The following is a 57,671-nucleotide window of genomic DNA, read 5'->3' as shown; positions in this document are numbered from 1 at the left end:
ATCTTGCCGCCGCCCTGATGGGTCTGGGCCAGCAAATCGATGGTGCCGCCCTTGCCTTCCGCGAGCGAGCCGTCGGTCTGGAACCAGGCGCCGCCGCTGACATCGATCCGGCTGCCCTGTTCGAGGCGCAAATCGCCCTGCTCGGTGATCAGCGACACATGGCCGCCGTCTATCGGCACGGACGTCAAAGGCTTGCCGTTCCGAACGTTCAGCCAGTCGTTGATCCACAAGCCGCTGACGTCGATCGAAGCGCGGGAACCCAGGGTAATAAAACTGGGCAGCAGCCCCGAAGCGCTGAGTTCGATCGGTTTGAACGTCACCTCGCCCGAGCGGCTGGTAATCGATCCGAACATTTCGAGCCCGGTCGATTCCAGGGTCAGCGCCGCGTGATCCGCCATCTCGATTTGTGCGCCCTGGTCGATCCGTATCGAACCGTTGGTTTTGATGTCGACATTCCGAATGCCGCCACTTTTGAACAGGCCCGGATCGAGAACCAGTGCGGCGGCTTCGGCCGAACCTTCGGCTTTGCGCGGCAGCGGGTCGTCCTCGCCCAAGCCGGACAAGACCGGCGCGGTTGCGAACACGATGTCCTGGCGTCCGAACAGATTGTCGTTGCTCAGGTCGATGTTCAGCGTGCTGCCCGGCGTGCGCTGGTCGGGCGTCCGCTGGTAGGGGCCGTCGATCGTAGTGCCGTTCAGCGTGCCGTCCAGCCGCGCTTCATAGGCGCTGATGTTCAGGCTGCCGCCTGCCTTGCCTTCGACATAGCCCGCCTCGAAGTGCCGCGTCAGCGAAGCCGCCGGCAAACGCTGGCGGATCGCCCAGGGCGCGTATTTGATCCGGTCCCCGAACAGAGCCGCATCGTAAAGGCGGTTCGGATCGGCTTCGGAAATATCGAAAATCTCGCTGCCCGAAACCAGTTTGGTGGTGCTGATGAAACCGTCCCGGTAACTGACCGAGCCGCCGGAGAAGTCGAGCGTACTGCCCTGCTTCGCGATGATATCCCCGCTCGATTTCAGATCGATGGTGCCGCCCGAGGTGCTGCGCTCGTCGATGTTGCGCGCGATCCGGTCCACCGCGCCTTTGATGTCGGCGATCGGGATGCTGGCCTTGGTCAGGGCGCCGGTCTCGGCATCGTAGACCAGATCGGCATCGCGCAGGTCGACCGAGACCGTCTCGCCGGCCAGAACGCCGTCGCGCTGCAAGGGCGAATCGCGCAGTTCGTTCTTGCGCAGTTCCACCTCGACGACATTCCGCTCCATCGCCAGGCTGACGTTTTTGACGCCGGACACGTCCACCTTGCTGCCTTTTTCCAGGTAAATCCGCGCGCTGCCTTTGATCGCCGGATTGGCAGGATTGTCCACCGCCTGGATCGATACGTTGCCCGATTTCGCCTGCACCAGTGACTGACTCTGCAGCCTGACCTGATGGCCGCTGATTTCGATTTTCGAACGCGGCTGCGCCTGGGCGTCGATCGCGGTCGCGGTTTTATCGGCATCCAATTCGACGCTGGTCACGCTGCCCTTGCCCAGCGTCACGGTCGCCCGGGTGCCGAGGCCGTCGCCCGAGTCGGCCGTCCGGACCGTCGCCGCAGGCAGCAGCTTGCCGCTTGTCGAGGCAGGGTTCTGGATGCCTTCGCGCGCCAGCAGCCTGACCGTGCCGTTCAATTGTACCGAGGTGGTCGCCGAAGCGATGCCCTTCTGGTTGACCGCAAAGCCCATCAGGCTGACGTTGCCGCGTTCGGCCATGATCTTGCCGAGATTGTCGACTTCGCCGCCTTTATTCACTTCGACCAGCAGGCCGCGGATGTCCGAATCGCTGCCGGCTTCCTGTAGATAAACCTTGTCCTGGGCGGCCGCAATGATCGTCTGGCCGTCCGGGGTTTCGATCGTGCCGGCGTTGGTCACGCTCGGCGCCGCGATGATCACCCGGCCGCCGGCGCCGTTCGTTTTGATTTGCGCGCCGTTTTCGATAAAGATCTGGATCTTGACCTTATCGCCGTGCTGGTCGCGCACGTACTGACCCAGGTCGTTTTTCAGGTAGATCTCGCCGCTGCCCTGCAACGCGGCGCTGTTGTCGATATCGAAGACCTTGGTGATGCCGCGCTGGAAGGTTTCGTCGCTGATGCCCAGCGTCGTCGCGACCAGCGAGTTGACGTTGACCTGCGAATCCTTGCCGAACACGAAACCGTTCTGGTTGACCAGATAAACCTGGCCGTTGGCTTGCAGCGAGCCCATGATCCGGCTTGGGCTCAGGTCATGGATGCGGTTCAGCGCGATCGAGGTCGCGCCGGGCTGGTCGAAGCGCACGCGGCTGCCCGCGTCGATGTTGAAGCTTTTCCAGTCCAGCGTCGCCTTGTCGGTAATCTGCTTGATGTTCAACGCGTTGCCGGCGATCTGGGCGGTCGCCTGGCCCTGGGTCGCGATATCGACCGGCGTCTGGGTCAGCGGCCCGGTGTTCAGCGGCACCGGCAATTCGGCGCGCACCAGCGGCACATCCATCCCGAACGCCAGTCCGCCGGCGATCAGCATTCTGATCGCGGTGACCAGCGGCTTCAGCCGGAAAACGTGTTCATGGGTTCTGGGAGCGGAATCCTGGTTCATGGCCGATAGGGTTGCAGCAAAATTAAAATTCATAGGCCAGGCGAAAATCGATGCGCTGGTTGCCGACATCGACCGTGCCCTGCCGGTAGAACGGATAAGCCCATTCCACTTCGCCGTTCCAGTGCTTGAACAACTGCGCGTGCAGGCCGATGCCCGCGCCGGCCAGCCGGTAGAAAGACGGCGTATCCGGCAGCGGATCCTGTATCCACAGGTAGGCGTAATCGATAAAGGCGCTCAGGCGCAAATTGTCGACGAAGTCCCAATCCTGCCGCTTCAACAGCGGCGACTGGAGTTCCAGGGAAGTGTTCAGGCCGTCGTCGCCCAGTTGCTGGGTCTGGTGGTAGCCGCGCACGCTCATTGGGCCGCCGGCGGAAAACTGTTCGTTGCTGATCAGCGGGCTGTAGGACAGCTGTCCCGACGCGCGGGCCGCCAGCCGGAAATCCCAGAACAATTCGCGCAAGTGTTTCAGGTTGGCCGTCAGATAGGCGTAGTTGGTCGGCGCGTCCTTGCGCCGGTTTTCGAATTCCTGCGGATCGCTGCCCAGCCCGCGGACCGAAAAATTGGCGGCCGCGCCCAAGCTGGTGAGCGCGCCCGGCTGCCGCCAACTGCCGTCATAGCCGATTTGAAAGGCCGGATAACTGACCGGGGTCGGCGCCATGTCCTGGCCCTGCAACGTCACACCCTGGTTGAAACTCTTGTAATCGAAGCCCAGGGTCAGGCTGTGGGTGACATTCTCTTGCAGGCCGAACGGCTTGATCAGGCGCGCGCCGTAAATATCGCCGCTGCCGACCACGGTCAGGCCGCCCACGCTGGTGCCGATCGCGGTATTGGAATTGATGCCGATCCCGTATAAAGCCAGGCGCGTATCGGCCCAGCCGGTCGGCAGCACATAGGTGCCCGACCAGACTTCCACCTCGTCGTAATTTTCGGGAGACACCTGGTACTGCAGCGACGCGCTGTGAAAGCGCTGCCACAAGTTGTCGTAACGCAGCGAGCCGATCAGGCGCGTCCGCGAGGTGCTTTCCGGATTGCGGCCGTTCACTTCGAGGCTGCCGTGCAGCGGGACTTCGTCCTTTACATGCAGCTCCACTTCGGTCTTGCCCGGCGTGTCGCCGGCGCGGAACACCGGCGTGACCTGGCGGTCCGCCGAAGTCTGGTTCAAGGCGGTCAACTGCTGTTGAACCTCGGGCATGTGCGGCACTTTGCCCGCCGCCAGGGCAGGAATATCGGCCCGGATCCTGCCCAGTTCGTAATAGCGGGAGCCGGAAATCTTCAGCCGTTCGACCGTGCCTTCGACCACTTGCAGGCGTACCGAGGCGTTCACCACATCCTGCTCGGGAATTTCGACGATTACCGTCGGATAGCCGTTTTTGCGGTACACGTCTTCCAGCGCCTGCCTGGCCTTGTCGACATCCTCGATCGATTTTCCGGGGCCGAGAAACGGGTACACGGTTTTTTCGATCAACTGCGGGTCCAGCACCGTATTGCCGTCCACCTGAAACATCAGCAGGTCGAACGCGGGCGGAACCTCTTCCGTTTCGGCAGCGGGCTCGGCATGGGCCGATGGCCAGGCCGGCGGGAATAGGGAAATAACGCCCCATGTCAACAGGGTGCGTCCGATGAATTTATGCATAGATTTGAAATAACCGTAATATATCCAGTCGCCTAGCACATCCTGTGCCATTCATCATCTCATTGAATTAATAAAGAATTTCCATCATGACAGAGCATTTGGGTGTTGCTTTGCCAGCAGCAACTGCTGAAAGGCTGCTGATAAATCAACAGCCCCGAATGCGGTATGGCCTGCGGCGGCGGAATCTTCCGCCGCCGCAGGCCATGAAGAGGCGATACGGCGCGGGGCGGAAGGCGCGTCCCCGAACCGCATGCTTGACTGAAAAATTCCGGCGCGGTGCCGGAACGCTGGAGCGGACTCTCCCCCCTTTAATAGATGCCAAAAACGGGGCCGAGCCGAAGCCCTCGGCTCGGTCCCGATGAAAACTCGCGGATGCCGTTGCGGCGTATCCCCGTTTTCTCCTGGCGCATCCCTGCCGCCGAATCGGCGAGTCCTATGTGTCGGCCTCCTGCCTATTGGCAAGCCGCCAGCGGCGCATCGACCGGGCTGACCGCCGCATTCGCGGTGACCACCTTCGTCGCGTTGTTCGCGTCGGTGATCGTCGCGGTGATCGTGTAACCGCCGACCAGTCCGTAGAAATGGCTGCCGGTCGCGGACGCGATGCCCGAATTCAACGGGGTCGGGCCGTCGCTTTGGCCGTCGCCCCAGGCGAACGTCACCTGATAGGGCCCGGTGCCGCCGGTAATGTCGATCTTCGCTTCGACCGGGGTATTGAAGGGCACGGTCGCCTGCGTCAGACTCAACGTTCCGCCCAAGGCCGGCGCCTGCGGATTGGAAACGGTAATCTGGAACGTTTGCGTCTTGCTGCCGCTGGCACTGTCAGTTACCGTAATCGTCAAGCTGTAGGTTCCCGCGCCGGCATAGACGTGGCTGCTCGCCTTGGAGGTCACGCCGCTGCCCAGGGTTTCCTGAGTCGCCTGACTGCCGTCGCCCCAATCGAACGCAACCGTATAGGGGGCCGTGCCGCCGGTAATCGCCGTGGCTTGCGCGGTGAGCTGGCCGCCGGCCGTCAGCGTGGTCGACGTGACGCTCAACGAGGCCCCCAACGCGGGCGGCACCGGCGCCGTCACCGTCACGGTTTCGCCGGGACCGGCTTTTTGCGTGCCGTCCGCATCGATCACGGTGACTTTTTGAGTAAAGCTGCCCGCGTTCGCGTACTGATGGCTCCGGGTTTTCGAGGTCTCGCCGGCGGCCAATTGAATCTCTTCGGCCGCCGAGCCGTCGCCCCATTCGAACTTGACTTTGTAAGGCCCCTTGCCGCCGGTGATTCCGGAAGCGCCCGCGGTCGCCGTTTCGCCCGGCGCCAGCGCCTTTTTATCCAGCGAGAACGCCGCATTCAACGGCTGCACGTCGGCGACCGTCACAATGACCGTATCGGTCGCCTTCGCTTTGTCGTTGTCGATCACGGTCAGTTGAAACTCCAACTGCGCGGGCGTCGAAGGACTCGTAAACGAGGCCTGCGCGGCTTTGGCGTTGTTCAATTTGACCTTGGGATCGCTTTTCTTTTTAAGGTACTTCCACTGGTACTTGACAATCCGGCCGCCGCGCGCGGCATCGGGATCGGTACTCAGGCTGGTCAACGCCACGTTTTGCGAAAAGCCCGCGCTAATGGCGGGGCCGGCGTCCGCCAGCGGCGGCGCATTGAGCGGCTTGACCGTCAGCACGGTTTTTTTGACGACCGTCGCGCCCTGATCGTCGGTGGTGGCCAGTTGGAACGTGAACTTGACCGGCTTGGTTTTTTTATCGGTCTTTTGAATCGGCGGCGCCGTCAGGGTCAGCTTGGACGTAGCCGCGCCACTGACCGCGACGGTGGGCGTGCCCTTGATTTGCGTCCAGGCATAGGTCAGCGGACCGCCTTCCGGATCGGAACTGAGGCTGCCATCCAGCGTTACCGGCTCGCCTTCGTTCGCCGGCGCGACCTTGGCGATCTTGGCCTGAGGCTTTTTATTGCTGGCCGCTTCCGCCGCCGGCGAAACGGACAGCGCAAAGGCAAGCGCTAAAAGCCCGGCGATCAGCCGCAACGCGTCGCCGGCGCGAGGCCCCGGCCGTATGCCAGGGAACGGCGAAAACAGCCGCTCCGTATAACGAATAGATAATAAAGTCATCTTGAGTTCCTCGAACCTGCCGGCCTATTTCAACTGGATTTGAAGTCCGCCCGTGGCCTGGTCGTCGGCCACCGGAACGATACTGGTCTGCGTCGAACCGGTGGCCTCGCAGAAATGGGTCAACGGAACCACGGGGTTGTCAGGGTTGAACGGAATCTCCGCGGTAAAGCCGCGCGGATCTTTGGTGGTCGCAAAAATGCCGCTGATGCCGAAAGGCAGGTTCGTATTCACGGCTTTGGCAACGGCCGGACTGCCCAGATCGTCCGCGAACGTCTTCAGCAGCGCCTTTTTATCGGCCCATTGCGAGTCGCTGGATTTATTGGTGCGATAGAGCACGACGCCTTCCGCCCAACTCGGATAAACGCCAGCCGCGACGTTTTCGATCGTCGGCGCGAAACCGTCGATCTTCACGTAGCGCCAGGGATTCACGCCCGCATCCTTGTCGCCGGTGTTGACCGCGATGCCCCAGATTTTCTGCAATCCCGGATTCAGGCCGGAGGCATTGGTGCCGCTGTTCCAGTCTTTCAGCAAATTGTTCGTCGCGTTGACGCCGCCGGGAGACTTGACGATCGGGGCCGCAATGTCTTCATCGCCGTCCGGCGTGTTATCCGCCGGCTTATTCGCGTTGGCGGTACCGGGATAATTCAGGAACTTGGCGTAAGCAACCGCGCCAACCGCCGCGCCTTTGTTGCGCCGGCTGACGCCGACCGGCGTTTTGCCGTCGCCGTTCGTGAACGGCGCCGCAATGCCGGCATCGGCAGCCACCTCGACCAGGCTGACCGCATCATGGGTGTTTTTGTCGACGATCTTGACCTGCTCCCAGCTCGCGATCTTGCCGGCCAGCAGCGAAGCCAACAGGTTCCGGTTCAGATTCGGCAACGAATTGGCGTCGTAAGCACCGATCGTCACCGAGTCCGGCAGCGAGCCGGCTCTTTTCTGAGCGGCTTGCAGCACTTTATACAGCTCTTCGGTTACCGCCACCCCGTAAACCAATCCTCCGGTAGAAACCTGGGTAAACCCCTGGGGAACCTGATTCAACGTGAGAGGCCAATCGGGTTCCGGCGCGCCGGTGATCACTTCATTCACCTGCTCCGGATAATTTTCGGTATTCGGTTTCAGCAGAATGTCGGGGTCCACGCCCAGAAAACCGCCGTCGGAAACGACTTTGGTCAGATACGTAGCCGCATTGGCCTGGCTGATGGTTTTCTTCCACTTCTTGCCGCCTTCCGCGCCGTCGACCTCCCAGTCGGCCAAGCCTGTTCCGACAATATTCAAATGCTCCAGCGGCAGCCCCTCGCTGTTATTGGCGAACAAAGGGATAACGCCATAGCCGGCGGCGCCGTAAGAGCGTTTTTCCAGCACGATTTTCTTGCCGGCCAGCCCGCCGGACAAATTCGCGTTGCCGGTAAAGTAAAACGACTGCCAGCGTCCGCCGATGCTGGACCCGGAAACGTCACTGAACGTATCCAGGGTGCCCGGCGCCGCCAGCGTAACCGAGACGACCCGATTGATGGCCTGGTCCTGCGCCGCGCCGCCGGAGGTATAAACGATCAGATCCGGCGCGCCGTCCGTCCAGGGGGTCAAGGCGCTGGCGGACTGGGCGCCGGCCAGCAGGGAAATGGCAAAAGCCAGTTGTCGTGATTTTTTCATAAGGCATATCCTCAAATGATATTGATTCGGAAGAATCCGGGCAGATGCCGAGATCGGAGTCTACGGCTGAACCCAATATCAAGAAAAAACCATGCCAACACGTAACATACTGATAATATGAAATATTTATTTGAAATTCCACCTCCGAACTGTTGGCATGGAAGCAGCAACTGTTGACCTTCTGTTGCTGTATCACCAATATTTCTTCATAAGGATGCGGCTAAAAATAACTTTCTGAGCGGGAACCTGAGCCGATACCCGGCCTGCAGGAGTCCAAAACCGGCTTTGGATCACGCCTGAATACGACGTTCAAAGCAAGCTTTGAACTCCAATACCGGAGCTTTGCGGGGATTGGGTATAACGACGAGTGCTCGGCGCGGGAATCATGAGGAAAATTATTATTAACCGGGTCCCAAGGAGCCTTTTACCCAATCCTATTCCATGACGCCCCGCCCGGCGCCTGCTGACCGGCGGACAGGACGCCAGCAATCCCTGCCCGGCAGCCAGCAGCGCATTCGTCCTGCGGTTCGGCTTTTTATTTAAAATCATGGAATTAAATGTTGGCACATAAATTGACCATTAAATTTCGACGGCAAACGATGCCAAAGCCCTGTTGTCGCAAAAGGAATCCAAAACTTTTGCGCAACGAATCGGCCCTGTCTGGCGTTCCGTTATTTTCGAAATTAAACCCCATACCCTATATATCAGGTGAATTTATGAAAAAGCATATCGCGATCATCGCGGCCTTATTATTTGCAAGCACCGGCGCTTTTGCCGAGGAACATGCCGCCGAAGCGCTGAAACACGCCGAACATGCACTGTCCCACGGTAAGGCCGGGCATGCGCCGCAATTGGTCGATCATGCCGAAAATGCGCTCAAACACGCCCAGAAAGCCGAAAGCGTCGCCAGCGGCGAAGCCAAAACCCACGTAACGGCCGGCATTAAAGCATTGGAAGAAGCCATCGCGCACGGCAAACAGGATCACGCCGAGGTCGCTGCTCAACATGCCGAAGAAGCCGTTTCGCATCTGAAGGCAGGCAACAGCTGATCATGCGGGGTTAGCTCCACCCTCCACGTTCCCGCGGGGCGGGTTTCAGGCCCGTCCCCACCCTTTCAGATCGGCTTTACGCTGTCTCCAACGCCGCGAGGTTTCCCAAACCCGTCCGCGACGTCAATACTGCATTCGAATCCCGGTCGGGCATGCTTTGCGCCCGACTTTGCCCTGTTTGAAGAGGTCCTGGTTTCGAATCATCGCCTGAAACCCAGCCCAGTAGGTCGGGCAACAGCTCCACCGTTGCCCGACATTTGGGCAGCGAAGAGGCCGTTCGATGATCCGTAACCGTGACCTCATACCGTTACATCGAAAATGTCGGGCACAAAAAGCGTGCCCGACCTACACGGCGCTGCTCTTCACCACCGTTTTTGTTGAACCCTAATTGAGAAAAGATGAATAAAAAAAATAGCCCAGTAGGTCGGGCAACAGCTCCACCGTTGCCCGACATTTGGGCAGCGAAGAGGCCGTTCGATGACCCGTAACCGTGACCTCATACCGTTACATCGAAAATGTCGGGCACAAAAAGCGTGCCCGACCTACACGGCGCTGCTCTTCACCACCGTTTTTGTTGAACCCTAATTGAGAAAAGATGAATAAAAAAAATAGCTTTCTTGTCGCCTTGATCGTTCTGAGCGCCCATGTTTCCTGTGCGGCGCAACCGCCCCAAGAAGCCGCGAAGCCGCCGCTGGGATTTTTCGTAACCAGCAGCGGTATCGGCAACGGCGCGAATCTCGGAGGGCTGGCGGGCGCCGACGCGCATTGCCAGAAACTGGCCGGTGCCGTCGGCGCCGGCAACCGGACCTGGAGGGCCTATCTGAGTACGCAGGCGGACGGCGGCCAGCCCGCGGTCAATGCCCGCGACCGTATCGGCCAAGGACCCTGGGCCAATGCGAATGGCGCCATCGTCGCCAACGACATCGCCCACCTGCACGGCGACACCGTGGAGCTCGGCCAGCTCGGCAACAATGTACATCGGAAGACAACGCTCACCGAAAAGGGCGAGCCGATCAAGGGCGTGGGCGAGGCTCCGAACCAGCACGATATCATTACCGGCTCCAAGCCCGACGGCAGGGCTTATACCGACGCGGCCGACCACACCTGCAAGAACTACACGAGCAGCGGCGAAGGGTCGGTTAGAGTCGGTCATGCCGACCGCACCAACCGCGGCGCCACCGGCGGCAACGTATCGTGGAATTCGACCCATGACAGCAAAGGCTGCAGCCAGACTGACCTGGTCAGCACCGGAGGCGCCGGCTACTTCTACTGCTTTGCCACCGACTAGAGCATTTTCATACCGCGTATAGGGAAGTCCTCACCTTCTGAAGGGCGCCCTGCCGTTAAGTCCAGCCAGCCCCGTAGGGTACGCTCGACTGCAGGGATGCAGGAGTTAGGGCAACGCATGGAGCAGTTGCCGAGTGCGTACCCTCGATGTCGAAAGGTACGCACAGCGTACCCTACGGGCTGAACCCGTAAGAGTAAGCCCTGTAGGGCGTTTTCGCGATAGCAAAACGCCAATAGGCTTCAAAGCGCGGCGGATTGCCTGACGGCGAATCCGCCCTACAGATATCAGGTTAGCTATAGGTCACGAATTAAGCGGAGGCCGAAAGTTACAACGGGTTGCAGGTGGGTTTGGCGAAGACAACCCAACATATCGAAAGCCATAATTGTTGGGTTGCCTGCTTTTTGGCAACCCAACCTACGCGGCTTCGCGAGAAAGAATGAGTGAAAGCAGCGGCGGTGCGACGACCGTAGTCAACAGCACCATCGCGATCAGCAGGGTATAAGTTTCGTTATTGATGATGCCGGCATGTTGGCCCAGGCTGGCCACGATAATGCCCACATCGCCGCGCGGCACCATACCGACGCCAACGATCAGGGCTGATTTTCGGCCCAAGGACCAGGCGCCGAGCCCGCACCCCAGCAGTTTTCCTATCACGGCCAACAGCGTAATGCCGGCGAGCGCCCCTAATGTCGAGAGCTCGCTCAATCCCGCCAGATCGACTTGCGAGCCGGTCACCACGAAAAAGAAAGGCACCAGGAAAGCCAGAATCGGCTGAAGCTGCAACGATAGAGTTTCTCTTTGCCGTGTCTCCGCCGCTATCAATCCGGCCAGAAAGGCGCCAATGATGGCCGCCAGGCCCAGGTAAGAAGCCGCATCTGCGAGTGCCAGACACAGCGCCAGGGACAACGTCAGCGCGGAAAAGGGATTGATCGGCGCATCCAGGATGGGCGAAGAACGGCGCATGATATGGGTGCCGGCCCAGGCGATCAGAATAATGAAGGCAATGGCCTGTCCGAGCACGATAAGCAGATGGGTGACATCAATGGCGCCACCGCTCTGGATGGCCGAGACCACCCCCAGCAGCAGCATGGCCAATATGTCGTCGATGACTGCGGCCCCCAGAATGATTCGGCTGAAGGTCCGATCCAATACACCGAGCTCTTGCAGCACTCTCGCGGTGACACCCGCAGACGTTGCCACAAAAGCGGCGGCGATGAATAAGGCTTTGGGCGTATCGAATCCGCTCCATTTGGCCCATGCGGAGCCCAACACGAACGGGACGATCACGCCCAGCACACCAACCAGCGTAGCGCTGCCTCCCACTTTGCGCAGGTCGCCGATGCAGTTCTCCAAACCAACCGAGAACAGCAGCAGTACCGCGCCGAGTCCTGACAGCATCTCGAGCGGTTCGGTGACATGCACCCAGTCCAAGACGGAAGGTCCGATAACACAGCCCGCGGCAATCTCGCCGACCAGGGCCGGCAGCCGAAGGCGTTGGGCGACTTCCGCCCCAATTTGAGCTGCTGCAAAAACGACGAGCAGCCCGAAAAAAACTTCAGTTTCGTGATTCATCAGATTCTTTTTAGTATCTGCCCAGGGATGAGTGCATATCCCGGCCTAAGTCTTGGCGGTGACGAAAAGCCGTAGGATGTGCCGACGAAGGAGGCGCACCGAGTGCCCTTCAGGGTATCGATCGCGAACGATACCTAAAGGCACTCGATGCGCTTCACTTCGTTCAGCACATCCTACAACTTGACTAACACTTCGCCCCGCCCTGTTTCCGCCATATCCCCCGCATAGCGTCGTACGCGGTTAAACGCAACCGCCGCATCGGCAAAGCGCGAGTTCAAACTCTTGAACGAAGCAAACAACATCGGCAAAAATCCCAATGTATGCGCGCCGCAATCGTTGAAACTGGCCGGAAGCTGCGGCGGGTTCCACAGCAGCAGGGTGCCTCGGCGCATTGCGTAGCCAAGGTAGCGGCCGGTCCGGCCCATCACCGCGATCGTACCGGCAGTCATTCTGGAGCCGCAGTAGTCGCCCGCGTTGCCTTCGATCAGAATAGTGCCGCGGCGCATGTGGTCGCCGGCGCGTTCGCCCACGTTACCTCTGACCAGGATCAGTCCCCCTTTCATGCCGATCTTGTTGCCGGGCAGCGCACCGCCAAGGAAGTCGCCGGCGTCGCCGTCGATTTCGAGCGTGCCTTTTTTCATTTCGCAGGCCGCATACAGGCCGGCATTGCCGGTAACCCGGATGCTGCCGGATTTCATGCCCATGCCAAGATAAGCGCCGGCATCGCCTTCGACAACGATACTGCCGCTATTCAGCTCCTTGCCGATGAAGTCGAGTTTGCCGAAGCTGTTTCTAATCACGATGTTCTGCGCATCGCCCATGGCAATATTGAACAAGGTATCGACGCGCAGTTTCGCCTTGCCGGATTGCAGTTCGAGCGCAGCAATCTCGGCGATTTCCTTGCCTTCGAGGTTCTGGCAGACCAACGGCGATAGGTCGACGCGCTGGTCGGGCCGGTGTTTCAGCGTAAAGGTGAGCGCGCTCATGCCATGATCTCCTGCAGGTGGAAGTGGAACGGTCCGAGTTTGCCGCCGTAGTTGCCGGCACTGACCCGCTTGATGCCGTGCGCGGCGCCGAGGTCGCAGACGGCCTGGATGCCGACGCGCATGGCCTTGTCGATGTCTTCCTTGGTCAAGCCGTCGATCACGATTTCCATCACCGACTCGACTTCCGATGACAGTTCGGTCTGGGTCATCCCTTTCAGGGTCGGGCAGAACGCGTCGTTGGTCGAAGCACCGAGCGCCTTGTATTTGGAACCGACTTTTGAGCCGGAGCGGACGACACCGCCGGGAAACGGCATAATCACATTCGGCACTTGGCGCATCGCATCAATCGCGGCTTCGCAGGCGGCCAGCGCCTGCGGCTGCGATTCGGCCAGCACCAGAAAGTTGCCACCACCGACCGCATCGACCTGGCCAGTCGTTGCTTCGGTAAGGAATTCACCATCCATCACCGGAATCCGCCAATAACGCTTTCCGCCGATCACTTTCGAAACCTGAAAACCGTCGCCGAAATAGCGCAAATTCTTGCCCAGCGGAATCGGCTTACCGGCGTCTATACCGGCAAACAGCGCCGAAGTCGGCGAGGTCAGCACGCACTGGCCGGCGCGGGTTTCGAGCTGTTTCGCCAAGCCCTTACCGCCCATCGCGAAGATCATGATCGAGACGCCGGGTCGCCCGTCCGGCGTTTCGGAGGGGTCAAGCACCCGCTCGATACCCGCCTCGCAGCCGCAGGCGATCACCGAGGTCGCGAAGCCGGTCATCGCCTGCGCGGAAATCATCGCCCATTTTTCGTTCTGCGCGGTAATGATCGCGCGCGTCGCCTTCATCGGAAACGCTTCGGCAAAAGTTGCGTCTATCGTTACACCGTTGATAATCATATTGTTTTTCTCATTATCGTTTTTTATTCTGTTTTTCAGCCACCGTCATAGCAACTCTTTGTTTTTTTCATCGCTGATCGAGAGTTCCATAATTTTTAAAGGTTAGAAAAACGGTTTACAAACTAGCACTTATCAGGATTTTCATATTGTAAACTGACGGCGATCGCAAAGCGGAGGAATGTTAAATTTCACATTTACGCGGCTTGCGACGAATAAAATTTTAATCGCAAGCTGTCGGCGCAGAAATCAATATCCTGCTCGGGCCATAGAATTGAACGGCCTTTATGCCCTATTTGCACTTGATTAAAAGTGGCAGGATTTTTTAATGCGATCATCACGCCCTTTTCCAATAGCTCTTTAAAATCGGCAATAATCGTGACATTATCGCTAAACGTTATTTTGATGCTGTAATTGGCTGCATTCGGTTCTATCGTTTTGATATAAAACATGGCATCACTCCAAGGGTTCGATAGCAACAGGAGGTTGCATATTTTTACAAAGTTCCCAATCCAGCAATAATTCCTCCTGATGTAGCGCTGTCCATTCTAAAACCATCGATCTAACACGCTTTGGCGCATCCCCTTTGATAATTTTGATCGGGCTAATAGCAACGATCAATTCGTATTCGCCATATTCAGCATGAAAATGCGGCGGTGCGTGATCATCGAAGAACATTTTGATTAGGATGCCGTAAAACATGGAAATCGTCGGCATGGTTTTTATCCTAAAGCTTATGGCGGATTACCTACCGGTGAATCCACCTTACGGGTTCATCGGAAACGCTTCCGCGAAGGTTGCGTCTATCGTTACGCCGTTGATAATCATAAAGTTGTGCTCAATCATGGATACATTTATTTTTCTAAAGCCGTTTTGCCGCTGTTTTGTAGACTTGATTCCGTTCCCGCTTGCCGATCGCCACGATCAAGATAACGACTTCCTGTTCGCGTACTTCGTAAACCAGCCGATAACCCGCTTTGCGCAATTTGATTTTGTAGCAATTTTTCAGGCTGCTTAGCCTCGCGCTATCGATTCGCGGATTTTCCTTCAATCCTCTCAATTTTTTAGCGAATTGCTCGCGAATCGTTTGATCGAGATTATTCCATTCTTCCAGCGCTTGTTCTTTAAAGCGCAGTTTATAGGTCATCCCAATCCATTTCTATTTCGGGCTGATTTGTTCTTGCCTCAACGATGGCCGCTAGTTCGACATCTTCCAGCTTATCCATCAGTGCCTCATAGGCTTTGGCTGGAATACAGTAAAAAGCCGGCTCGTTATGATCAAGAATGGCGACCGGAAAACCGTCACCGGCAGCAACGGTGCCGACCGGATCTTTTTTAAGTTCCGCAATGCTCGCGGCTGTCTCCGCTAAAATCGTAGTAGGCATATCATGACTCCGGTGAAATTCTTGGTGTGGGTCCTTGAACTTTGTCAGTTATTGAACCCAGTCGACGCGCTTTCCAGTCGCTCTTTCGTAAAGCGTTTCAGGGGATACGTCAAAACCGCAATCCCAAACTACGGTTGCCCATTCGTCCAATTTGAAGGATTTAAAATTATCAATGCTTCGTAAAGGCGATGCAGCTTCATATTTAAAAACGAGATCCCGTAAATCGACGTCACCGGATTCGCCGGTGTCAAAAACCAGGTTCAACCGGTACGCATCCAGATATTTTGCTGATTTTACGCTAACAATCATATCGCTATATATTTGACATGAAAATGCGGCGGGTTATGCTCGTCAAAATACATATAAAGATGACAATGCCTAAAAACCGGCTGATTTCAGGTGGACAACATTCTCGAGCCACCTAAAACCTAAGCGCGACCTTTCAACGGATGCACGGTAATACTACCGCGTCCGTCTTCGGTGATTTCGTCGTCGCTGATTTTAAAATTGCCGAGTTTCATGGTCAGATAACGGTCGAAGTAGTCCTTCAGGCCTTTCTCGACCGACGGGTCGAAATCGGGCTGGACGACATGGGTGGTGCCCCACTTGGTCGCGATCACCTTACCGTCCCGGACGACCAGATCGCCGTCCTTGAACACGTAGTCGGGCTTTTCGAACATCTTTTCGCGGTCGGCGTTGTCGGTGTAGACCGTGATGTCGGCCCAGTTGCCTGGGCTGAGTCCGCCGCGGTCATGCAGGCCGATCAGCTTCGCCGCGCCGGCGCGGGTCATGATCGCGATTTCGTTTAAGGTGTATTCGCGGTCGATCGAAGCCAAGGTCGTCATCTTTTGCGCTTCGGGATGGAGCGTCGCGAGCATGTCGTTTCGAAAACTCTTGTCCATCAGCAAGCGGATCAAGTGCGGATAGCTGGTGAATGGGGCGCCGTTCGGATGGTCGGTGGTCAGAAAGATCCGCCACGGGTCGTCGACCAGCAGGAAGGTTTCCAGCCCGATCGCCCATTGCAGCGCGTTCACGAAGTTCTGGTCGCGGTATTTGAACGGCACGACCCCGCAGCCGGCGTCGCACTCGATGTCCATCGTGACCCATTTGTTCGGGTTCGCATGCTTGTGGTTCGCGTGCTGGCGCATGTTGTCGCCGGAGGCGGTGACAGTTTGGCCGAACAGGATCTGGCCGACATCGATCGTGATGTTCTTGTGTTTGTTGACCGCTTCGGCGATCTGCGCCGCGCCAGATGAAAATTTGAAATCGCCCTCGGTGCCGTAGCTGTGGAACTGAATGTGCGTCAGGTGCATCGGCAGGCCGCCGATCCCTTCGATCGTGTTCAGCGTCGTTTCCATGTTGCCGGGCACGCCGAGGTTGCAGCCGTGCACGTGCAAAGGATGCGAAACGCCGAGTTCCTTCACCGCGGTCGCGAGCGACTGTAAAATCTGCCGCGGCGTGACGCCGTAATGGCTGTTCTGCTCGTCCAGATCGAGCTTGCGCTGGTTGAACTTGAACGCGTTGATGCCGCCGGGGTTGACCACTTTGACGCCGATCGCTTTGGCCGCATTGATCGTCCAGGCGACGTAGTCGTTGACCGCTTTCTGGTCTTTTTTCGCGGTCAGCATCCTGAGCAGATAATCATCACTGCCGAGCATCACGTAGCCGCCCTTGTCCAGGATAGGAATGTCGCCCATTTCCATGTGCGCCTGGCGCGCGTTGACCGGCAGCACCGCCGGTTCGAAGCCGGCCGTGTAGCCCATCTCGGCATAGCGGTAACCGGTCACGAACGTGCTCGGCATCGCATGGCCGCAGCCGGAGCGGGTGCACTCGGTACGTGCGACCGGATCGTGGCGGTGGTCTTCCGGCAGCAGGGTCCGGGCGATGTTGCCCTTGCCGCCGCCGATATGCGTATGCATGTCGATCGCGCCGGACATCACCACTTTACCTTTCAGGTCGTATTCCTTGTCGATCGGCACGTCCTTCGCGGGCTTCTTGACGATGCGCCCATCCTGAATGTAAATGTCCTGTTTTTTGCCGTCGATGCCGGCGGCAGGATCGTAGACGGTCCCGCCCGTGAGTTTTATCATCATACAGTCATCTCGCGTAGAGCGTTTTCAATCGCATTCAGCGCGTCGGCCGTGCTCGGCAGGCCGGAATCGCGCAATTTCTTGAGCCGGATCGCGACCACGTTGTCCATCCGGTAGGCATGGCCGGCGTGATCGATGCCGGGGGTGCCGACCGGAATGAACACGTCCGGTTCTTTCGCGAAAGTCATCCCGGAACGGCCGATCACGATCGTCGGCATATGGTCGGTCGGTGGCACTGATTTCACGTTGAACGCCTGTACCCAGACCAGCGCGTCCGCTTCGCCGCTATCGACCAGTGCGTTCGCCTCGTTCAGGTACGGGTCGTATTCGGGATAGCCGCGCGAGAACCGAGTCCGTGCCGGATAGCCGGTCGTCCAGCCGCAGACCTGGTTGGCGGTCTGGTCGCCTTCCTTGCCGCCGAGCGGCAGGCCGGAGCAGCGGGTAGAGACATTTAGGTCTTTGATCATTTCGGACAGAACCTGCACGGTCAGTTCGGCCTGGCGGAATCCCAATGCGCCGGCGGCCCAGGTCACGACGCTGTAGCGCGCCGCCTTCAACTGGTTGGCCAGAGCCTGCAGGTCCGCAACCGCGATCCCGCCGACCGATTCGGCCTGCAGCGGGCGGCCTTTGACCAGTGCCCGTAGGACTGCGATTACTCCGGGCAGTTCCGCATCGTTACAAGTCAGGACTTTCGCGGTTTGGCCGTTCGGCGAAGTCGAGGCGTTGCCCGACGGCGCCTTGCCGAGATAGATCACCTGACGATTTGCGGTGTCGTCGACGAACATCGCGTCCTTATTCCAGATGTAGCGCTCGAAAAAACGCGGCGCGAACGCTTCGAGGTCGGTGCCGACGACCAGCAACAGATCGCAGCGGTTTTTGACTTCGGCCAGCGTGGTATTCATCCAGCCCGAATCTTGTAAGACCAAGAGATTATTACGGGCGGCCGAGAAATTCATATTGTCGACCACCGCGCCGGCGCGGTCGGCCAGTGCGAGCAGCGCACGCATTCCGTTCACGTCGGTCGCGCAGCCGCCTATCACCGGCAGCTTCGTATCTTTGAGCAACGCTGCCGCCTTTTTCGCGGCCGCTTCCAGACTGACCTCCTTGCCGTCAACCCGTGGTTGGGTATCGGTAATCGCCTGCTCGAACGCGGGCGTGTTCACCGCACAACCGTTGGCCGTCACCTTCAGCGCCAGGCCGTCGACCCGAACGCTCAGGTCGTCGGTGCCGATACCGCAAAAAGGACTCGGTACTTCAGTTATTTCAGTCATCAAGCTGTCCTTCCAAACTAAACTAATGAGAGGAGCGGACCCGATTGCAGCCCGGCACCCATGATATCCCGCCTATTTTACTCTCAATTCCGGGTTACTGTCTCACTTATGGCCGGCGAAACTTGGATAAGTTGTTCATGTAACTGAATTTGATATGCGTTATAATTGGCGGCTTTTCAATTCAGCCGCGCCGGTCTGGTCTACCGATTCTGTTGCGGACGGCCGTTTTTCCGTTTCTACCCATGCAAGAAATCAATCCGATCAAATACAAAATCGCCGACCTCAGAGAGCGCACCGAGTCGCTTAGGGGGTATCTTTGACTTCGACACCAAAAGCGAACGTCTGGTCGAAGTTTTAAGAGAGCTCGAAAACCCGAAGATCTGGGACAACCCGGAGCAGGCGCAAGCTTTAGGCAAGGAGCGCGGCCAGCTAGAAATGGTCGTGAACACGATCAACGAACTGACTTCCGGCCTGAATGATGCCGAAGAGCTCTTGGCGATGGCGGTAGAAGAAGGCGACGCAGATACAGTCGACACGGTCGCAAGCGATCTGGAGCATCTGGAAAGCCAGGTGGCGACGCTCGAATTCCGGCGGATGTTCGCCGGCGAAATGGACCCGAACAATGCGTTCCTGGATATCCAGGCCGGCTCCGGCGGCACCGAGGCGCAGGATTGGGCCTCGATGATCGAGCGCATGTATCTGCGCTGGGGCGAAAGCAAGGGCTTCAAGACTGAACTGATCGAAGAGTCGCCGGGCGATGTGGCCGGCATCAAAAGCGCGACGATCAAGTTCGAGGGCGACTATGCGTTCGGCTGGCTGCGCACCGAAACCGGCGTGCACCGGCTGGTCCGCAAATCGCCATTCGACTCGGGCAACCGCCGCCATACCTCGTTCGCTTCGGTCTTCGTGTCGCCGGAAGTCGACGACAACATCGCGATCGAAATCAATCCGGCCGACCTGCGCATCGACGTTTACCGTGCTTCGGGCGCCGGCGGCCAGCACATCAACCGGACCGAATCGGCGGTGCGGATCACGCATAATCCCAGCGGCATCGTCGTGCAGTGCCAGAGCGACCGCTCGCAGCATAAAAACAAAGACACGGCGATGAAGCAACTAAAAGCCAAGCTGTACGAGCTCGAAATGATGAAGCGCAGCGAAACCCAGCAGGCACTCGAAGACAGCAAATCGGACATCGGTTGGGGCAGCCAGATTCGCTCCTATGTGCTCGACCAGTCGCGGATCAAGGATCTTCGCACCGGCGTCGAAACCGGAAACCCGCAGGCGGTGCTGGACGGCAATCTCGACATGTTTATCGAGGCAAGCCTGAAGAGCGGTTTGTAATTAGAAATTCCATGCTTGAGAAAAAGTAAAAATGTCTGAAATTGAACAAGATGAACAGGAACTGATCCGGCTGCGCCGCGCGAAGCTCAGCACACTGCGCGAAAACGGCATCGCGTTCCCGACCGATTTCCGCCGCAACGTGGTCGCCGGCGAGCTTTTTGCCGAATACGGCGAGAAATCGAAGGAAGAACTCGAAGAGAATCCACTGCGCGTGAAGGTCGCGGGCCGAATCATGACCCGGCGCGTGATGGGCAAGGCGAGCTTCTGCCATATTCAGGACATGTCCGGCAAGATTCAGCTGTATGTGACTCGCGACAGCCTGCCCGGCGATTTCTACAACGAACAGTTCAAGAAATGGGACATCGGCGACATCGTCGGCGCGGAAGGCGTCTTGTTCAAGACCAACGCAGGCGAACTCAGCGTCAAGGTCGACGATATACGCCTCCTGACCAAATCGCTGCGCCCCTTGCCGGAAAAATTCCACGGCATCGCCGATCAGGAAATCAAGTATCGCCAGCGCTATCTGGATCTGATCATGAGCGAATCGTCGCGCAAGACGTTTTTGCTGCGCTCACGGATCGTTGCCTATATCCGCGAGTTTCTGATCAAGCGCGACTTCCTGGAAGTGGAAACGCCGATGATGCAGGCGATTCCCGGCGGCGCGACCGCACGGCCGTTCGTGACCCATCATAATGCGCTGGACATGCAGCTGTTCCTCCGGATCGCGCCGGAGCTGTACCTGAAACGGCTGGTGGTCGGAGGCTTCGAGCGGGTCTTCGAAATCAACCGCAATTTCCGGAACGAAGGCCTGTCGACCCGCCACAATCCGGAATTTACGATGCTCGAATTCTATCAGGCCTATGCCGAGTACGGCGACCTGATGGATCTGACCGAAGCAATGTTGCGTGGCCTGGCCGAAGAAGTCGTCGGCCAGACGCTGATCACTTACCAGGGCGAGGAATACGATTTCGGCAAGCCGTTCGAACGGATGACCGTGTTCGAGTCGATCCTGCGTTTCAATCCCGACCTGAAGGCATCCGACATCGACAACCGCGAAGGCGCGGTCGCTGTCTGCAAGAAGCTGAATTTGCCGGTCAAGGACGGCTACGGTCTTGGCAAACTGCAGATCGAGATTTTCGAAAAAACGGTCGAAAACCGCCTGATGAATCCGACCTTCATCACCGCCTATCCAGTCGAAGTCTCGCCCTTGGCGCGCCGGAACGACCAAGACCCGTTCATCACCGACCGTTTCGAGTTTTTCGTCGGCGGGCGCGAAATCGCGAACGGCTTTACCGAATTGAACGATGCGGAAGACCAGGCCGCACGTTTCCAGAAACAGGTCGAGGAAAAGGAAGCCGGCGACGACGAGGCGATGCATTTCGATGCGGATTACATCGTCGCACTCGAACACGGCATGCCGCCGACTGCGGGGGAAGGGATCGGCATCGACCGGCTGGTGATGCTGTTCGCGGATGCGCCGTCGATCCGCGACGTCTTGCTGTTCCCGCACATGCGCGCGAAGAATCAGTAAGCTGTTAATTATCTCGACGTAGGATCGATCAGGGAAACCAACACTGAATCAAGTAACCGGACGAAAGCACGGTCCAGCGGTTGGTCTGGAGGATCAGGCGGTTAATGCACCGCCGACTTTGAGAACACATTAAGCACGATAACGCCGGCGATGATCAGGCCGATACCGATCATGGCCGGTATATCCAGCCTCTGCCCGAAGCCCAGCCATGCGATAAGGGAAATTAAAACCATGCCAACCCCGGACCAGACTGCATAGGCAATGCCGACTGGAATGGAGCGCAGGGTGAGCGAAAGGAAGTAGAACGCAATCCCGTAGCCAAGCACAACAACCGCCGAAGGCCAAAATCTGTTGAAGCCGTCGCTGGCTTTCAGGGCGGATGTCGCCAACACCTCCGAAACAATTGCAACGGATAGAAATAGCCAATTCTTCATTGCCTTAATCTGTCCCGACTCTCATTGCTGCCTAATCTGTCTTTCGCTTTCGTAACGGCAGGGTGGCGCTGAACGATTCAAGCAACACAAGACGTTCAAATGCGTAGTCCTTTTCTATAGTCCATAAAAAAGGAGCTTTTTCAGCTCCTTATTTTATTTAGACTTCCGACGAAGCCTTTTTCAGATCCGTCTTGTAAACCAGGATCGGTTCGGATTCGCCGCGAATCACGTTCTCGTCGATCACGACCTTGCAGATATCCTCTTCCGAAGGCAGATCGTACATCGTATTCAGCAGCACGTTTTCGACGATCGTCCGGAGTCCGCGCGCGCCGGTTTTGCGCTCCATCGATTTCTGCGCAATCGCGCGCAACGATTCGACACGAAACTCGAGCTCGGCCCCTTCCATTTCGAACAAGTGTTGGTACTGCTTGACCAGCGCGTTCTTCGGCTCGGTCAGAATCTGCACCAGCGCATCTTCATCGAGCTCTTCCAGCGTCGCAACGACCGGCAGACGGCCGACGAATTCCGGAATCAGGCCGTACTTGATCAAATCCTCGGCCTCGACTTCGGAAAACACCTGACCGACGTTCTTCGTTTCTTCCTTCGATTTGACGTCGGCCGAAAATCCGATGCCGCCTTTTTCGGAACGCGCCTTGATCACCCGGTCGAGCCCCGCGAACGCGCCGCCGACAATGAACAGGATGTTCGCGGTATTCACCTGCAAAAACTCCTGCTGCGGATGCTTGCGGCCGCCTTGCGGAGGCACCGAAGCGATCGTCCCTTCGATCAGTTTCAACAGCGCCTGCTGCACACCTTCGCCGGAGACATCCCGGGTAATCGACGGATTATCGGATTTGCGCGAAATTTTGTCGATCTCGTCGATATAGACGATCCCGGTTTCGGCCTTTTCGACATCGTAGTCGCATTTCTGCAGAATCTTCAGGATGATGTTTTCCACGTCTTCGCCGACATAACCGGCTTCGGTCAAGGTTGTCGCATCCGCAATCGTAAACGGCACATCCAACAGGCGCGCCAGCGTTTCGGCGAGCAGAGTCTTACCGGAGCCGGTCGGACCGATCAGCAGGATGTTGCTTTTGCCGATCTCGATACCGTCTTTCCGGGTTTTATTGCGAAGCCGCTTGTAGTGGTTGTAAACCGCAACCGCGAGGATTTTCTTCGCACGCTCCTGGCCGATCACATAGGCATCGAGCTCTTTCTTGATTTCTTTCGGTTTCGGCAAGTGGCCGTTTTTAAAAGAGGAAACCTCTTCCTGCAATTCGTCCTTGATGATGTCGTTGCAAAGTTCGACGCATTCGTCGCAGACATACACGGAGGGACCCGCGATCAGCTTGCGGACTTCATGCTGACTCTTCCCGCAAAAAGAACAGTACAGCAATTTGTCTTCGTCTTTGCCCCTTTTGTCGTTACTCATATCAATACCCGAAATTATCCTAAAGTCGAGGAATTACACTTAGCCTCAGGCAAAGAATATCCCGAAACTTTCGGAAAACAAAGCAAATTCGTCCGGATTTATAACCGGCTTGCCAGAACCTTATCAACCAGGCCGTAACTGACCGCATCATCGGCATTCATGAAATTGTCCCGGTCGGTATCGACCTGAATCTTTTCGATCGGCTGGCCGGTGTGATGCGCCATGATTTTATTCAGTTTATCGCGCACGCCCAGAATTTCCTTCGCATGAATCGCGATATCCGACGCCTGGCCCTGGAAACCGCCCAACGGCTGGTGAATCATCATCCGGGAGTGCGGCAGGCAATAACGCTTGCCTTTCGCGCCGCCGGTCAAGAGCAGCGCCCCCATGCTGGCGGCCTGGCCAATGCACATCGTGCTGACGTCGGGTTTGATAAACTGCATCGTGTCGTAAATCGACATGCCGGCGGTCACCGAACCGCCCGGCGAGTTGATGTATAAATGAATATCTTTATCCGGGTTTTCCGATTCCAGAAACAAAAGCTGGGCAACGACCAGGTTGGCCATATAGTCTTCGACCTGGCCGACCAGGAAAATCACCCGCTCTTTCAAGAGGCGCGAGTAAATGTCGAAGGAACGCTCGCCGCGCGCGGTTTGCTCGACGACGATCGGCACCAGGCCGCCCGCCGCTTCGATCGTCATTGACGGATTGATTATCTGTGGTTTGCCCATGGCTGTATTACCGTGTTTGGTTGTCCATCAAATCGTAAAAGCTCAGATTTTCGTCCTGAACCTTGGCTTTGGCGACGAGCCAGTCCACGGCCTGGTCTTCCAGCACCATGTTCTTGATTTCGTCGAGCCGCTTTTCGTCCGCATAATACCAGTTGATGACATCCTGCGGTTGCTCATAGTTTTGCGCCATCTCTTCGACGGTGTTGCGGACGCGGGTGTCATCCAGCTTGATTTCGCCCTTGTCGATCACATCGGACAGAATCAGGCCCAAGGCGACGCGGCGGCGGGCCTGCTCTTCGAACAAATCTCTCGGCAAATCCAACTCTTCCAACTTGACCTTTCTTTTCTTCGCGTTTTCCTTGTAAGGCGCCATCAGATTTTCGATTTCGCCGTCGATCAGCGCATTCGGAACCGTGACCTGAACCGCGCCGTACAGCGCGTCCATCACCGCGTTTTTCAGGCGGGCCGCCAAGGCTTGCGTCAACTGGCGCTCCATCGTATTGCGGATATCCTCGCGGAAAGCGGCCATGTCGCCGTCCTCGATCCCGTGCTTTTTAATGAATTCAGCATCAACCTCAGGCAGTACGGATTCTTCGACTTTAATCACTTCGACTTCGAATTCGGCCGCTTTGCCGGCCAGAGACTCCTTGCCGTAGTTTTCCGGAAAAGCCGTGGTAAAGATTTTTTGCTCGGCCGCCGCCAGGCCGATCAGGTTGTCTTCGAAGCCTGGAATCATTTGCCCGGCACCGATTTCGACCGGATAATTTTCAACCTTGCCGTCGGTAAAGTTTTCGCCGTCGACGCTGCCGGAAAACGTGATCGTGATGCGATCCTGCGCCTGTGAGGCACGCTCGGCGGTTTGCCAAGTCTTATTCCGCAGCCGCAATTTTTCGATCATCGCGTCGATATCGCTTTCGGTCACTTCGGCAACGGGACGCTTGATTTCCATGCCATTGACACCGTCCAGCGAAATCTCGGGATACACTTCGAATTCGGCGGTGTATTTGAAGCCTTCGCTCTGGTCGGCGGAATGAATGTTGGGATAGCCGGCCGGTCTCAGCTGCTCTTTGGCCAGGGCTTCAAAATAAGTGCTCTGGATCAGGTCGCCGGTCACCTCGCCGCGCACGCGCTCGCCGTACAGTTTGTTGATCACTTGCTGTGGCGCCTTGCCGGGCCGAAAACCATCAATCTTCACATTTTTCGATAATGACTTTAAGCGCTCTGCGACTTTCTGCTGAACGACCTCTTCAGGCACGCTTACAACCATTTTTCTGCTTAATTCTGATGTCTTTTCGACAGAGACCTGCATTTCTTTACCTCAAATTGTTTGGAATACGTAATTTTTAAGAGCGCCTTGCGGGCTTAGGAACAGAAAAGTCAACCTGAATCGGCTGCTTCTTTATAGGAATATAAATATGGTGCGAATGGAGAGACTCGAACTCTCACGGGGTTACCACTGGAACCTAAATCCAGCGCGTCTACCAGTTCCGCCACATTCGCACATAAAATCAACTAGCAATTTTAACCGATATTGGCAAGGTTAGCCAGTTATATTCTCCACGGCGAATCGCCGAAAGTGCGGCCGCGGCTTCGGTTAAAGCGCTTGAGCGTACAGGGCCGGAAATAAAAAGCTATCCTCGACTGACGAAAGTAATAAGGTCGACGGGATAGAAACCCGGATTACTCAGTCCAAGCATTTTATTGACCGCCGCCGAATTAAGCCCTGATAAAAACCGATCTCCTTGATAAATGCGCGCATCTATTTCATTACTGCAACAGGAAACCTGCCTCATTCGAAGCCCGCCTCCTCCTGTGCACTGCCGGCTTGCAATCCGGATAACCGCTATCCCCCGACCGTACAAGGCTAACAGGGTTGGCTGCGGCCACTTTCGGTTAATCTTGTGAGTCGCCCGGTCGCCCGAGAAGATCATGCAGAATTGCTCTAGCCGCTTTGTCTTTCCTTTCGCCCCGGCGGCCGCTCGACTGACTGACGGGATGGCCCTGTTCGTCATACTGGTCAGCCTGCTGGCGATCACGGGCTGGATTTTCGGCATCGCCGAGCTAAAAGGCATTTGGCCGAACCCTGCGGCCATACAGCCGGTGGTCGCGGCCGGACTGCTGCTTTCCGGTACGGCGCTCCGGCTGCTGCACCGAACCGGCCGGAACCCGAACCGGCAAATGCTCGGACAAATCTTTTCCGCTATAGTTGCAGTGCTCGGCGGACTGGTCCTGCTGGAATATCTCGGAGACGTCAGCCCGGACCAATGGCTGTTTCCGGACACGGTCGCGGAGAAAAGTGCGCCGCATTCCGGCAGCCCCTCTCCAAGCGCCGCCTATTGTCTTTTTTTAGCCGGCATGGCCTTGGTCGCGCTGGATGCGGAAGCCGGCTGGATCGCACCATTTTTAGCGTTGCAAATTCTGTTGTTTGCGCTTCTTGCGCTGGTAGGGCATGCCTGCTACGAGGTGTCCGCTCTCTATCAAACCCGGCCGTATGTGTCGATTCCGCTTCATGCGGCCGTATCCCTGTTCGGACTGGGCATCGGAATTCTCAGCGCGCGCCCCAAGCGCTACCTGACCTGGCTGATCAGTCCGTTCGCCGGCAGCGTCATGGCGCGAAATCTCCTGCCGGCTGCTGTTTTGCTGCCGTTTGCGATCGGCCTGATCCAACTGAAAGGCCAGCATTCGGGATTATACAGCGCCGATTTCGGCTGGGCGCTTTTCATTACTTTTCATATCGTGGCGTTCAGCGGGATGATCTACCTGGCGGCAAAGTTGCTGAACAAGGCCGACTCCGAACGCGAGACCGGCTTCGCCGCTTTGCAGGAAGGCGAAGAACGTTTCCGTCTGCTCTTCCAGGCGTCTCCGAACGGGCTGCTGATGGCCGATCTCGAAGGAAAGGTCAGGCTCGCGAATCGGCAGTCCGAAGCCCTGTTCGGCTACCAGCCGGGACAACTGCAGGGCCGCGCGCTCGAAACGTTGTTGAAAGATCCGGCGCAGGATCATCCCTATGCCTACCGGGAGCCGTTCACCGTAAAGCTCCTGTTCAAGATAAAAGGCATAGGCAGCGAAATGATCGGATTAAGACGGGACGGAACCCAATTTACGGCCCAGGTCGACGGCAGTTCGCTCGTCACCCGCGAAGGCAATATGCTATTGGTCACACTGGTCGACGTGACAAGACGCAAACTTGCCGAAGCGGAGCGCGATCGTTTTGTCGCACTTGCCGAAGGCAGCACCGAATTCATCGGCATGTGCGACCGGAACTTCAAGCCTTTCTATGTAAATCCTGCCGGAATGCGGATGATGGGCCTTGAAGATTTGACCGCAGCGTGCAGCGTGCGGGTACAGGACTATTATTTCCCCGAAGACCGGGCTCACGTCAGCGACGAGTTCTTTCCCCGCGTCATGCGGGAGGGAAACGCCGAAGTGGAAATACGCTTCCGGCACTTTCAAACCGGCAAGGCGATCTGGATGCTTTGCAACGTCTTCAACCTCCGCGACGAAAAAGGCCGGATTTCCGGCTGGGCGACCGTCGGCCGCAACATTCATCGGCGCAAACTGACCGAAGAAGCCCTGGAACAGCAACAAATCCTGCTGCTCAGCATCATGCAGGCCACCGACGTGATGCTGGTCTATCTCGATCCCCGGTTCCACTTCATTTGGGTCAATGCATCCTATGCCGATACTTGCGGAATGAAGCCCGAAGAACTGCTCGGAAAAAACCATTTCGACCTGTACCCGGATCCGGAAAACGAGACGATCTTCCGCCAGGTGCGGGATACCGGCAAAGCGGTGTTTTACAAGGACAAACCGTTCGTATTTCCCGATCAGCCGGAGCGCGGGACCACTTATTGGGATTGGAGCCTGGTGCCGGCTACGGACCTGGATGAATCGGTAACCGGCCTGGTCTTGTCTCTGCGCGAGACAACGCCTTTCAAACTGGCTCAGGAAGCCCTCCGCGAAAGCGAAGAGCGCTTTCGCAAGCTGGTCGAATCTTATGCCCAGGCCGTCTGGGAAGCCGGAGCGGATGGCGTTGTGGCAGTGGACAGCCCGTCCTGGCGCGCCTATACGGGCCAGACCTTCGAGGAATGGATCGGTTACGGCTGGCTCGATGCCGTCCATCCGGAAGATAGGGATTACGCCGCACGGCAATGGCACGAAGCGGTCGCTACCCGGCACGACATCAACGCAGAATTCCGGATAAAATCCCGAAACGACGGCTGGCGATGGACCAATGTCCGGGCGACGCCGCTTTTGAGCGATAACGGCCAGGTCATCAAATGGGTCGGCAGCAACACCGACATTCACGACTGGAAGCAGGCCGAGGAGGCCTTGCGCGAAAGCGAAGAACGCTTGCGGCTGGCCTGGAAGGCTACCCGCGATGTCATTTGGGACTGGGACATCATGCACGACTTGCAACGCTGGAGCGAGGCGAGCATGGACGTCTTCGGCTGGCGGGATGCGGTCGATGCACCGCAGACGGCCCGCTGGGGACTCGAACGAGTACACCCCGACGATCAGCAGCGCGTTGCGGCGAGTGTGCGCGTGGTGCTTGACAATCCCGCCGTCGACCACTGGGAGTACGAATATCGTTTCCTGCGAAGCGACGGCCATTATGCCTGCGTGCTCGACCGTGGATTCGTGCTCCGAGACAACCGGGGCAAACCCTGCCGAATGATCGGCGCAATGCAGGACATTACCGAAAGAAAGCGCGCGGAAGAAAAAATGCAGGAGCTGAACCAGATGCTCGAACGGCAGGTAAAACTCCGCACCCGGGAACTCGAAACCATCAATGCCCGCATCAAAAACGAACTGGCCGAACGTCAGCTTGCCGAATCCCGGGCAGTCGCCTCCCTGCGGGAAAAAGAAGTACTGCTGAAAGAAATTCACCACCGGGTCAAAAATAATCTACAAGTGATCGCCAGCCTGCTTCGCCTCCAGGCCGCTTCCCTCACCGATCCGGCCGCCCGCTGCGCGTTCCTGGACAGCCAGCAGCGGGTCCATTCCATGGCGCTGGCACACGAGCATTTATACCAATCCCGCAGTCTGGCCCGGATCAAAATGGCCGAATACATCACCAGCCTGGTCAACTCGCTCCGCCGCTCATACGGCCAAGCCGCCTCGTCGATCCAGCTCAAAATACAAATCGCCGATGTCGAGCTCGATGTCGAGCAGACCGTACCGATTGGATTGATCATCAGCGAATTGGTCTCGAACAGCTTCAAGTACGCCTTTACACCACCGCCCGCCAATCCTTCCGGGGCACTGTGGATCAAACTGGCGAACGACAAGCCGGACAGGCTGATACTGGAGGTCGGCGATAATGGCCGAGGCATTCCGGACGACGTGGAAATTACAAAACCGTTATCCATGGGCTTACATCTGGTGCAATCTTTCGTATTGCAGTTAAATGGACAGTTGACGGTTCGGCGCCGGCCGGAAACCGTATTTTCCATTTCCATCCCCAAGAAAAAAGGTAACCATGCTTAAAGCGCGCATGCTGGTAGTCGAGGATGAAGTCATCATCGCTCTGGATATTCAACGGACACTGATCCGAATGGGCTACGATGTGCCGGAGTTCGTCACATCGGCCGAATCCGCCCTGGAACGCATCGGCACGCTGCAGCCCGATCTGGTGCTGATGGACATCCACTTGAGCGGGGCGATGGACGGCATCGCCGCGGCCGACGAAATCCGCAAGCAGCACGCCCTGCCGGTCGTGTTTCTGACCGCCCACTCGGACGAAGCCACGCTGAACCGCGCGAAAATCACCGAGCCTTACGGCTATGTACTGAAACCTTTCGAAGAACGCGAACTGCAGATCGCCATCGATATCGCCCTGTACCGACACAGCGCCGAAACCAAGCTCAGGCAGATGGAACGCTGGCTGGGCACGACGCTCGAAAGCCTGGGCGACGGCGTCATTGCGACCCGCCTCGACGGCTCCATTACCTTTATGAACCGAATGGCGGAAGTGCTGACCGGCTGGCCGCAACCCGAGGCGCTCGGCCGGCCTTTCGGCGAAGTGCTGCGGCTGGTTTACCAGACGACGGGAATTCCGATCACCAATCTGGTGGAACGCGTGCTGGAAAACGGCCTAATCATCGATCTGTCGCCCGACACCGCGCTGATCAACCGGGAAGGCATGGAGATTCCCGTCGACAAAAGCGCGGCGCCGATACGCGATAAAAGCGGCAATGTGGCCGGGATAGTGATCGTTTTTCGCGAACTGACCGCCCGCAAATACGTAGAGGAAAAATTACGCCATTTTGCCGTGCATGACGTACTGACCGGCCTGCCCAATGAAATCTTGCTGACCGACCGGCTGAGCCAGGCTTTCGAACATGCCAAGCGCTATCCCGATTATGCTTTTGCGCTGCTCGTCATCGACCTGGACCGTTTCAGGCACATCATCGACAGCTACGGGGATGTCTTCGGCGACATGGTATTGAGCGCCGTCGCCCAACGTCTGAGAGAAAACCTGCGCGGCGCGGACACCCTCGCACGGGTCGGCGGCGATGAATTTATGGTTCTACTCACCCATATCAATGATCTGCTGGACGTGGTCCGTATCGCCCAACGCATTCTGGACAAAATAGCCGAAGCGGTCATTATCGAAGGGCAGGAAGCTTTCATCTCGGCCAGCATCGGGATCGTCCTGAGCGAACCGCGCTACCAGCGGACCGAAGACATATTGCACGACGCTGTTTTTGCGCTGCGTCAGGCAAAAACCCAAGGAGACCGGCGACTGAGGGTGTTCAATACCGTTCAGAATAATTACGCCATACGGCTGCTGCAACTGGAAGCCGACTTGAACCTGGCTATCGAACGCAACGAATTCCGTATTCATTACCAACCGATCGTAGAACTCGCCAGCGGAACCCTCTCCGGCTTCGAGGCGTTGCTGCATTGGCAGTATTCCGAGCATGGCCTTTTGGCGCCCGCCGATTTTTGGGCGCTGGCGGAAAAAATCGGCATTCTGGTCAAAATCAGCGCCTGGATGCTGCACGAATCCTGCCGGCAGCTTCGGGCCTGGCAGCAATTGTCGCCTGCGAATGCCGCCCTGTCGGTCGCGGTCAATTTATCGCAAACGCAATTTCTGCACCCGAGTTTACGGAACCAGCTGACCCAGGCATTGGCGGCATCCGGCCTGGACGCGCGCTATTTGTGCCTGGAAATTCCGGAAGAAGTCGCCGCCGCCGACCCCCTCGTTTCGTCCCATATCCTGGCCGAACTTGACGAACTCGGCGTGCAGTTGCATCTCGACGATTTCGACGCCGGGGGTAAAGCCTCCCTGAATCTGCTCCAGCATCCGTCGATTCACACGATCAAAATCGATCGCAGCGCGGTCCGCTCGGTTAGCGGCACTTCCGACCGCAAAAGTGCGATCGTGCGGTCGATTCTGTCACTGGCAGGCGAATTGGGCAAGAAAGTCGCCGCCGAAGGCATCGAAACCGCCGAACAGGCCGAGCGGCTTCTATCCTGGGGATGCCGGTGCGGACAAGGCTATCACTTTGCCGAACCGCTGGCGACAAAAGATGTGGAGCGATTACTCGCGTCCGAGGCAAAGACCTAGAGACTGATCGAAACCTCGAAACCCAACGCCCGCAGCGCCTCCGCAAACGCCCGCATGACCGGCTCCGGCATTCGGCCAAGGCGCCCCGCTTCGGGCTGCAGGGAGGGCCTGGCTATCGTATAGAGCAGAATCTCGCGTACTCCGCTGCGTTCTTTGACGGCCTGCAGCGCCTCCAGCAGCGCGGTTCTTTCCTGCTCCGCAAATCCCTGCCGGTCGATGTCCACCAGGCAGATCTGCACTTTGGTCCGGCAGCAGCCGGACGCCAAAACCAGGTTGTTCAGGCTCGCTTCGACACCTTGCCCGGCCTTGTTGATCAGTCGTCTGCCCGCCGGCGTCGCACTATCGAGCTTGAACCAGACTTCGCCGCCGAACCGGCTCAGCGCTTTCAGGCCTTCCCGGACCTTGGGCCGATGCACCAGGCTGCCGTTGGTGATCAACACATACCGGCTGGCGGGGAACAGCCCGGCTTCGGTTGCAATACCGCCGATCAGTTCAATCGCCTCGGCAAACCGCAGCACGCTGGTCGGCTCGCCGTTTCCCGAAAGGGCGATATCCTTGATCGTCCGCCGATCCTCCGGAACCTGAAAGCGGCGGAAAAACGCCCCGGACCGGACCTGTTCCAGAAAACCGCGTAGTTCGGCTTCGAGCAGCCCGAAATCGAGTTCCGGCGCGGCGCCGATCGCCAAATCCGGCACCTGGCAATAAATGCACTGCCAGTTGCAGGCATTGTTCGTATTGAAATTGACGCCGATCGATATGCCGCCGGCGCGCCGGGACAAAACCGGGTAGATATAGGTCAGGCCGGCGCGGTCCCGGCTATGGTCGGAGGCGGTGAGCGGCGTCGACATCGTTCAATGCGGTTTGCTGCGGATAAAGCCCGCCCTGCAGATCGACTTGCTCGAAAAAGTGAAGGCCGGTTCCATTACCCTTATCCTTTGGCCATTCCGAACAGGTTTTTAATTTTTTTCATTTGGCTTTTCGCGGAATCTGACTCAACGGCATCCGGGGAGGCGGGCGCAGCGGGTTCAGCCGCACGGGATTCGACAGGCTCCGCTTTCGCCTCGGCGGCTTTTTGCCTGGACAATCCCAACAGGCCCTTCATTTTACCCAACGGGTCCTGCACGGAGCCGGCCGAAGGTTGCGGCTGCGGCTCGGGCCGCGTTTCGGGCGGAATTTCCGCCGCGGAATAACGGGTTGCCTCGGCTCTCTCGACGGGCGCGCCGGATTCCGGTTTGGATTCCGGTTGAGACTTGCCGAACAGGCCCTTCAATTTGCCGGCAAAACCGGCTGCCTGCCCCTTGGACGCGGATTGCGCTTCCGCTTTTGTCGGGACGGCTATTTCCGGTTGGTAATCCCAATCCGGCAGCACGATCGCTTGCGGCTGATCCGGCGCCCCTGCCGCCTGCTCGATCGCCGCCGGAGCCGGGATCACGGCGGCTTCGGCTGCCGCAGGCAGGGAAGCCGGGGTAAATGCCACAAGCTCCGCAGGCGCCTGGGGAATGATCGCTTCAACCAGTGACGACGCAGCCGCCCGAACCGGTTCGGGATGAATTTCCGGCAGAACCTGCTCGGCTTCCGCAACCGGCTCAGGATGAATTGGCGCCGGAGCCGGTTCGGCTCCCTGACGGGTTTCTACCGCTTTTTGCAGCCGGCCCAGTTCGGCCTCCATCGCCGCCAGCTTTTCCGCCATTTGCTGCCGTTGTTTTTCCGTATCGTCCCACTCCAGGCGCTGCCGTTCGAGTTCCGTGAGCCGCGCCGATTGGGCGCTATGTTTTTCGAGAATTTCGGCGACCTGCCGTTCCAGGCCGGTGATTTGAAGCGTTTTCTCGGCCAGCGTATTCTGCAGATTGTCGATGATCGCCTCTTTTTCGGCGCGACGCTCCTTCTCGGTTTGATAAGATTGCTGCAGCTCGGCTTTGGCCTGCCGCTCAACGCGCAAAGAGTCCGCCAATTGGGTAACAATCCTCTCATGCTGCTGCCACAAATCCTCGGACACCAGATCTTCGCTGACCGCGGGCACAGGTTGTTCGCCTACATCGAAACCGGCCGCCAGCGCCTGAACCGTGCCGGAAATCTGCTGATTGCGCAGCACCAGGCGCTCCTGCAGACCGGCGGTCTGTTGCTGCGTCATCGAAAGCTGGTCCGCCAGCTCGGCGCGCGCCTTCTCGCTGGCGGCCGCCCTTCTTTTGAGCGGCACCCTCCTGATCATGCCGACGAGGGAGGCCAGCAGCGCGGTGGCGAGTACCAGGGCCGCGGCAAACAACGGGTTGCCAAGCGCAAGTTGCGCCCACTCCAGCAAAGTGGCTTTTACGACGGGTAAGAATTCTTGCATAATTATTTCCTCATTCAAAAGAGCGTTCATGTGCAGCGGATTGGGGCATTTATTTTTTATTCTTGGACGCCCGCACACGGGTAAGTATCCGTCCGAACAGACAAACTATCGAATAACCGTCCTCGTTTCCCCGCTCCCCGGATTCACGATTCCGGCTATATTTCGGCCTCAGGATTTTCAGGGCGCCCGAAGCGCACCGACACGAGAGTTTTTCGACAGCCTTTCGTTCCGACAGTCATTTGGCGATCTCCCTTGCATTTATCGTTATTCGTCGAGATCGCGGCATTCGTATTCATCATCATTTCATTGATAGTCCTCCCCGAACGTTGCCAGCCGCCTTGTATACCACACCTTCACGGCATGCTTCAATGATTCCGGCTTTTTCTCCGCCGCGGGCAGATGCCGAAGAGACTTGCCGAAAACAGGCCAAATGAGCCTGCGCCCGTTTGACAACGGCTTTCTTGTCCAGTAATTTCCCTCATTTTGTAACTTAAATGAATACGGTATGAATACGATGAATCCGAAACACGCCGCGGAGCTTTTATTCGAGGGACCGCTTGCCGAAGAATACGGGATGCTGGCGGTGATTTGCCCGTCCGCGGCGGAAATAAGCCGCCGCGTAGGCGAATACGTCGACGGCTGGATGCCGCCTTATCCCGAGGCCTCGCTGAATCTGCTCGAAATCGGTTCGGGCACCGGCATCACTACCGCCTGCCTGCTGGCCAGCCGCAAGGTTGCGCTTGTCGAAAGTGTCGATAATGCGCCCGCGATGCTGGCGCAGGCGCGGCATAACCTGGCCGCAGCACTGGCCGCAAAACGGCTGCGGCTGATCGAGCGCGATGCGCTGTCGCATTTGCAGGCAACGCCGGATGCCTCGGTTGATGCCGTCGTCAGCGCGTACACGCTGCACAATTTTTTGTACGGCTACCGGCAAAGCGTGCTGAAAGAAATCCTGCGCGTACTGAAACCCGGTGGCCTGTTCGTGAACGGCGACCGTTACGCGCTCGACGATGCCGCCGAACATCTCAAAAGCACCCAGGCAGAGGTCAGGCATTATTTCCGGGTGTTTACCGAACTGAAGAGGCACGATCTGCTGGAGCAATGGATCGTCCACCTGTTCAGCGACGAGTCCGAGGAGCACATCATGCGCCTTCAGCCGGCGCTGGAAATGATGGCCGACACCGGTTTCGCAAACACGCGCCTGCATTTTCGGGACGGCGCAAATGCGCTGGTCAGCGCGGTCAAACCGGCATGATCCGGCCGCGAGCCCTCTCCCGGCCAAAACGTCTCGTTTGACCGTCCCGCCAACTCGGGGCGAACGCTTTTTTGAAACAGGGTTATAATCGGCGAAATTCAATACGGGTTAAGAGCTAAAGGCTGTTATGCTGTGGGAGCAGCCTAATTTAAAATCCCCCCCCTTTTTCAAAGGGGGGGGGGAAGCGGCATTGTCAAACGTTATTTGGTTGTCGACGTGGTCAATGCTCAACTGAGCGGGACAGGTTATAAACCCCGTCCCCACTGTTTGAAAATTCTCCGCAAACATAAAATCATCCTCCCTGTCCACCCCGCTTTAAACGTTACGGACGGGATCAATATCCCGTCCGGGCCTGAAACAAGGTAGGATGGGTAGAGCGAAGCGAAACCCATCAATCGGAGAAGTACTATAATAGCTATCCACGATGGGTTTCGCTTCGCTCTACCCATCCTAACAGACTACAGACTGGCGACATCCCCCTTTGAAAAGAGAGCGATTCTGCCGGCAACATCCCCCCTTTGAAAAAGGGGGGCAGGGGGGATTTGCTCTGCATAGTTGATGGAGCAACGCCGATGCAGTGCTTAATTCGCATTTCAATGCCACGGAAGGCTTGCCTTTTTGCTCCGTTGATTGAAAGGTCCTCCAAATGAAGCCTACACTGCAGCGCCTGGAATCGATCGACATGATGCGCGGACTCGTGATGGTTCTGATGGCGCTGGACCATACCCGCGATTATTTCTCGAACGCGATGTTCAATCCGGTCGATCTGAGCCGGACCGATGCCGCCTATTTTTTGACGCGCTGGATCACGCATCTGTGCGCGCCCACCTTCATGCTGCTGGCCGGCGCCGGCGCGTTCTTGTCGACCTACCGCAAAAACCTGACGCAAACGCAGCTTTCCGCTTATCTGGCCAGCCGCGGGCTCTGGCTGATCGTATTGGAATTGACGCTGGTGCGTTTCGGCTGGACGTTCAACTGGGATTACAGTTACGCGCTCGGCCAAGTGATCTGGGCGCTGGGCTGGTCGATGCTGGCGCTGGCCGCGCTGGTCTTTCTGCCGCGCCGGGCGATTGCGCTGTTCGCGGTGCTGCTGATCGCCGGCCATAACGCCTTCGACGGGATTCACGCCGGCAATAGCCCCCTTCCCCGTTGGCTGTGGATACTTCTGCACGAACCGGGCACATTCGAATTCTGGCCCGGCCGTTCCTTCGATTCGCTCTATCCGCTGATTCCCTGGATCGGCGTGATGGCGGCGGGCTATTGCCTGGGGCCGGTGTTTCTCGAACCGAACAGAAAAACCGTGCTGTTCCGGCTGGGCCTTTTATGTCTCGGATTGTTTCTATCGCTGCGCCTCGGCAACTTCTACGGCGATCCCCAGGCCTGGGCGCCGCAAGAAAACGCGCTGTTTACGCTGTTTTCGATCCTGAATTTCCAAAAATACCCGCCCTCGCTGCTGTATTTGCTGGCAACGGCGGGCCTGATGTTTATCGGCCTGGCGTTTTTCGAGGGGTTCAAGCCGGAACCCATCCGGCGCCCGTTGCTGACCGTCGGCAAGGCGCCGTTATTTTTCTATCTGCTGCATATCTATCTGATTCATGGCGCGGCTCTGGCCGTCACCCGCTACCGGCAACTGCCAGCCAACTGGCTGCTGACCGGTTCCGCCGAAAGGCCGTACCCCGAAATGCCTTCCCCCGAATTCGGCTACGACTTGCCGATGGTTTACGGGATCTGGCTGGCATTGCTGTTGCTGCTGTATCCCTGCTGCGACGCTTTCATCCGAATCAAACGCCGATACCCGCATCTTGCCTGGCTGAGCTATTTCTAACTACAGCGTGGCGGCAATTCGGCCGGTCACCACCGATGCCACCCCCGAAACGGCCAATAAAGAATTCGATCTACGGGAAATATTCCGAAGCTTTGCGGTCGAACGATCGGAGTGAATTTAATTCGCGGCATTGAGACCGGAAGAAGAGGTTCTGCCGCATCACTAAATCTCTCGCTTCGTCACTTTTTCTAAAGGGCGCCGATGCACGATTCAGGATCCGAATATCGACATTGCGTTGCGGCCGGGAGCGCTTTTTTTCCGCTTGCCTTTGGAGGTATGCCGGACATGGCGATGGCGGCCGAAGCCGCGCCGCTGAACTATTTTCTGCATAGCGATGGCCCGGCCTCCCTGCCCACGATGCACCTCGGATGGGTGTTTACGGCCGTCGTGGTCGCGGTTTTGGCGATTATCGCGCTGCTGCTGGCGGGCGCCTTGTTTCGCAAACGCACGCTGGCGGCCCCTCGGACGGTCGGCCGCGAAAACGAGGGCATGCGCTGGATCTACATCGGCACCGGCCTGTCCACCGCGGCGCTGTTCGCGCTCGCCGTCTATATGCTGATCACGCTGGATAAGGTCGCCCAACCTACGCAAACCCCGGCATTGGCGGTGACAGTCACCGCTTACGACTGGTGGTGGAAGGTCGAATACGACGATGACGACCCCAGCCGCCGCTTTGTCACCGCGAACGAAATCCATATTCCGGTCGGCCGGCCCGTGCGGGTCAGACTGCAAAGCGCCGATGTGATTCATGCGTTTTGGGCGCCGCGGCTGGCCGGAAAAACGCAAATGATTCCCGGCCTGCAAAACCGGCAATGGCTCCAGGCCGACGCCGAAGGCATTTATCGCGGGCAATGCGTGCAGTTTTGCGGCCTGCAGCATGCGCACATGGGGTTCGAAATCGTCGCGCAAAGCCCGGTCGCTTTCCAGGCATGGCAGGACGCCCAGCGCAAAGCGGCCGCACCCGCTTCAGAGCCCGATGTCGCCGCCGGCCGGAAGTTTTTTATCGAGCAGTGCGCCGGCTGCCATTCGGTACGCGGCACTGAGGCGGGAGGCAAGCATGCGCCCGATTTGACGCATCTGAACTCCCGCCGAATGCTGGCGGCGGGATTGCTGACCAATACGGCCGAACACCGGATCGAATGGATCACCCGTGTCCAGGCTCTCAAGCCGGGCGCCCGCATGCCCGCTTTCGCGCTGACACCCGGCGAAACGGCCGCATTGTCGGCATTTTTATCGACCCTCGATTAGGAGCGCTGGCTATGAAGGACGCAGTCGAAACCCCACCCGATCGCACGCTCGCACGCATCCCCGAAGTCGGCAGCGCCCCGATCGGCTCGGACGCGGAAAGACATCTTTTCGAACTGTGGGAATCGCCCCCCGGCTGGCGCGGCTGGCTGTCGACGGTCGACCATAAGGAAATCGGCCTGCGCTACCTGGTCACTTCGTTTATTTTTTTGCTGATCGGCGGGGTTGAAGCGCTGATCATGCGCGTGCAGCTCGCCGGGCCGGACCGGCACCTGTTGACCCCGGAACAGTACAACCAGCTCTTCACGATGCACGGCATTACGATGATTTTCCTGTACGCGCTGCCGGTGCTGTCCGGGTTTTCCAATTACCTGTGGCCGTTGATGCTGGGCTCGCGCGACATGGCGTTTCCGCGCCTGAATGCGCTTTCTTATTGGCTGTTCCTGTTCGCCGGCCTCTTTCTCTACGCCAGCTTTCCGTTAGGGGAAGGGGCCAATGCCGGCTGGTTCAACTATGTGCCGCTGTCCGGCCCGGAATACAACACCGGCCCGAATATCGACGTGTATGCGCTCGGCATGGTGCTGCTCGGCATTTCGACGACGGTCGGCGCGGTCAATTTCATCGTCACGCTGTTCCGGATGCGCGCGCCCGGCATGTCGATCGACAAAGTACCGATCCTGGTCTGGGGCACGCTGACCGCGTCGGTCGCCAACCTGTTCGCGGTGCCTTCGGTCAGCCTCGCTTTTTTCCTGTTATGGCTGGACCGGCAGAGCGGCACGCATTTCTTCGATCCGCTGGACGGCGGCAAGCCGATGCTCTGGCAGCACCTGTTCTGGATGTTCGGCCATCCCTGGGTCTATGTGATCGTACTGCCCGCGATGGGCATCGTTTCGGACGCACTGCCCACGTTCTGCCGGCGCCCGCTGGTCGGCTATGCGGCGGTGGCGCTGTCGACGATGGCGACGATGCTGCTCGGCTTCGGCGTGTGGATCCATCATATGTTCGCGACCGGCCTGCCGGCGCTGGCGATTTCTTTTTTCGGCGCGACCAGCCTGGCGATTTCGATCCCGAGCGCGGTCGCGGTATTCGCCTGGATCGCGACGATCTGGCTCGGGCGGCCGGTATTCCGCACGCCGTTCCTGTTTTTTGCCGGGTTCGTCCTGTTGTTCGTGATGGGCGGCCTTTCCGGCGTGATGACGGCGGCGGTGCCGCTGGACCTGCAGTTGAACGATACCTATTTCGTGGTGGCGCATCTGCATTACGTGTTGCTCGGCATCAACGTGTTTCCGGTGGTCGGCGGCGTCTATTACTGGTTTCCGAAATTCTGCGGCCGGATGATGAACGAAACTTTGGGGAAATGGAGCTTCTGGGTGCTGTTCATCGGCTTCAATCTCGGCTTCTTTCCGATGCACGTGGCCGGCCTTTTAGGCATGCCGCGGCGGATCTATACCTATGCCCCGAACATGGGCTGGAACACCGTCAACCTGATTACGTCGATCGGCTCGTTCGTGTTTGCGGCCGGCATTTTGATCTTTCTGGCCAATATCGCCTTCAGCCTGAAGCGCGGCGCCCTGGCGCCGCAGAATCCGTGGGATGCGCCCACCCTGGAATGGGCGATGCCTTCCCCGCCGCCGCCTTACAATTTTGCGGTGATTCCTTTGATTGCCAGCCGGCATCCGTTATGGGAGGACCGGCTCGCTAGCACGGAAGACCGTTCGAATCTTCAGGCAGGCTATTTATTGATGGACGGGCGGGAAACGCTCGGGACGACGGCGCTCGACGCGGTTCCGGACGTGATTCTGAAAATGCCGGACGACACGTATGCGCCGTTTTTCCTGGCGTTGTTCGGTTCTTTGGGATTCGCGGGTCTGCTGCTGGACTGGAATCGGTTCACCTTACTGATGGCCGCCGCCGTCGGTCTGTCGCTGGCCGCCTGGATGTGGCCCAGGCAAAAGCTGGTCCAGCGGGTGCCGGGCGTTAAGCGTGCAACGGAGGCCGGCCGTGGCTGAAGCGCTGGCGACGCCGGAAAAACCGTTGCCGATCGGCAGCGCGGGCAAACGCTCGGGCGGCTGGTGGGGCGTGATGGCGCTAATCGCGACCGAAGGTTCGCTGTTCGGCTATCTGTTGTTTTCTTACTTCTATCTGGCGTCTCAAACCGAGCAGCACTGGCCGCCGGAAGGCTTGCCCAAACTGCTGGTGCCGGGAGTCAATACCGCCATTTTGCTGGCCAGCAGCGGGTTCGTTTGGGCGAGCGAATACTGTTTGCGGTCGGGACGGCCGCGCTGGAGCCTGGCGGCGATGGTCGCCGCATCCCTGCTCGGTGCAGGCTTCGTGGCGATCCAGTTGGGCGAATGGCAGAACAAACCCTACGGCCCGGTAGCGAATCTGTACGGCTCGCTGTATTTCACGATCACCGGCTTTCACCTGCTGCATGTGGTGGTAGGGCTCGTCATTCTGGCGCTGCTTGCGATCTGGATCGCGCTCGGTTATTTCGATCACCGGCGCCATGCCGCGGTCACGATCGGCGGCTTGTACTGGCACTTTGTCGATGCGGTCTGGCTGTTCGTGTTTTCCGCCTTATATCTCTTTCCGTATTTGGGTTAGTCAAGAACGATGAATCCGATATCCGAATTGGAAGTTCCGGCTCGCCGGCAAAACAGGCTGAGCACAGTGCGTATCTTGCTGGGCTTGTTCGGGGCGCCGGCGGCATGGACGGCGCAGCTCGTATTGAGCGAGCCGCTGGCCGCTTATGCCTGTTATCCCTACCGGACGCCGCTGTCCGCGCCGCTTTGGGCGGAGCTGCCCTGGCTGCTCGCAGCGATCAATGTGGCCTGTGTCGGCCTGGCGCTGTTTTCGGGAAGCATGGGTTGGAGCGCGTGGCGGCTGGCAGCGCGCCGGCCGCCCGGAACCGGCGGATTTTCCTCCGAATCGGGTAAAGCGCGGAACCGCTTTTTGGCAACGCTCGGCCTGATGTCGAGTTTTATCTTCATCGCGGCGGTCATTTTCAATGCCTGCGCATTATTGCTGGTGCCGCCGTGCGGCTCGCCGTCGTGATGGACCGGTCATTCGCAACCTTCTTCGCCGCCGGTACGGCCCTGTTCATTGGGCTGGCGGCGAATCCTCAAGCCGGGGCGGCGGATATGAGCAAGGGCGCCTATCTGGCCAAGGCCGGCGACTGTATTTCCTGCCACACGGCCGGGCCGAAGGCGGCACCGTACGCGGGCGGGCTGCCGATCGAATCCCCTTTCGGGATCATTTATTCGACCAATATCACCCCGGATCCGGTCCACGGCATCGGCCGGTACACCCTGGACGACTTCACGCGCGCGGTTCGCGGCGGGATCGCCAAAGACGGCAGGAGGCTCTACCCCGCGATGCCTTACACATCCTTTACCGCGCTCAGCGATGAAGACATCCGTGCGCTTTACGATTATTTCATGCATGAAGTCAGCCCGGTCAGCTCCGCGCCGCCGGAAACCCGGCTGCCTTTCCCGTTTAACCAGCGCGTCGGCCTGTTTTTCTGGGATTTGGCTTTCGTCGAGCACGCACGCTTCAAGCCGAATGAAAAACGGAGTGCGGAGTGGAACCGCGGTGCCTATCTGGTGCAGTCGCTCGGCCATTGCGGCGCCTGCCATACGCCGCGCGGGTTCGCCTTTCAGGAAAAAGCCTATTCGGAAGCCTCGCCGCATTATTTGAGCGGTGCCGTGATCAACCACTGGTATGCGTCGAACCTCCGGGGAGACCCGGCCTCCGGACTCGGACGCTGGCGGGAAGCGGACATCGTGGAATTTCTGCGGGTCGGACATGGCGGAGGCGCGATGGCGTTCGGCAGCATGACCGACGTGGTCGAAAACAGCATGCAGTATCTGCGCGACGACGACTTGAAAGCGATCGCTCTTTATTTGAAGTCGCTTCCCGCCCGCGGCGAAGACGCCTCGTATCGGCCCGAGGGGCCGGAGGTCGCGGTCAAGCTCGCGGCGTTACAACGCGGCGAAGTCGAACGGCCGGGCGCGGGCCTCTATGCGTCGTTTTGCGCCAAATGCCACCGGCTCACGGGGGAAGGGAAGCCCGGTCATACTCCGAAACTGGCCGGAAATTCGCTCGTGCTGGCCGACAACCCGACCTCGCTGATCCGGCTGCTGCTCGAAGGCGCCGAGCCCCCGAAAACCGTGGCCACACCGAAACCCCATAAAATGCCGGGGTTCGCCGCGAAATTTACCGACGGGCAAATAGCCGAAGTGCTGAGTTTCATCCGCAGCAGTTGGGGTAATGCCGCTTCGCCGGTCACGACCCGCCAGGTGGCGACTTTGCGCCGTGCCTTGCGGAAAACGCCCTGACAGGCTTTTGCGGAGCTTGTTATCCCGGTTACCGGTAATTGAAATCCGCCATCGCCTGCCGGATTTCCTCCTGGGTATTCATTACGAACGGTCCGTAACCCGCGATCGGTTCGGCGATCGGCTCGCCGTTCATCACCAGCAGTATCGAATCCGAAACCGCGTTCAGCTCGATACGGTCGCCCCGGTTTTCGAAAAAGGCCAGTTCCGCCTCGTTCAGCATGGCTTCGCGGTTGATTTGCAGGCACCCGTGCAGAGCAAGCAGGATCGTCGTGTAGTTTTCGGGCAGGTCGAGGGCGAGAGTTTGTCCGGCCGACAGTCTGAGGTCCCATAAATTGACCGGCGTGTAAGTATCGGCCGGGCCTTTTACGTCCTGATAGCTGCCGGCGATCACCCTGATCAGGCTGCCTTTCCCGTCCAGCCTGACTTCCGGAATCTGCGCCTTCGCGATCGCCTGATAATGCGGGTCCACTTGCTTGTATTGGGCGGGCAAATTCACCCAGAGCTGTATCGCTTCGAAGGTTCCTCCCTGCCGGGTAAACGCGGCCGAGTGCATTTCCTGGTGCATCAGCCCTTTTGCCGCGGTCATCCACTGCACCTCGCCGGGGCCGATCAAACCGCCATTGCCGGCGGTGTCGCGGTGTTCGACCTCGCCCTGGTACAGGATCGTGACCGTTTCGAAACCGCGATGCGGATGGAATCCCACGCCTCGGGGTTTGGATGCGGGAGGAAATTCGGCGGGACCGGCATAGTCCAGCAGCAAAAACGGGCTGACCTCGGCGTCGGGCGTCGCGTAAGAGAACAGCGTCCGCACCGGAAATCCGTCGCCGACCCAGTGAAACTGGCCTTTTCTGACGATTCGATGAAGCTTTTTCATGCGGCGCTCCTTTGGTGGAAAGCATCAATTCGCGCGAGACAGCCCGTACGTGACGGGTAATGTATCCTTGGTTTCCCGGTTGATTCGATAAGTTCCGGAGAAACGACCGTAAAACCCTTGGCGCGATAACGGTCAGCGGTTGCGCGCCGAATTCCGCCCAATCCGCGGCAGCTTGACGGCAGCAATTTTTGTCATTATCTTGCCGGCAACCGGATTTTTCCGAACCGTCTGCCTTTTGAGGAAAGCCCAGTGGATGCCCTAGCCAACAATATCCCCCCCGTTGCCCATGCGATTCAGCAAGCCGTTGCCCCGGTCTTTCTGCTGACCGGCATCGGCTCGATCTTGAGCGTGCTTGCCGGACGTCTCGGCCGGGTGGTGGACCGTTACCGTCTGCTGAACAAAATGGAAGGCGATGCGCTGCGGCAGCACCATGACGAGATGCGCACCTTGTCGCAGCGGGCGCTCTGGAACCATTGGGCAATCTCCTTATGCACCGTCTCGGCCCTGTGCATCTGCCTGTCGATCGCGGCGCTGTTCATCGGCGCCGAGTTGCGCGCGGATCTGTCGGGTACGGTGGCACTGCTTTTCGTCGCGGCGATGCTAACGCTGATCGGCGGCCTGTTGTGTTTTCTTCGCGAGATCGCGTTGGCAACCGGGGTGATTGAGGTTCGGAAGCTTTAGTTTTTCGTTCCAACCCGGCGCCTCCGACGAAGCGTCGGGCATGGCGATACGCTCCGGGGGGTGTCTCGCGGCGGCGAATCCGATACGCTCTGCACTGGAGAACAGAACCGCCGGCTCGGTTTCATTTCTCGTATTGAAACAAGATTACGTTTCATAAGAAACATCATCGAAACAAAACGTCCGCAAAAAACCTGCCTCGCACGAAGGCCGGCGGCGAAAACCGGGATTCCGGAATCGTGGCATGACCCTTGCATTATGTTTCTTCGAGAGCAAAGCCAATGCTTATTCGTCATCCTCATCCTCGCCTTCTCCGGAATGGCTCCGTCCGCGAAGGAGAAGGCCCTTTTTTGCCGGCTGCGGCTTTACGTCGGGAGCCGAATTTGCACTGAACGCCTCGCAGCCGATTTTGTCTTCGGTAAGTTACGCTGAAAATCCATTCGAGACTCGCCATGCCGAAACTTCAGGTGTTATTTCGCCGCCGTAAAAAACCGGACGGCTCCGGCAATGCCGATTTGGCGCGCGATCTTTCGATAGCGCTATGTATCAAATTTTGTTTGCTGGGCATTTTATGGTGGGCTTTTTTCGCGGGAAAGAAAGTTCCGGTTGATGCGGGCAGCGTAGAGCGAGTCTTGCTCAATCCTTCAATGAACCGTTTACAGGAGAAACCCTGATGATTGTCGATGAGGTCGTCGAACTGTCGCGGCTGCAATTTGCACTGACCGCGATGTATCATTTTCTATTCGTGCCGTTGACGCTCGGGCTATCGTTTTTGCTGGCGATCATGGAGTCGGTCTATGTGATGACCGGCCGGCTGATTTACAAGGACATGACCCGCTTCTGGGGCAAGCTGTTCGCGATCAATTTCGCGATGGGCATAATGACCGGCATTACGCTCGAATTTCAATTCGGCACCAACTGGGCTTATTACTCGCACTATGTCGGCGATATTTTCGGCGTGCCGCTGGCGATCGAAGGCATGATGGCGTTCTTCCTCGAATCGACCTTCGTGGGTTTGTTCTTCTTCGGCTGGGACAAGCTCGGCAAATTGCAGCATTTGTGCACGACCTGGCTGTTGGCCCTGGGCACCAGCCTGTCGGCACTGTGGATTCTGATCGCGAACGCCTGGATGCAGCATCCGGTCGGTGCCGCCTTCAACTACGACAGGATGCGGATGGAGCTGAGCAGTTTCGAAGATCTGTTTTTCAGCCCGGTCGCGCAGGTCAAGTTCGTGCATACGGTGGCGGCGGGTTATGTGACCGGCTCGATGTTCGTGCTCGGGATCAGCGCTTATTACCTGCTGAAAGACCGCGACAGCGCCTTTGCGCGGCGCTCGTTCCGGATCGCGGCCGGCTTCGGCCTGGCCTCGGTGCTGTCGGTGATCGTGCTCGGCGACGAAAGCGGCTATACGGTCGGCGAAGTGCAAAAAGTCAAGCTCGCCGCGATCGAAGCCGAGTGGGAAACCGAAAAGCCGCCGGCATCGTTCACGCTGATCGGCTTTCCGAACGAGGAAACGATGCACACCGACTACGCGGTCAAATTTCCCTGGGTGATGGGCCTGATCGCCACGCGCTCGGTCGACGAGCCGGTACTCGGACTGAAGGAGATACTGAATACGAATCGCGAACGGATCAAGAACGGAATCATTGCGTACGAAAACCTGCAGATCATCCGCCAGGATAAAAACAACGCCGCCGCCAAAGCGCTTTTCGAGACTCATAAGGCCGATCTCGGCTACGGCTTGTTGCTGAAACGCTATGCGCCGAACGTCGTCGATGCGACAGAGGAGCAGATCGAAACCGCGACCCGCCGGTCGGTGCCGAAAGTCGCGCCGATTTTCTGGAGTTTCCGGATCATGGTGTTTTGTGGCGTCGCGATGCTGTTCATCTTCGCGGCGGCATTCTATTTCAATGCCAAACACACCGCGCATGCCCAACGCTGGCTGCTGCGCTTGGCGTTTTACGGCATTCCGCTGCCGTGGATCGCTTCCGAACTGGGCTGGGTGGTGGCCGAATACGGCCGTCAGCCCTGGACCATCGCCGAAATTCTGCCGACCCATCTGAGCAGTTCGAGCCTCAGTGCCGAGCAACTGTATCTGAGCCTGGCGGGTTTCGGGTTTTTCTATACGGTGCTGCTGGTCATCGAATTGTTTCTGATGGTCAAATACATCCGCCAGGGACCGAGTAGCCTGCATACCGGCCGCTATCATTTTGAACGGGAGCAAGGCCATGCTTGATTTCGAAATTTTGCGGCTGATCTGGTGGGGCATTCTGGTCTTTCTGGTGTGCGGCTTCGCGGTTCTGGACGGTTTCGACTTCGGCATCGGCATCCTGCTGCCGTTCGTCGGCAAGACCGACGACGAACGCCGGGTCATGCTGAATACGATCGGGCCAACCTGGGAAGGCAGCCAAACCTGGCTGATCACCCTGGGCGGCATCAGTTTCGGCGCCTGGTCGATCGTGTACGCGGCATTTTTCTCGGGGCTTTATACCGGCTTGCTGGTGCTGCTGTTCGCGTTGTTTTTGCGCCCGGTCGGGTTCGACTACCGGAGCAAGCTGCCGGATCCGCGCTGGCGCAATGCCTGGGACTGGGCCTTGTTCGTCGGCGGCCTGGTGCCGGCGACGGTACTGAGCCTCGCGGCCGGCAACCTGATCGTGGGCCTGCCGTTCCAGCTCACCGATGAACTGCGATCGGTTTACTCGGGCGGCTTTTGGGACTTGTTCCGGCCTTTTCCGCTGCTGTGCGCCGCCACCGGCGTCGCCCTGTTCACGTTGCACGGGGCGGTGTTTTTGCACTGGCGCACCGAAGGCGCACTGGCGGAACGCGCGCTGCGGGTGATCCGCCGGAGCAGCCCGCTATTCGCGGCCGGTTTCGTACTGGCCGGCGTCTGGGTCGGACTCGACGTGGATGGCTACCGGATCGTTTCGCCGATCGACACCTCCATAGCCGCAAACCCCTTGGCCAAAACGGTCGTCAAGGCGCCGGGCCTATGGCTGAACAATTACCGCCTCTTTCCCTGGCTGGCCGCGGCGCCGGCAGTCGTACTGGCCGGTTCCTGGCTGGTCGTCAAGTGCAGCGCGGGAAACCGTCACGGGTCGGCATTCGTGGTCAGCAGCCTGATGGTGATCGGCGCGGTCGTGACGGCGGGCGGTTCGATGTTTCCGTTCATCATGCCGTCGAACACCCATCCGCACAGCAGCCTGACGGTCTGGGACGCAAGTTCGAGCCAGTACACGCTGCAATTGCTGCTGGCCGCCACGGCAGTGCTGATGCCGATCGTGCTGGCTTATACGATCTGGGTATACCGGGTATTGCGCGGCAAGGTGACGGTGGAGCACATCCGCGGCAACGAACATACGCTTTATTAGGAGGTGCATCATGTGGTATTTCGCTTGGATATTGGGTGTGAGCTTGGCCTGCGCGCTGGCGGTGATCAACGCCATGTGGCTGGAACTGGACGACAACGCCGAACAGGACGAGTGATTTTCAGAATTATTGCCGACATTTCGGCCTTTTACGATCGGTTAAAGCGCAAATCAGCTTGAAAACTCGTTGACAATTTAGTAGAATTCGCAGTCTTTTTTATTGTTCCTTTAAAAGCAAGACCGAACTTACGATGAAAACATTTAGTGCAAAACCTGCAGAAGTTAAGCGCGATTGGTACGTGGTTGATGCGGAAGGGAAGACGCTTGGCCGTCTTGCTTCTGAGATTGCACGTCGTCTGCGCGGCAAACACAAGCCCGAATATACGCCGCATGTGGATACCGGGGATTACATCATTGTCGTGAATGTCGAAAAAATCGGCGTGACCGGCAACAAAGAAAAGGACAAGCTGTATCATCACCACACCGGCTATATCGGTAATCTGAAAACCGTCAGCCTCGGCAAATTGAGAAAAACCTACCCGGACCGCATCCTGACCACCGCCGTCAAAGGCATGCTGCCGAACAACCCGCTCGGCCGCGCGATGTTCAAGAAGTTGAAGGTCTATTCGGGCCCGGAACACAATCATCAGGCGCAACAGCCCAAAGTTTTAGAATTTTAAGCGAGTAACCCATGGCAGCAGCTCAATATTACGGAACAGGTCGTCGTAAAAGTGCAGTAGCACGGGTTTACGCCACCAAAGGCACCGGCAAAATCACTATCAACCAAAAATCGATCGAAGAATACTTCGGCCGCAAGACCGATCAGATGGTCTCCCGTCAACCGCTGGAATGCGTGAAGATGGAAGGCGAATTCGACGTCAACGTGGTCGTCAAAGGCGGCGGCCCATCCGGCCAGGCCGGTGCGATCCGTCATGGCCTGACCCGCGCCCTGATGGAATACGACGAAACCTTGCGCCAAGCCCTGCGTAAGGCAGGCTACGTCACCCGCGACTCGCGCGTGGTCGAACGCAAGAAAGTCGGCTTGCACAAAGCCAGAAAACGTCCGCAATACTCCAAACGTTAAGCTTTCGGGCATCTTGCGGGTGGCCCGGCCGCTCATCGAAAAAGGCTGCATTTCATTCGGATGCAGCCTTTTTTATTGCTTGAAATTACCGAAAAACTAAATCATTCTCAAATCCGCCCGGATTGTGGGCGGCTGTCATCATTTCGTAAAATTTACGCCGTATAGTATTCGGTTCGCTGCAAAACACCTCAATGAAAATTTCCATCGTCGTTCCTGTCCATAATGAAGCCGGCAATATTTTGCCGCTGATCGAAGAAATAGAATCCGCCATGACACAAGCCGAAGCTTATGAGATCATTTACGTGGACGACGGCAGCCGCGACCGGACCGAAACCGAACTGAAAGAAGCCATGCGGCACTACAAGGCATTGCGCGTGATCCGGCACCGGCAAAGCTGCGGCCAAAGCACGGCGGTCCGCACCGGTGTGAAGGCTGCGGTTTATCCCTGGATCGCCACGCTGGACGGTGACGGACAAAACGATCCCGCCGACATTCCCCGTCTGTACGAGACCTTGCTTGAAAAGAGCCGGAACAACGCCGACTTGTGGATGATTGCAGGCTGGCGCAACAAGCGCTACGATTCGAAATGGCGCCTGTTCTCGTCCAAATTCGCGAATGCGGTCAGATCCACGCTGCTCGGGGACAATACGCCGGATACCGGCTGCGGCCTGAAAGTCTTCGCCAGGGAGAAATTCCTGGAACTGCCTTATTTCGACCACATGCACCGGTTTTTGCCGGCACTGGTGATTCGGGCCGGCGGCGCGGTCGTTTCCGAACCGGTCAATCATCGGCCGCGCGGCGTAGGCGTTTCCAACTACGGAACGCTCGATCGCCTGTGGGCGGGCATCACCGATCTGCTGGGCGTGATCTGGCTGCAAAAACGCGCAAAATTACCGGAGACCCACGAAATTGAACTTGGATAAAGAAACCCTTTGGCTGGCTGTCGGCTTTCTGGGCCAGGCCCTGTTTTCCGCCCGCTTTCTGGTGCAATGGATCCAGAGCGAAAAGCAGAAAAAAAGCGTGTTCCCGATCGCCTTCTGGTATTTCAGCATCGCCGGGGGCATCACCCTGCTGGCCTATGCGGTTTATCGGCAAGACCCGGTTTTCATTCTCGGCCAAGCCAGCGGACTGTTCATCTATCTCCGCAACCTTTATTTCGTGATCTACGAACGCCGGCAGCTCAACGCCTGAGTTTCCACCTGAATCCGCCCGGCACGGGCCACTCTATGTATCATTTTCTGTCCGTCAGAACCTGGGTATTCGTCATCTGGGCGATACTCGTCAGCGTTGCGCTCTATGCCAGGCCTTTGCTGCCGGTCGATGAAACCCGCTACGCAGCGGTGGCCTGGGAAATGTGGCTGCGCAGCGATTTTCTGGTGCCGCACCTGAACGGCGAACTTTACAGCCACAAACCGCCGCTGCTGTTCTGGCTGATGCAGCTCACCTGGCTGCTGTTCGGCGTCAATGACTGGTCGTTGCGCCTCGTTTCGCCGCTGTTCGCGCTGGGTACCGTTTATCTGACTTCCGCCATCGCCCGGTTATTATGGCCGGAATGCAAAACGGTCGCCGACATGGCGCCGATCATGCTGCTGGGTTCGGGCTTCTGGATCGTCTTCAGCACGTTGACCATGTTCGACATGATGCTGGCGTTTTTCGTCGCGCTCGGCATTTACGGCCTTTTGAAACTGGCCGACGCGGGACTGACGCTGCCGCGCTGGCTGCTGCTCGGCGCCGCCGTCGGCGGAGGCGTACTCTCCAAAGGGCCGGTGGTCCTGCTGCACTTATTGCCGGTGGCGTTGACGGCGCCCTGGTGGCACCGCGAACTCCGGCCCGGATCTTATTGGAAAAGGTGGTATGCCGGGCTCGCCTTCAGCATTCTACTGGGTGCCGCGATTGCGCTGTGCTGGGCGCTTCCGGCCGGCATGGCGGGCGGTGAAGTTTACCGGAATGCGATTTTCTGGGGACAAACGCAGGGGCGCCTGGTCGAGTCATTCGCCCATCCGTTACCGTGGTGGTGGTATGCGCAATTTATGCCGGCCATGTTATTACCCTGGCTACTGATGAAACCGATCTGGCAGGGCCTGAAAACGTTGAATCCGAAGGAGGCGGGCCTGCGTTTTTGCGCGGTCTGGGGCGTGCCGTTGTTTATCGTGTTTTCGGCGATCAGCGGCAAGCGCATCCACTACCTGTTGCCGATGTTTCCGTTATTGGTGCTGGTGCTGGCCAGAGCGGCGGAACAGGCCGACGAGGGCCGATCCGACTGGCGGCACGCCCACCAAGGGATAACGGCCTCATTGGCGCTGCTCGGCGGCGTGATGGCAGCCCTATCCTGGACCGACGCATTCCAGCACCGCATTGCCGAACTCGCGGCATTGTCCCCGCTATGGGGGGCAGGCGTATTGATCGTGGCGGGATTATTATGGCGATACCGGGCCAAAAATGCTCCGGAGTCGGTTTTTGCCGTCAGCACCGCCATCGTGATCAGTGTGCTGATTATCTCTTCGGCGGTTTTTTCCGTTATCGGAGAACGTTTCGACACGCGTCCCATCGGCGCCCAAATTACCGAAGTTTTAAATCAAGGCAAGGAAGTGGCTTATATGGGCGCCGTCTATCACGGTGAATATATTTTTACCGGACGCCTGACGAAACCCGTTAAGGTCTTCCACTTTTTACCCCTTCTTGAGGAATGGATGCCCGAGCATCCGGATGATTATTTACTGATGCGTTTTAAAAGAGAATCCGATCTGCCGGCGCAATTCCCATATTATCGGCACCGCTATAAGAACACCTATGTAGCGGTGGTACCGATTCGGGAATTTCTGGCGCATCCCGAACTGAAAAAGATATTGTATTATTAATGCCGGACCCTGGTTTTTTTGCCCATTGCGTCCCCTCCCCCAATAGCTCTTGTAGGGCGGATTCGCCGCCAGGCAATCCGCCATGGCTTTGAAGCCTGTTGGCGTTTTGCTATCGCGAAAACGCCCTACAACGCTGCTCTTCATAACGCTTGACGTGGGTAACAATATCTATTTGGGTATCTTACGGTCCCTTGGCGAGGCGGCATTTAGCTCTTGTAGGGCGGATTCGCCGCTAGGCAATCCGCCATGGCTTTGAGGCCTGCTGGCGTTTTGCTATCGCGAAAACGCCCTACAACGCTGCTCTTCATAACGCTTGGCGTGGGTAACAATATCTACTTGGGTATCTTACGGTAAAGGCATATCCCCTTGGCGAGACGGCATTTAGCTCTTGTAGGGCGGATTCGCCGCCAGGCAATCCGCCATGGCTTTGAGGCCTGCTGGCGTTTTGCTATCCCGGAAGGCTTATTTCCAGATCGTGACGATATTCGTGAAATCGTCGGTCCACGGCTTCAGGCCGAAGGTGATCGGCAGCTTCTGCCATCTGCCGAGGCCGCTGGCACGCAGCGGATCCAGCGTTTCCGGCTTTTCCGCCATTACGACCCAGTCGGTGGCCGCGACCAAAGGAATTTCCTGCTGCGGGACGAATTCCTGCAGCAGCGCGTCATAATGCAGTTGCTTGGCATGGTCGGCCAGCACTTTCTTCAACGCCAGATGCCGGTTGGTGATGTGCAGCGCCAGGATGCCGTTTGGCTTCAGCTTCTTGAAATAGAGCCGAATCGCTTCCTGGGTCAGCAAATGCGTCGGGATCGAATCGGAGCTGAACGCGTCGATGATATACAGATCGAATTTTTGATCCGGCTCTTTTTCGAGCGACAGGCGCGCATCGCCGACCTTCATGTTCACCTTCGGATTGCAGCGGCTGATGTAGGTGAAGTATTTCGGATTGCTCGCCACATCGACGACCAGCGGGTCGAGCTCGTAAAACGTCCAGCTTTGGGTCGGTTTCGCGTAACAGTTCAACGTGCCGGCACCGAGGCCGACGACGCCGATCTCCCAATTTTGATCGATGTTGTCGAACACGCTGAACACTTGTCCGATCGGTCCCGGCCGGCTGAAATAGGTCAACGGCGTCAAAGCCTGGTCGGAATTGATGCGTTGCGCGCCGTGCTTGGTGGTGCCGTGATAAAACTCGTGGAATCTTTCCGGCCGGCCGGCTTCATCGGTCAGCACGCTCTCGCGGACCGACAACACGCCGAAGAAAGTACGCTCCTGGTACAGCGTGTTCGACAACAGGCCGTGCAGCCCCATCGTGAAGAAAATCAGCACGCCGGTCGACAGCGCCAGCGTCAGCGGCCGGCTTCTGAACGCGTACAGCAGGCCGGCCAAAACCAAAAGGCCGACGCCGATCGTATCGAGATATTCCGGCAAATTCCCGATCCCCAGATACACCGCGATCCCGAATACGAGCAGCACGGCCGGAAACAGCGCCTGCTTCAGCCAATCGAGCTTTTCCGCGCCGATCGACAGTTTCAGGCCAGGGCGCAACAGCAAGGCGGCCACGATCATGATCGGGTATTCGTAAACGCCGTTGAACACGAACGGCGCGACGAAAGTATTGAACATGCCCCCGAGCATGCCCGCGAACGACATGATCAGATAATAGGTGGTCAGGTGCCGGGTATGCGGCCGGGCCTTGGCCAGCTCGCCGTGGCAGACCATCACCGCGATGAAGAACGCGGCCAGATGCAGGGCCAGGTTGACCCAGTACGGAATGATCGCCGGATTGATGAACGAATAGGCGATGAACGGCAACAAGATCATCGGCTGCAGCTTGACCATCCACGGATGGATCGCATCGTGCCATTTCGAAAACACGATGATAAAGGTCAACAGGTACAGCGTCAGCGGAATGATCCACAACAGCGGCACCGAAGCGATATCGGTGCTAATGAAGTTGGTCAGGCCGAGCAGCAGGCTGGAAGGCACGAAGGCCAGCGCCAGCCAGTGCAGTTGTGTGTAAGGGCTCAGGCCGTTATCGCCGCCGACGGCCTCCTCGACGATCGGATTCAGCCGATGCGATTTCCACAGCGCGAACGCGCAGCCGGCAATCAACAGGCAGAGCAGCCCGTAACCGATGCTCCAGTCTGCCTTTTGCAGGTCCAGCCCGATGTTCGGCTCCAACAAAAACGGGTAGCTGAGCAGCGCGATCAAGCTGCCCGCATTGCTGGCTGCATAGAGGTAATAAGGGTCATGGCTGGTATGGTGTCCGGCGTTCGCAAACCATTTCTGGATCAACGGCGCCGTCGTCGAAACCACGAAAAAAGGCAGGCCGATCGCAATCAACAACGTCCAGAGCAGCCAGAAGGTCGGGTTGCTTTCGGTTGGCGGCGCCGCGTTTTCGGGCATCGCGACCGGCAGCGCCAGCAGACTGACCAGAATCACCGCGCCGTGAATCAGCACCTGCCGGTGCGTGTTTTGCCGCGTCGAAATCAGGTGAGCATACAAATAGCCGAGGAACAGCAGCGTTTGATAGAACACCATGCAGGTATTCCAGACCGACGGCGAACCGCCCAGCAAAGGCAGTAGGATCTTTCCGAACATCGGCTGCAGCACGAACATCAACGACGCGCTGGCGAACAGGGTGGCGGCGAATAAAAGAATCAGGGACAGGCGGCGGTCGTTCGAATTTTCTGGAGACAGACTCATAGTGGTTTGAAGCGGTTCGCGGTTATTATTTTTTTGAGGCGCTAATGATAAAGCATTTGGCCGTCATTGCGGCACTTTAAAGCCGGATGGACAAAAAAAAGCCGCGTCACTGATGCTTTTCATGCCGTTTCCATTCGGCAATCAGTTTTTTGCACTCGGAACGCCACTTGCAGTCCGGGACTTGGCGGCAGGTCTCCTCGGTACCGATCCTGAAACACGGTATCGTTTGGCAGGCGCATTGGATGGCCTGAATCAGATCGGTTTTGGCAGAGAAGCGTTCCGGCCGTTCGACGCCGATGGATTGGGCCAGGGCTTGCAGGCCGCGCATTGTCGGCGCGCCGTCTTCTTCGAGGATTTGCAGGAAATTTTCGACCCGGCTTTTCGCGTATTCAAGCTCCGCTTCGAGCCAGTCTTCCAATTCGCGGCCGGGGGTAAAGCCGCGTTTTTCGGCCTTGAAATAGGCGGCGACCGCAATCCATTCATGGCGGCTCCGTTTCCCCTCCGGCCCATACGCGCCGCATGGGTCCGGACTGTCGTCATGGCAATCCCGGCCATTCGGCCGCGGCGGAAATTCGGCGCTCATGTTCATGCGGCCCCTCGCGAATCAAAAAATCGATCTGACGCCCCAGCCAGTCCGGCCGTTACGACAACGCTACGGTAAAAACCGATTTTAACCCGGTAACTGCCGTTCTGAAACGACCGGTGGCAGCCGCTGATTTCAATGCGCCTCGTCCCAGTTATCGCCGACGCCGATATCGACGAGCAGCGGCACCTTCAAGTCGGCGGCGTAGCTCATGATCGATTCGATTTTCGCCCGGCAATCGTCGAGCTGGTCTTCGGCGACTTCGAACACCAGTTCGTCGTGGACCTGCATGATCATTTTCGCGTCCGCGCGCTCCTCGGTCAGCCAGCGGTCGACCGCGATCATCGCGCGTTTGATAATGTCCGCCGCGGTGCCCTGCATCGGCGCATTGATCGCGGTGCGCTCGGCATACTGGCGCTGCGACGCGTTGCGCGAGTTGATGTCGGGCAGATACAGCCGCCGGCCAAACAGCGTCTCGACATAGCCCTGCTCCCGGGCCAGCGCCCGGATCGAATCCATGTAAGCCTTCACGCCGGGATAGCGCTCGAAATACAGGTCGATGTACGACTGCGCCCTGCCCCGCGGCACGCCGAGCTGCTGCGCGAGTCCGAACGAGGACATCCCGTAGATCAGCCCGAAATTGATCGCCTTGGCGGAGCGCCGCAAGTCGTGCGTGACCATTTCCGGCGCGACGCCGAACACTTCCGCCGCAGTGGCGGTATGCACGTCCACGCCGTCGCCGAACGCGCGCAGCAGTCCCGCATCGTCGGACAGATGCGCCATGATGCGCAGTTCGATCTGCGAATAATCGGCCGCGAGAAGCTTGAAGCCGCGCGGCGCGATGAAGGCCTGACGGATCTTGCGCCCTTCGCCGTTCCGGATCGGAATGTTTTGCAGGTTCGGGTCCGAAGACGACAGCCGCCCGGTCGCGGCGACCGCCTGATGGTAAGAAGTGTGAATCCGCCCGGTCTTGGGATCGATCTGTTCGGGCAGCCTGTCGGTATAGGTCGATTTGAGCTTGCTGAGGCCCCGGTGTTCGAGAATCAGCCGGGGCAAAGGATAATCGGCGGCCAGTTCCTGCAGCACCGACTCGTCGGTGGACGGCAGGCCCTTCGGCGTTTTCTTCAGCACCGGCAACTGCAGCCGGTCGTACAGGATTTCCTGGATCTGTTTCGGCGAGCCGAGATTGAAGCTGTGCCCGGCCAGCTCGTGCGCATGCTGTTCGAGGCTGACGATCTGGCTGGCCAGCTCCAGGCTTTGCTGCGCGAGCATCCCGGTATCGATCGCGACGCCGTTGCGTTCGATCCGGGCCAGCACGCTGACCAGCGGCATCTCGATCTCGCTGTAGAGCCGGTACAGCGCATCGTGTTCGGCAAGCTGCGGGCACAGTTTGCGGTGCAGGCGCAGGGTGATGTCCGCATCCTCGGCCGCGTACGGAGCGGCCTGCTCGATCGGGATTTCCTCGAACGACAGCTGCTTCGCGCCCTTGCCGGCGATGTCCTCGTAGCGAATCGTGTCGACGTCGAGGTATTTCTTGGCCAGATCGTCCATGTTGTGCCGGGTGGCGGTGCTGTTATAGACGTAGGACTCCAGCATCGTGTCGTGCGCGATGCCTTGCAGGCCGATGCCCTCGTTGGCCAGCACGTGCAGGTCGTATTTGATGTTTTGCCCAAGCTTGGCCTTGCGCGGATTTTCGAGCAGCGGCCGGAGCCGTTCCAGTACGCGCGCCTTGTCGAGCTGTTCCGGCGCGCCGGGATAGTCGTGCGCGAGCGGCACATAGGCCGCCTGTCCCGGCTCGACCGCGAACGACACGCCGACGATCCGGGCCTTGCTGTAATCGAGGCTGGTCGTTTCGGTGTCGAAGGCGAACAGTTCGGCTTTCTCCAGTTTCTCCAGCCAGCGTTCGAATTGTTCTTCCGTCAAAACCGTTTCGTACTCGGTTTTGCCGGCAAAAGCTTCCGGCGCGGTAGCGGGGGGTGCAGCCGCCTCGCTGCCGAGCGCCTTCAGCCAGGTAGTAAAGCCGAACTCGGACAGCAGCGGTCTCAGTTCTGCCGGGTCGATCGGTTTGCGCGTCAGTTCGCCGATCTCGTACGGCAATTCGACTTCGCACTTGATCGTGGCCAGCTGCTTCGACAGCGGCAACTGGTCGAGACTCGCACGCAGATTCTCGCCGATCTTACCGGTAATCTCAGCCGCATGCGCGACCAGATTGTCCAGCGTGCCGTATTGTTCGAGCCATTTTGCGGCCGTTTTCGGGCCGACCTTCGGCACCCCCGGAATGTTGTCAACCGTATCGCCGATCAGCGCCAGATAGTCAACGATCTGGTCCGGCCGGACGCCGAACTTTTCGATCACGCCCTGAACGCCCATCCGGACATTGTTCATCGTGTTTTCAAGCGAGATGTGCTCGTTGACCAGCTGCGCCATGTCCTTGTCGCCGGTCGAAATAATGATGTCGAAACCTTCCTTCTCCGCCTTCCTGGCCAGGCATCCGAGCACATCGTCCGCCTCGATCCCCGCCTCGATGATCAACGGCAGCCCCATCGCCTTCACCATCCGATGCAGAGGCTCGATCTGGCAGCGCAGATCGTCCGGCATCGGCGGCCGGTGCGCCTTGTAGTGCTCGTAAAGATCGTGCCGGAAGTTGTTGCCGGGCGCGTCGAAAACGACCGCGAAATGCGCGTCCGGATAATCGCCGAGCATCTTTTTCAGCATGTTCGAAACGCCGTAAACCGCGTTGGTCGCCAGGCCCTGCGGGCTGGTCAAAGGCGGCAGCGCATGGTAGGCGCGGTACAGGAAGGACGAGCCGTCGACGAGAATCAGGCGTTTCGGAGCATTCATAAAAGCGGATAAAAAGATAAAGGCGCAAGGCTAAAGGAAAAAGACGCGGGACGCAAGATCAAACGGGAGAGCCGGCGTAGGGCGCAATAGCACAACGTATTGCGCCGCACGGAGGCTAACATTC

47 protein-coding genes and 1 tRNA gene (1 of these 48 cut by a window edge) are annotated in these 57,671 nt (G+C 58.2%); 23 read left to right on the top strand and 25 right to left on the bottom strand.

Annotated elements, in window-relative coordinates; all coding sequences use genetic code 11:
• The 4 genes from METAL_RS02060 to METAL_RS02045 all read right to left on the bottom strand — a co-directional run.
• On the bottom strand, positions 1-2,600 hold the 5' end (the start) of the coding sequence (locus METAL_RS02060) for a filamentous haemagglutinin family protein (RefSeq protein WP_005369160.1). The gene continues 7,768 nt to the left of window position 1, outside the view; 2,600 of the gene's 10,368 nt are visible here — the first part of the coding sequence; the start codon lies at positions 2,598-2,600; the stop codon falls past the left edge of the window.
• A 22-nt stretch (positions 2,601-2,622) separates the two neighbouring features.
• Complete coding sequence (locus METAL_RS02055) at positions 2,623-4,284, bottom strand: ShlB/FhaC/HecB family hemolysin secretion/activation protein (RefSeq protein ID WP_005369159.1); 1,662 nt, start codon at positions 4,282-4,284, stop codon at positions 2,623-2,625.
• A 401-nt stretch (positions 4,285-4,685) separates the two neighbouring features.
• A complete protein-coding gene (locus METAL_RS02050; protein ID WP_005369158.1) occupies positions 4,686-6,338 on the bottom strand; it encodes a PKD domain-containing protein in 1,653 nt (550 codons plus the stop codon).
• Positions 6,339-6,362: 24 nt separating this feature from the next.
• A complete protein-coding gene (locus tag METAL_RS02045; RefSeq protein WP_005369157.1) occupies positions 6,363-7,988 on the bottom strand; it encodes a hypothetical protein in 1,626 nt (541 codons plus the stop codon).
• Positions 7,989-8,704: 716 nt separating this feature from the next.
• Here METAL_RS02045 and smbP point away from each other — a divergent pair.
• Both smbP and METAL_RS02035 read left to right on the top strand, forming a co-directional pair.
• Positions 8,705-9,037 (top strand): small metal-binding protein SmbP, encoded by a 333-nt coding sequence (gene smbP / locus METAL_RS02040; protein WP_005369156.1) that lies wholly within the window; start codon positions 8,705-8,707, stop codon positions 9,035-9,037.
• Positions 9,038-9,632: 595 nt separating this feature from the next.
• A complete protein-coding gene (locus METAL_RS02035; RefSeq protein ID WP_005369154.1) occupies positions 9,633-10,325 on the top strand; it encodes a hypothetical protein in 693 nt (230 codons plus the stop codon).
• 414 nt (positions 10,326-10,739) lie between these two features.
• Here METAL_RS02035 and METAL_RS02030 read toward each other — a convergent pair whose 3' ends face one another.
• The 10 genes from METAL_RS02030 to METAL_RS01985 all read right to left on the bottom strand — a co-directional run bounded on the left by METAL_RS02030 (position 10,740) and on the right by METAL_RS01985 (position 18,519).
• A complete protein-coding gene (locus METAL_RS02030; RefSeq protein WP_005369138.1) occupies positions 10,740-11,897 on the bottom strand; it encodes a cation:proton antiporter in 1,158 nt (385 codons plus the stop codon).
• Between the two features lie 173 nt (positions 11,898-12,070).
• On the bottom strand, positions 12,071-12,883 hold the full coding sequence (locus METAL_RS02025) for a formylmethanofuran dehydrogenase subunit C (RefSeq protein WP_005369136.1): 813 nt from the start codon (positions 12,881-12,883) through the stop codon (positions 12,071-12,073).
• On the bottom strand, positions 12,880-13,776 hold the full coding sequence (gene fhcD, locus METAL_RS02020; protein ID WP_005369134.1) for a formylmethanofuran--tetrahydromethanopterin N-formyltransferase: 897 nt from the start codon (positions 13,774-13,776) through the stop codon (positions 12,880-12,882). Before fhcD ends, METAL_RS02025 begins: the two co-directional genes overlap by 4 nt.
• 194 nt (positions 13,777-13,970) lie before the next feature.
• Positions 13,971-14,225 (bottom strand): DUF2442 domain-containing protein, encoded by a 255-nt coding sequence (locus tag METAL_RS02015; RefSeq protein ID WP_005369132.1) that lies wholly within the window; start codon positions 14,223-14,225, stop codon positions 13,971-13,973.
• A gap of 4 nt (positions 14,226-14,229) precedes the next feature.
• Positions 14,230-14,490: a DUF4160 domain-containing protein gene (locus METAL_RS02010; protein WP_005369131.1), complete on the bottom strand. Its 261-nt coding sequence runs from the start codon at positions 14,488-14,490 to the stop codon at positions 14,230-14,232.
• Positions 14,491-14,635: 145 nt separating this feature from the next.
• Positions 14,636-14,920 carry a type II toxin-antitoxin system RelE family toxin gene (locus METAL_RS02005; RefSeq protein WP_005369128.1) on the bottom strand — a complete coding sequence of 95 codons (285 nt, stop codon included), beginning with the start codon at positions 14,918-14,920 and terminating at the stop codon, positions 14,636-14,638.
• On the bottom strand, positions 14,910-15,158 hold the full coding sequence (locus METAL_RS02000; RefSeq protein WP_005369126.1) for a type II toxin-antitoxin system Phd/YefM family antitoxin: 249 nt from the start codon (positions 15,156-15,158) through the stop codon (positions 14,910-14,912). The genes METAL_RS02005 and METAL_RS02000 overlap by 11 nt, the downstream gene beginning before the upstream one ends.
• A 48-nt stretch (positions 15,159-15,206) precedes the next feature.
• The gene (locus tag METAL_RS01995) at positions 15,207-15,467 is read right to left on the bottom strand and encodes a DUF2442 domain-containing protein (protein WP_005369124.1); all 261 of its coding nucleotides are present in this window, start codon (positions 15,465-15,467) and stop codon (positions 15,207-15,209) included.
• A gap of 119 nt (positions 15,468-15,586) precedes the next feature.
• Entirely contained in the window at positions 15,587-17,251 is a 1,665-nt protein-coding gene (locus METAL_RS01990) for a formylmethanofuran dehydrogenase subunit A (RefSeq protein WP_005369121.1), read from the bottom strand.
• The gene (locus METAL_RS01985) at positions 17,248-18,519 is read right to left on the bottom strand and encodes a formylmethanofuran dehydrogenase subunit B (RefSeq protein ID WP_005369118.1); all 1,272 of its coding nucleotides are present in this window, start codon (positions 18,517-18,519) and stop codon (positions 17,248-17,250) included. The genes METAL_RS01990 and METAL_RS01985 overlap by 4 nt, the downstream gene beginning before the upstream one ends.
• A gap of 242 nt (positions 18,520-18,761) precedes the next feature.
• On the opposite strand from METAL_RS01985, the gene prfB reads away from it, so the two are divergent.
• Positions 18,762-19,860 (top strand): peptide chain release factor 2 gene (gene prfB / locus METAL_RS01980; protein ID WP_005369116.1). Its coding sequence is split into 2 segments (ribosomal slippage): positions 18,762-18,836 and positions 18,838-19,860, totalling 1,098 coding nucleotides; the frame shifts between segments, so codons are not numbered across the junction.
• Positions 19,861-19,891: 31 nt separating this feature from the next.
• Positions 19,892-21,391 carry a lysine--tRNA ligase gene (lysS, locus tag METAL_RS01975; RefSeq protein WP_005369114.1) on the top strand — a complete coding sequence of 500 codons (1,500 nt, stop codon included), beginning with the start codon at positions 19,892-19,894 and terminating at the stop codon, positions 21,389-21,391.
• 101 nt (positions 21,392-21,492) lie between these two features.
• On the opposite strand, the gene METAL_RS01970 is transcribed toward lysS, so the two are convergent.
• From METAL_RS01970 to METAL_RS01950, 5 genes are all read right to left on the bottom strand, one after another.
• Complete coding sequence (locus tag METAL_RS01970; protein WP_005369113.1) at positions 21,493-21,825, bottom strand: DMT family transporter; 333 nt, start codon at positions 21,823-21,825, stop codon at positions 21,493-21,495.
• Between the two features lie 157 nt (positions 21,826-21,982).
• Positions 21,983-23,257: an ATP-dependent Clp protease ATP-binding subunit ClpX gene (gene clpX / locus METAL_RS01965; RefSeq protein WP_005369111.1), complete on the bottom strand. Its 1,275-nt coding sequence runs from the start codon at positions 23,255-23,257 to the stop codon at positions 21,983-21,985.
• A 98-nt stretch (positions 23,258-23,355) separates the two neighbouring features.
• Positions 23,356-23,988, bottom strand: a complete 633-nt coding sequence (gene clpP, locus METAL_RS01960; RefSeq protein ID WP_005369109.1) for an ATP-dependent Clp endopeptidase proteolytic subunit ClpP — start codon at positions 23,986-23,988, stop codon at positions 23,356-23,358.
• A 7-nt stretch (positions 23,989-23,995) separates the two neighbouring features.
• Positions 23,996-25,297, bottom strand: coding sequence for a trigger factor (tig, locus tag METAL_RS01955; protein WP_005369107.1), 1,302 nt, complete (start codon positions 25,295-25,297; stop codon positions 23,996-23,998).
• A 107-nt stretch (positions 25,298-25,404) separates the two neighbouring features.
• Positions 25,405-25,488, bottom strand: a tRNA-Leu gene (locus METAL_RS01950).
• A gap of 429 nt (positions 25,489-25,917) precedes the next feature.
• Between METAL_RS01950 and METAL_RS19730 the strand changes: the two genes are divergently transcribed.
• Both METAL_RS19730 and METAL_RS01940 read left to right on the top strand, forming a co-directional pair.
• Positions 25,918-29,478: a PAS domain S-box protein gene (locus METAL_RS19730; protein ID WP_005369105.1), complete on the top strand. Its 3,561-nt coding sequence runs from the start codon at positions 25,918-25,920 to the stop codon at positions 29,476-29,478.
• A complete protein-coding gene (locus METAL_RS01940) occupies positions 29,471-31,564 on the top strand; it encodes a putative bifunctional diguanylate cyclase/phosphodiesterase (RefSeq protein ID WP_005369104.1) in 2,094 nt (697 codons plus the stop codon). Before METAL_RS19730 ends, METAL_RS01940 begins: the two co-directional genes overlap by 8 nt.
• On the opposite strand, the gene METAL_RS01935 is transcribed toward METAL_RS01940, so the two are convergent.
• Together METAL_RS01935 and METAL_RS19725 are read right to left on the bottom strand one after the other, a co-directional pair.
• On the bottom strand, positions 31,561-32,412 hold the full coding sequence (locus METAL_RS01935; RefSeq protein ID WP_005369102.1) for a radical SAM protein: 852 nt from the start codon (positions 32,410-32,412) through the stop codon (positions 31,561-31,563). The genes METAL_RS01940 and METAL_RS01935 overlap by 4 nt on opposite strands.
• Before the next feature lie 80 nt (positions 32,413-32,492).
• The gene (locus METAL_RS19725; RefSeq protein ID WP_005369100.1) at positions 32,493-33,896 is read right to left on the bottom strand and encodes a hypothetical protein; all 1,404 of its coding nucleotides are present in this window, start codon (positions 33,894-33,896) and stop codon (positions 32,493-32,495) included.
• A gap of 505 nt (positions 33,897-34,401) precedes the next feature.
• Between METAL_RS19725 and METAL_RS01925 the strand changes: the two genes are divergently transcribed.
• The 7 genes from METAL_RS01925 (at position 34,402) to METAL_RS01895 (ending at position 42,558) form a co-directional block, all read left to right on the top strand.
• Entirely contained in the window at positions 34,402-35,151 is a 750-nt protein-coding gene (locus tag METAL_RS01925; RefSeq protein ID WP_005369097.1) for a class I SAM-dependent methyltransferase, read from the top strand.
• Between the two features lie 646 nt (positions 35,152-35,797).
• Positions 35,798-36,976 carry an acetyltransferase domain-containing protein gene (locus METAL_RS01920; RefSeq protein ID WP_005369095.1) on the top strand — a complete coding sequence of 393 codons (1,179 nt, stop codon included), beginning with the start codon at positions 35,798-35,800 and terminating at the stop codon, positions 36,974-36,976.
• Between the two features lie 276 nt (positions 36,977-37,252).
• Positions 37,253-38,224, top strand: a complete 972-nt coding sequence (locus tag METAL_RS01915; protein WP_245549441.1) for a cytochrome c oxidase subunit II — start codon at positions 37,253-37,255, stop codon at positions 38,222-38,224.
• Between the two features lie 11 nt (positions 38,225-38,235).
• A complete protein-coding gene (gene ctaD / locus METAL_RS01910) occupies positions 38,236-40,230 on the top strand; it encodes a cytochrome c oxidase subunit I (protein WP_005369092.1) in 1,995 nt (664 codons plus the stop codon).
• A complete protein-coding gene (locus tag METAL_RS01905) occupies positions 40,223-40,825 on the top strand; it encodes a cytochrome c oxidase subunit 3 (RefSeq protein ID WP_005369090.1) in 603 nt (200 codons plus the stop codon). The genes ctaD and METAL_RS01905 overlap by 8 nt, the downstream gene beginning before the upstream one ends.
• 9 nt (positions 40,826-40,834) lie before the next feature.
• Positions 40,835-41,275 (top strand): hypothetical protein, encoded by a 441-nt coding sequence (locus tag METAL_RS01900; protein WP_005369088.1) that lies wholly within the window; start codon positions 40,835-40,837, stop codon positions 41,273-41,275.
• On the top strand, positions 41,257-42,558 hold the full coding sequence (locus METAL_RS01895; protein ID WP_245549440.1) for a cytochrome c: 1,302 nt from the start codon (positions 41,257-41,259) through the stop codon (positions 42,556-42,558). Before METAL_RS01900 ends, METAL_RS01895 begins: the two co-directional genes overlap by 19 nt.
• Before the next feature lie 28 nt (positions 42,559-42,586).
• On the opposite strand, the gene METAL_RS01890 is transcribed toward METAL_RS01895, so the two are convergent.
• Complete coding sequence (locus METAL_RS01890; protein ID WP_005369079.1) at positions 42,587-43,432, bottom strand: pirin family protein; 846 nt, start codon at positions 43,430-43,432, stop codon at positions 42,587-42,589.
• Positions 43,433-43,681: 249 nt separating this feature from the next.
• On the opposite strand from METAL_RS01890, the gene METAL_RS01885 reads away from it, so the two are divergent.
• From METAL_RS01885 to METAL_RS01840, 10 genes are all read left to right on the top strand, one after another.
• Positions 43,682-44,113, top strand: a complete 432-nt coding sequence (locus METAL_RS01885; protein ID WP_005369077.1) for a DUF2721 domain-containing protein — start codon at positions 43,682-43,684, stop codon at positions 44,111-44,113.
• Between the two features lie 449 nt (positions 44,114-44,562).
• A complete protein-coding gene (gene cydP / locus METAL_RS22050; protein WP_005369075.1) occupies positions 44,563-44,784 on the top strand; it encodes a cytochrome oxidase putative small subunit CydP in 222 nt (73 codons plus the stop codon).
• Positions 44,784-46,346, top strand: coding sequence for a cytochrome ubiquinol oxidase subunit I (locus METAL_RS01875; RefSeq protein WP_005369073.1), 1,563 nt, complete (start codon positions 44,784-44,786; stop codon positions 46,344-46,346). The genes cydP and METAL_RS01875 overlap by 1 nt, the downstream gene beginning before the upstream one ends.
• Positions 46,339-47,478 (top strand): cytochrome d ubiquinol oxidase subunit II, encoded by a 1,140-nt coding sequence (gene cydB, locus METAL_RS01870; RefSeq protein WP_005369072.1) that lies wholly within the window; start codon positions 46,339-46,341, stop codon positions 47,476-47,478. The genes METAL_RS01875 and cydB overlap by 8 nt, the downstream gene beginning before the upstream one ends.
• 10 nt (positions 47,479-47,488) lie before the next feature.
• A complete protein-coding gene (gene cydX, locus METAL_RS20335) occupies positions 47,489-47,593 on the top strand; it encodes a cytochrome bd-I oxidase subunit CydX (RefSeq protein ID WP_005369070.1) in 105 nt (34 codons plus the stop codon).
• Between the two features lie 133 nt (positions 47,594-47,726).
• The gene (gene rplM, locus METAL_RS01860) at positions 47,727-48,155 is read left to right on the top strand and encodes a 50S ribosomal protein L13 (protein WP_005369068.1); all 429 of its coding nucleotides are present in this window, start codon (positions 47,727-47,729) and stop codon (positions 48,153-48,155) included.
• A gap of 11 nt (positions 48,156-48,166) precedes the next feature.
• Positions 48,167-48,559 (top strand): 30S ribosomal protein S9, encoded by a 393-nt coding sequence (gene rpsI, locus METAL_RS01855; RefSeq protein ID WP_005369067.1) that lies wholly within the window; start codon positions 48,167-48,169, stop codon positions 48,557-48,559.
• Between the two features lie 191 nt (positions 48,560-48,750).
• Positions 48,751-49,482 (top strand): glycosyltransferase family 2 protein, encoded by a 732-nt coding sequence (locus METAL_RS01850; protein ID WP_005369065.1) that lies wholly within the window; start codon positions 48,751-48,753, stop codon positions 49,480-49,482.
• A complete protein-coding gene (locus METAL_RS01845) occupies positions 49,475-49,750 on the top strand; it encodes a lipid-A-disaccharide synthase N-terminal domain-containing protein (protein ID WP_202053180.1) in 276 nt (91 codons plus the stop codon). Before METAL_RS01850 ends, METAL_RS01845 begins: the two co-directional genes overlap by 8 nt.
• 35 nt (positions 49,751-49,785) lie before the next feature.
• Positions 49,786-51,417 carry an ArnT family glycosyltransferase gene (locus METAL_RS01840; RefSeq protein WP_005369061.1) on the top strand — a complete coding sequence of 544 codons (1,632 nt, stop codon included), beginning with the start codon at positions 49,786-49,788 and terminating at the stop codon, positions 51,415-51,417.
• Between the two features lie 462 nt (positions 51,418-51,879).
• Here METAL_RS01840 and METAL_RS01835 read toward each other — a convergent pair whose 3' ends face one another.
• The 3 genes from METAL_RS01835 to polA form a co-directional block, all read right to left on the bottom strand.
• A complete protein-coding gene (locus tag METAL_RS01835) occupies positions 51,880-54,123 on the bottom strand; it encodes a fused MFS/spermidine synthase (protein WP_005369059.1) in 2,244 nt (747 codons plus the stop codon).
• Positions 54,124-54,229: 106 nt separating this feature from the next.
• A complete protein-coding gene (locus METAL_RS01830) occupies positions 54,230-54,712 on the bottom strand; it encodes a DUF2934 domain-containing protein (RefSeq protein ID WP_005369057.1) in 483 nt (160 codons plus the stop codon).
• A 129-nt stretch (positions 54,713-54,841) separates the two neighbouring features.
• A complete protein-coding gene (polA, locus tag METAL_RS01825) occupies positions 54,842-57,547 on the bottom strand; it encodes a DNA polymerase I (protein WP_005369055.1) in 2,706 nt (901 codons plus the stop codon).
• Between the last annotated feature and the right edge of the window lie 124 nt (positions 57,548-57,671).

Origin of the sequence: Methylomicrobium album BG8 (genome assembly GCF_000214275.2) — a bacterium.
Classification (GTDB): Bacteria; Pseudomonadota; Gammaproteobacteria; order Methylococcales; family Methylomonadaceae; genus Methylomicrobium; species Methylomicrobium agile.
The sequence above is the reverse complement of the archived record's forward strand: the minus strand, read 5'-3'. Positions and strand labels throughout refer to the sequence as shown.

Excerpts from the sequence above, each read along its gene's own strand:
- METAL_RS02055 (WP_005369159.1), bottom strand. The coding sequence starts at position 4,284 with ATGGCACAGGATGTGCTAGGCGACTGGATATATTACGGTTATTTCAAA.
- METAL_RS02050 (WP_005369158.1), bottom strand. The coding sequence starts at position 6,338 with ATGACTTTATTATCTATTCGTTATACGGAGCGGCTGTTTTCGCCGTTC.
- METAL_RS02045 (WP_005369157.1), bottom strand. The coding sequence starts at position 7,988 with ATGAAAAAATCACGACAACTGGCTTTTGCCATTTCCCTGCTGGCCGGC.
- smbP (WP_005369156.1), top strand. The coding sequence starts at position 8,705 with ATGAAAAAGCATATCGCGATCATCGCGGCCTTATTATTTGCAAGCACC.
- METAL_RS02035 (WP_005369154.1), top strand. The coding sequence starts at position 9,633 with ATGAATAAAAAAAATAGCTTTCTTGTCGCCTTGATCGTTCTGAGCGCC.
- METAL_RS02030 (WP_005369138.1), bottom strand. The coding sequence starts at position 11,897 with ATGAATCACGAAACTGAAGTTTTTTTCGGGCTGCTCGTCGTTTTTGCA.
- METAL_RS02025 (WP_005369136.1), bottom strand. The coding sequence starts at position 12,883 with ATGAGCGCGCTCACCTTTACGCTGAAACACCGGCCCGACCAGCGCGTC.
- fhcD (WP_005369134.1), bottom strand. The coding sequence starts at position 13,776 with ATGATTATCAACGGTGTAACGATAGACGCAACTTTTGCCGAAGCGTTT.
- METAL_RS02015 (WP_005369132.1), bottom strand. The coding sequence starts at position 14,225 with ATGTTTTATATCAAAACGATAGAACCGAATGCAGCCAATTACAGCATC.
- METAL_RS02010 (WP_005369131.1), bottom strand. The coding sequence starts at position 14,490 with ATGCCGACGATTTCCATGTTTTACGGCATCCTAATCAAAATGTTCTTC.
- METAL_RS02005 (WP_005369128.1), bottom strand. The coding sequence starts at position 14,920 with ATGACCTATAAACTGCGCTTTAAAGAACAAGCGCTGGAAGAATGGAAT.
- METAL_RS02000 (WP_005369126.1), bottom strand. The coding sequence starts at position 15,158 with ATGCCTACTACGATTTTAGCGGAGACAGCCGCGAGCATTGCGGAACTT.
- METAL_RS01995 (WP_005369124.1), bottom strand. The coding sequence starts at position 15,467 with ATGATTGTTAGCGTAAAATCAGCAAAATATCTGGATGCGTACCGGTTG.
- METAL_RS01990 (WP_005369121.1), bottom strand. The coding sequence starts at position 17,251 with ATGATGATAAAACTCACGGGCGGGACCGTCTACGATCCTGCCGCCGGC.
- METAL_RS01985 (WP_005369118.1), bottom strand. The coding sequence starts at position 18,519 with ATGACTGAAATAACTGAAGTACCGAGTCCTTTTTGCGGTATCGGCACC.
- lysS (WP_005369114.1), top strand. The coding sequence starts at position 19,892 with ATGTCTGAAATTGAACAAGATGAACAGGAACTGATCCGGCTGCGCCGC.
- METAL_RS01970 (WP_005369113.1), bottom strand. The coding sequence starts at position 21,825 with ATGAAGAATTGGCTATTTCTATCCGTTGCAATTGTTTCGGAGGTGTTG.
- clpX (WP_005369111.1), bottom strand. The coding sequence starts at position 23,257 with ATGAGTAACGACAAAAGGGGCAAAGACGAAGACAAATTGCTGTACTGT.
- clpP (WP_005369109.1), bottom strand. The coding sequence starts at position 23,988 with ATGGGCAAACCACAGATAATCAATCCGTCAATGACGATCGAAGCGGCG.
- tig (WP_005369107.1), bottom strand. The coding sequence starts at position 25,297 with ATGCAGGTCTCTGTCGAAAAGACATCAGAATTAAGCAGAAAAATGGTT.
- METAL_RS19730 (WP_005369105.1), top strand. The coding sequence starts at position 25,918 with ATGCAGAATTGCTCTAGCCGCTTTGTCTTTCCTTTCGCCCCGGCGGCC.
- METAL_RS01940 (WP_005369104.1), top strand. The coding sequence starts at position 29,471 with ATGCTTAAAGCGCGCATGCTGGTAGTCGAGGATGAAGTCATCATCGCT.
- METAL_RS01935 (WP_005369102.1), bottom strand. The coding sequence starts at position 32,412 with ATGTCGACGCCGCTCACCGCCTCCGACCATAGCCGGGACCGCGCCGGC.
- METAL_RS19725 (WP_005369100.1), bottom strand. The coding sequence starts at position 33,896 with ATGCAAGAATTCTTACCCGTCGTAAAAGCCACTTTGCTGGAGTGGGCG.
- METAL_RS01925 (WP_005369097.1), top strand. The coding sequence starts at position 34,402 with ATGAATACGATGAATCCGAAACACGCCGCGGAGCTTTTATTCGAGGGA.
- METAL_RS01920 (WP_005369095.1), top strand. The coding sequence starts at position 35,798 with ATGAAGCCTACACTGCAGCGCCTGGAATCGATCGACATGATGCGCGGA.
- METAL_RS01915 (WP_245549441.1), top strand. The coding sequence starts at position 37,253 with ATGCCGGACATGGCGATGGCGGCCGAAGCCGCGCCGCTGAACTATTTT.
- ctaD (WP_005369092.1), top strand. The coding sequence starts at position 38,236 with ATGAAGGACGCAGTCGAAACCCCACCCGATCGCACGCTCGCACGCATC.
- METAL_RS01900 (WP_005369088.1), top strand. The coding sequence starts at position 40,835 with ATGAATCCGATATCCGAATTGGAAGTTCCGGCTCGCCGGCAAAACAGG.
- METAL_RS01890 (WP_005369079.1), bottom strand. The coding sequence starts at position 43,432 with ATGAAAAAGCTTCATCGAATCGTCAGAAAAGGCCAGTTTCACTGGGTC.
- cydP (WP_005369075.1), top strand. The coding sequence starts at position 44,563 with ATGCCGAAACTTCAGGTGTTATTTCGCCGCCGTAAAAAACCGGACGGC.
- METAL_RS01875 (WP_005369073.1), top strand. The coding sequence starts at position 44,784 with ATGATTGTCGATGAGGTCGTCGAACTGTCGCGGCTGCAATTTGCACTG.
- cydB (WP_005369072.1), top strand. The coding sequence starts at position 46,339 with ATGCTTGATTTCGAAATTTTGCGGCTGATCTGGTGGGGCATTCTGGTC.
- cydX (WP_005369070.1), top strand. The coding sequence starts at position 47,489 with ATGTGGTATTTCGCTTGGATATTGGGTGTGAGCTTGGCCTGCGCGCTG.
- rplM (WP_005369068.1), top strand. The coding sequence starts at position 47,727 with ATGAAAACATTTAGTGCAAAACCTGCAGAAGTTAAGCGCGATTGGTAC.
- rpsI (WP_005369067.1), top strand. The coding sequence starts at position 48,167 with ATGGCAGCAGCTCAATATTACGGAACAGGTCGTCGTAAAAGTGCAGTA.
- METAL_RS01850 (WP_005369065.1), top strand. The coding sequence starts at position 48,751 with ATGAAAATTTCCATCGTCGTTCCTGTCCATAATGAAGCCGGCAATATT.
- METAL_RS01840 (WP_005369061.1), top strand. The coding sequence starts at position 49,786 with ATGTATCATTTTCTGTCCGTCAGAACCTGGGTATTCGTCATCTGGGCG.
- METAL_RS01835 (WP_005369059.1), bottom strand. The coding sequence starts at position 54,123 with ATGAGTCTGTCTCCAGAAAATTCGAACGACCGCCGCCTGTCCCTGATT.
- METAL_RS01830 (WP_005369057.1), bottom strand. The coding sequence starts at position 54,712 with ATGAACATGAGCGCCGAATTTCCGCCGCGGCCGAATGGCCGGGATTGC.
- polA (WP_005369055.1), bottom strand. The coding sequence starts at position 57,547 with ATGAATGCTCCGAAACGCCTGATTCTCGTCGACGGCTCGTCCTTCCTG.